58 protein-coding genes, 3 tRNA genes, 1 other RNA gene and 1 pseudogene are annotated in these 53,647 nt (G+C 68.9%); 34 read left to right on the plus strand and 29 right to left on the minus strand.

Translation table 11 applies throughout. From position 1 onward, the window contains the following. Window positions 1-74: 74 nt before the first annotated feature. From ACWJI7_RS01110 to ACWJI7_RS01120, 3 genes are all read left to right on the plus strand, one after another. Window positions 75-347 carry a high light inducible protein gene (locus ACWJI7_RS01110; protein ID WP_479934417.1) on the plus strand — a complete coding sequence of 91 codons (273 nt, stop codon included), beginning with the start codon at window positions 75-77 and terminating at the stop codon, window positions 345-347. 133 nt (window positions 348-480) lie between these two features. Continuing rightward, complete coding sequence (locus tag ACWJI7_RS01115; RefSeq protein ID WP_479934594.1) at window positions 481-1,644, plus strand: FAD-dependent monooxygenase; 1,164 nt, start codon at window positions 481-483, stop codon at window positions 1,642-1,644. Between the two features lie 31 nt (window positions 1,645-1,675). Continuing rightward, window positions 1,676-1,903: a DUF2949 domain-containing protein gene (locus tag ACWJI7_RS01120; RefSeq protein WP_479934596.1), complete on the plus strand. Its 228-nt coding sequence runs from the start codon at window positions 1,676-1,678 to the stop codon at window positions 1,901-1,903. On the opposite strand, the gene ACWJI7_RS01125 is transcribed toward ACWJI7_RS01120, so the two are convergent. Beyond that, window positions 1,894-2,451 (minus strand): adenine phosphoribosyltransferase, encoded by a 558-nt coding sequence (locus ACWJI7_RS01125; protein ID WP_479934597.1) that lies wholly within the window; start codon window positions 2,449-2,451, stop codon window positions 1,894-1,896. The two genes, ACWJI7_RS01120 and ACWJI7_RS01125, sit on opposite strands and share 10 nt — an antisense overlap. 51 nt (window positions 2,452-2,502) lie before the next feature. Here ACWJI7_RS01125 and ACWJI7_RS01130 point away from each other — a divergent pair, with 51 nt between their 5' ends. The 4 genes from ACWJI7_RS01130 (at window position 2,503) to ACWJI7_RS01145 (ending at window position 4,502) form a co-directional block, all read left to right on the plus strand. Continuing rightward, a complete protein-coding gene (locus ACWJI7_RS01130; protein WP_479934598.1) occupies window positions 2,503-3,048 on the plus strand; it encodes a DUF3038 domain-containing protein in 546 nt (181 codons plus the stop codon). Continuing rightward, window positions 3,045-3,671, plus strand: coding sequence for a DUF4335 domain-containing protein (locus ACWJI7_RS01135; protein WP_479934599.1), 627 nt, complete (start codon window positions 3,045-3,047; stop codon window positions 3,669-3,671). Before ACWJI7_RS01130 ends, ACWJI7_RS01135 begins: the two co-directional genes overlap by 4 nt. Window positions 3,672-3,779: 108 nt before the next feature. Then, window positions 3,780-4,022 (plus strand): hypothetical protein, encoded by a 243-nt coding sequence (locus ACWJI7_RS01140; RefSeq protein ID WP_479934601.1) that lies wholly within the window; start codon window positions 3,780-3,782, stop codon window positions 4,020-4,022. A gap of 30 nt (window positions 4,023-4,052) precedes the next feature. Continuing rightward, a complete protein-coding gene (locus tag ACWJI7_RS01145) occupies window positions 4,053-4,502 on the plus strand; it encodes a hypothetical protein (protein ID WP_479934603.1) in 450 nt (149 codons plus the stop codon). 26 nt (window positions 4,503-4,528) lie between these two features. On the opposite strand, the gene ACWJI7_RS01150 is transcribed toward ACWJI7_RS01145, so the two are convergent. Then, complete coding sequence (locus tag ACWJI7_RS01150; RefSeq protein WP_479934605.1) at window positions 4,529-5,029, minus strand: EF-hand domain-containing protein; 501 nt, start codon at window positions 5,027-5,029, stop codon at window positions 4,529-4,531. Between the two features lie 180 nt (window positions 5,030-5,209). Between ACWJI7_RS01150 and ACWJI7_RS01155 the strand changes: the two genes are divergently transcribed. The 4 genes from ACWJI7_RS01155 to ACWJI7_RS01170 all read left to right on the plus strand — a co-directional run bounded on the left by ACWJI7_RS01155 (window position 5,210) and on the right by ACWJI7_RS01170 (window position 8,817). Beyond that, window positions 5,210-5,935: a response regulator gene (locus ACWJI7_RS01155; protein WP_479934607.1), complete on the plus strand. Its 726-nt coding sequence runs from the start codon at window positions 5,210-5,212 to the stop codon at window positions 5,933-5,935. A 3-nt stretch (window positions 5,936-5,938) separates the two neighbouring features. Further along, window positions 5,939-7,306: an ATP-binding protein gene (locus tag ACWJI7_RS01160; RefSeq protein ID WP_479934608.1), complete on the plus strand. Its 1,368-nt coding sequence runs from the start codon at window positions 5,939-5,941 to the stop codon at window positions 7,304-7,306. 119 nt (window positions 7,307-7,425) lie between these two features. After that, window positions 7,426-8,400, plus strand: a complete 975-nt coding sequence (gene ppk2 / locus ACWJI7_RS01165) for a polyphosphate kinase 2 (RefSeq protein ID WP_479934610.1) — start codon at window positions 7,426-7,428, stop codon at window positions 8,398-8,400. A 69-nt stretch (window positions 8,401-8,469) separates the two neighbouring features. After that, window positions 8,470-8,817 carry a hypothetical protein gene (locus ACWJI7_RS01170; RefSeq protein ID WP_479934612.1) on the plus strand — a complete coding sequence of 116 codons (348 nt, stop codon included), beginning with the start codon at window positions 8,470-8,472 and terminating at the stop codon, window positions 8,815-8,817. A 146-nt stretch (window positions 8,818-8,963) separates the two neighbouring features. Here ACWJI7_RS01170 and ACWJI7_RS01175 read toward each other — a convergent pair whose 3' ends face one another. The 4 genes from ACWJI7_RS01175 to ACWJI7_RS01190 form a co-directional block, all read right to left on the minus strand. Then, entirely contained in the window at window positions 8,964-9,299 is a 336-nt protein-coding gene (locus ACWJI7_RS01175) for a hypothetical protein (RefSeq protein ID WP_479934614.1), read from the minus strand. A gap of 489 nt (window positions 9,300-9,788) precedes the next feature. Then, on the minus strand, window positions 9,789-10,010 hold the full coding sequence (locus tag ACWJI7_RS01180; RefSeq protein ID WP_479934616.1) for a hypothetical protein: 222 nt from the start codon (window positions 10,008-10,010) through the stop codon (window positions 9,789-9,791). A 114-nt stretch (window positions 10,011-10,124) separates the two neighbouring features. After that, window positions 10,125-10,361 carry a DUF6737 family protein gene (locus tag ACWJI7_RS01185; protein ID WP_479934617.1) on the minus strand — a complete coding sequence of 79 codons (237 nt, stop codon included), beginning with the start codon at window positions 10,359-10,361 and terminating at the stop codon, window positions 10,125-10,127. 14 nt (window positions 10,362-10,375) lie between these two features. After that, window positions 10,376-10,618, minus strand: coding sequence for a hypothetical protein (locus ACWJI7_RS01190; protein WP_479934618.1), 243 nt, complete (start codon window positions 10,616-10,618; stop codon window positions 10,376-10,378). Window positions 10,619-10,722: 104 nt separating this feature from the next. On the opposite strand from ACWJI7_RS01190, the gene ACWJI7_RS01195 reads away from it, so the two are divergent. Both ACWJI7_RS01195 and ACWJI7_RS01200 read left to right on the plus strand, forming a co-directional pair. Beyond that, window positions 10,723-11,937: a glycosyltransferase gene (locus ACWJI7_RS01195; RefSeq protein WP_479934620.1), complete on the plus strand. Its 1,215-nt coding sequence runs from the start codon at window positions 10,723-10,725 to the stop codon at window positions 11,935-11,937. A 94-nt stretch (window positions 11,938-12,031) separates the two neighbouring features. Continuing rightward, complete coding sequence (locus ACWJI7_RS01200) at window positions 12,032-12,832, plus strand: undecaprenyl-phosphate galactose phosphotransferase family protein (RefSeq protein WP_479934621.1); 801 nt, start codon at window positions 12,032-12,034, stop codon at window positions 12,830-12,832. Window positions 12,833-12,842: 10 nt separating this feature from the next. Here the strand turns inward: ACWJI7_RS01200 and ACWJI7_RS01205 are convergent, their stop codons facing one another. The 6 genes from ACWJI7_RS01205 to ACWJI7_RS01230 all read right to left on the minus strand — a co-directional run bounded on the left by ACWJI7_RS01205 (window position 12,843) and on the right by ACWJI7_RS01230 (window position 18,642). Continuing rightward, complete coding sequence (locus ACWJI7_RS01205; protein ID WP_479934623.1) at window positions 12,843-13,940, minus strand: CobD/CbiB family cobalamin biosynthesis protein; 1,098 nt, start codon at window positions 13,938-13,940, stop codon at window positions 12,843-12,845. A gap of 2 nt (window positions 13,941-13,942) precedes the next feature. After that, complete coding sequence (locus tag ACWJI7_RS01210) at window positions 13,943-15,067, minus strand: hypothetical protein (protein ID WP_479934625.1); 1,125 nt, start codon at window positions 15,065-15,067, stop codon at window positions 13,943-13,945. 19 nt (window positions 15,068-15,086) lie between these two features. Continuing rightward, entirely contained in the window at window positions 15,087-16,082 is a 996-nt protein-coding gene (gene ilvC, locus ACWJI7_RS01215) for a ketol-acid reductoisomerase (protein ID WP_479934627.1), read from the minus strand. 82 nt (window positions 16,083-16,164) lie between these two features. Further along, the gene (locus ACWJI7_RS01220; RefSeq protein WP_479934629.1) at window positions 16,165-16,767 is read right to left on the minus strand and encodes an ATP-dependent Clp protease proteolytic subunit; all 603 of its coding nucleotides are present in this window, start codon (window positions 16,765-16,767) and stop codon (window positions 16,165-16,167) included. Window positions 16,768-16,822: 55 nt separating this feature from the next. Further along, complete coding sequence (locus ACWJI7_RS01225; protein ID WP_479934631.1) at window positions 16,823-17,497, minus strand: ATP-dependent Clp protease proteolytic subunit; 675 nt, start codon at window positions 17,495-17,497, stop codon at window positions 16,823-16,825. 32 nt (window positions 17,498-17,529) lie between these two features. Continuing rightward, window positions 17,530-18,642 (minus strand): PIN/TRAM domain-containing protein, encoded by a 1,113-nt coding sequence (locus ACWJI7_RS01230; protein ID WP_479934632.1) that lies wholly within the window; start codon window positions 18,640-18,642, stop codon window positions 17,530-17,532. An 89-nt stretch (window positions 18,643-18,731) separates the two neighbouring features. Here ACWJI7_RS01230 and hemW point away from each other — a divergent pair, with 89 nt between their 5' ends. Then, window positions 18,732-19,961 carry a radical SAM family heme chaperone HemW gene (gene hemW, locus ACWJI7_RS01235; protein WP_479934634.1) on the plus strand — a complete coding sequence of 410 codons (1,230 nt, stop codon included), beginning with the start codon at window positions 18,732-18,734 and terminating at the stop codon, window positions 19,959-19,961. On the opposite strand, the gene panB is transcribed toward hemW, so the two are convergent. Then, entirely contained in the window at window positions 19,867-20,700 is an 834-nt protein-coding gene (gene panB, locus ACWJI7_RS01240) for a 3-methyl-2-oxobutanoate hydroxymethyltransferase (RefSeq protein WP_479935115.1), read from the minus strand. The two genes, hemW and panB, sit on opposite strands and share 95 nt — an antisense overlap. Window positions 20,701-20,744: 44 nt before the next feature. On the opposite strand from panB, the gene ffs reads away from it, so the two are divergent. Continuing rightward, an RNA gene (ffs, locus tag ACWJI7_RS01245) (signal recognition particle sRNA small type) lies at window positions 20,745-20,841 on the plus strand. Window positions 20,842-20,868: 27 nt separating this feature from the next. On the opposite strand, the gene ftsZ is transcribed toward ffs, so the two are convergent. From ftsZ to miaB, 5 genes are all read right to left on the minus strand, one after another. Next, window positions 20,869-21,969 carry a cell division protein FtsZ gene (ftsZ, locus tag ACWJI7_RS01250; protein ID WP_479934636.1) on the minus strand — a complete coding sequence of 367 codons (1,101 nt, stop codon included), beginning with the start codon at window positions 21,967-21,969 and terminating at the stop codon, window positions 20,869-20,871. Window positions 21,970-22,156: 187 nt separating this feature from the next. Beyond that, window positions 22,157-22,999, minus strand: coding sequence for a cell division protein FtsQ/DivIB (locus tag ACWJI7_RS01255; protein ID WP_479934637.1), 843 nt, complete (start codon window positions 22,997-22,999; stop codon window positions 22,157-22,159). After that, window positions 22,996-23,406, minus strand: coding sequence for a hypothetical protein (locus ACWJI7_RS01260; RefSeq protein WP_479934639.1), 411 nt, complete (start codon window positions 23,404-23,406; stop codon window positions 22,996-22,998). The genes ACWJI7_RS01255 and ACWJI7_RS01260 overlap by 4 nt, the downstream gene beginning before the upstream one ends. Then, on the minus strand, window positions 23,403-24,527 hold the full coding sequence (locus ACWJI7_RS01265; RefSeq protein WP_479934641.1) for a D-alanine--D-alanine ligase family protein: 1,125 nt from the start codon (window positions 24,525-24,527) through the stop codon (window positions 23,403-23,405). Before ACWJI7_RS01265 ends, ACWJI7_RS01260 begins: the two co-directional genes overlap by 4 nt. 34 nt (window positions 24,528-24,561) lie before the next feature. Then, window positions 24,562-25,971: a tRNA (N6-isopentenyl adenosine(37)-C2)-methylthiotransferase MiaB gene (miaB, locus tag ACWJI7_RS01270; RefSeq protein ID WP_479934643.1), complete on the minus strand. Its 1,410-nt coding sequence runs from the start codon at window positions 25,969-25,971 to the stop codon at window positions 24,562-24,564. Window positions 25,972-26,005: 34 nt separating this feature from the next. Between miaB and ACWJI7_RS01275 the strand changes: the two genes are divergently transcribed. Both ACWJI7_RS01275 and ACWJI7_RS01280 read left to right on the plus strand, forming a co-directional pair. Then, window positions 26,006-27,139 carry a dipeptide epimerase gene (locus tag ACWJI7_RS01275; RefSeq protein WP_479935117.1) on the plus strand — a complete coding sequence of 378 codons (1,134 nt, stop codon included), beginning with the start codon at window positions 26,006-26,008 and terminating at the stop codon, window positions 27,137-27,139. After that, window positions 27,133-28,182 (plus strand): annotated as a pseudogene (locus ACWJI7_RS01280) (N-acetyltransferase DgcN family protein); the annotation flags it as partial. The gene ACWJI7_RS01275 and the pseudogene ACWJI7_RS01280, both read left to right, overlap by 7 nt. A gap of 2 nt (window positions 28,183-28,184) precedes the next feature. On the opposite strand, the gene ACWJI7_RS01285 reads toward ACWJI7_RS01280, so the two are convergent. Continuing rightward, a tRNA-His gene (locus ACWJI7_RS01285) sits at window positions 28,185-28,257 on the minus strand. Window positions 28,258-28,299: 42 nt separating this feature from the next. Between ACWJI7_RS01285 and ACWJI7_RS01290 the strand changes: the two genes are divergently transcribed. From ACWJI7_RS01290 to ACWJI7_RS01300, 3 genes are all read left to right on the plus strand, one after another. Further along, window positions 28,300-28,752, plus strand: coding sequence for a DUF4359 domain-containing protein (locus ACWJI7_RS01290; protein WP_479934645.1), 453 nt, complete (start codon window positions 28,300-28,302; stop codon window positions 28,750-28,752). Continuing rightward, complete coding sequence (locus ACWJI7_RS01295) at window positions 28,746-30,086, plus strand: amidohydrolase family protein (protein WP_479934647.1); 1,341 nt, start codon at window positions 28,746-28,748, stop codon at window positions 30,084-30,086. Before ACWJI7_RS01290 ends, ACWJI7_RS01295 begins: the two co-directional genes overlap by 7 nt. Before the next feature lie 69 nt (window positions 30,087-30,155). After that, a complete protein-coding gene (locus ACWJI7_RS01300) occupies window positions 30,156-31,580 on the plus strand; it encodes an FAD-binding oxidoreductase (protein WP_479934649.1) in 1,425 nt (474 codons plus the stop codon). 25 nt (window positions 31,581-31,605) lie between these two features. On the opposite strand, the gene ACWJI7_RS01305 is transcribed toward ACWJI7_RS01300, so the two are convergent. The 5 genes from ACWJI7_RS01305 to murA all read right to left on the minus strand — a co-directional run bounded on the left by ACWJI7_RS01305 (window position 31,606) and on the right by murA (window position 36,213). Next, the gene (locus ACWJI7_RS01305; protein ID WP_479935119.1) at window positions 31,606-32,109 is read right to left on the minus strand and encodes a pentapeptide repeat-containing protein; all 504 of its coding nucleotides are present in this window, start codon (window positions 32,107-32,109) and stop codon (window positions 31,606-31,608) included. A 101-nt stretch (window positions 32,110-32,210) separates the two neighbouring features. Beyond that, on the minus strand, window positions 32,211-33,497 hold the full coding sequence (locus ACWJI7_RS01310) for a bifunctional folylpolyglutamate synthase/dihydrofolate synthase (protein WP_479934650.1): 1,287 nt from the start codon (window positions 33,495-33,497) through the stop codon (window positions 32,211-32,213). Between the two features lie 8 nt (window positions 33,498-33,505). Then, on the minus strand, window positions 33,506-34,714 hold the full coding sequence (locus tag ACWJI7_RS01315) for an acetylornithine/succinylornithine family transaminase (RefSeq protein ID WP_479934652.1): 1,209 nt from the start codon (window positions 34,712-34,714) through the stop codon (window positions 33,506-33,508). Between the two features lie 74 nt (window positions 34,715-34,788). Beyond that, a tRNA-Leu gene (locus ACWJI7_RS01320) sits at window positions 34,789-34,870 on the minus strand. A gap of 41 nt (window positions 34,871-34,911) precedes the next feature. Beyond that, window positions 34,912-36,213 carry a UDP-N-acetylglucosamine 1-carboxyvinyltransferase gene (gene murA / locus ACWJI7_RS01325; RefSeq protein ID WP_479934654.1) on the minus strand — a complete coding sequence of 434 codons (1,302 nt, stop codon included), beginning with the start codon at window positions 36,211-36,213 and terminating at the stop codon, window positions 34,912-34,914. Window positions 36,214-36,370: 157 nt separating this feature from the next. Between murA and ACWJI7_RS01330 the strand changes: the two genes are divergently transcribed. The 6 genes from ACWJI7_RS01330 (at window position 36,371) to ACWJI7_RS01355 (ending at window position 41,137) form a co-directional block, all read left to right on the plus strand. Then, a tRNA-Leu gene (locus ACWJI7_RS01330) sits at window positions 36,371-36,454 on the plus strand. A gap of 83 nt (window positions 36,455-36,537) precedes the next feature. After that, window positions 36,538-36,786: a hypothetical protein gene (locus ACWJI7_RS01335; RefSeq protein ID WP_479934656.1), complete on the plus strand. Its 249-nt coding sequence runs from the start codon at window positions 36,538-36,540 to the stop codon at window positions 36,784-36,786. Next, window positions 36,761-37,624 (plus strand): TrmH family RNA methyltransferase, encoded by an 864-nt coding sequence (locus ACWJI7_RS01340; protein WP_479934657.1) that lies wholly within the window; start codon window positions 36,761-36,763, stop codon window positions 37,622-37,624. Before ACWJI7_RS01335 ends, ACWJI7_RS01340 begins: the two co-directional genes overlap by 26 nt. 58 nt (window positions 37,625-37,682) lie before the next feature. Next, a complete protein-coding gene (locus ACWJI7_RS01345; protein WP_479934659.1) occupies window positions 37,683-39,131 on the plus strand; it encodes a dihydrolipoyl dehydrogenase in 1,449 nt (482 codons plus the stop codon). A gap of 40 nt (window positions 39,132-39,171) precedes the next feature. After that, on the plus strand, window positions 39,172-40,080 hold the full coding sequence (trpC, locus tag ACWJI7_RS01350) for an indole-3-glycerol phosphate synthase TrpC (protein WP_479934661.1): 909 nt from the start codon (window positions 39,172-39,174) through the stop codon (window positions 40,078-40,080). A 55-nt stretch (window positions 40,081-40,135) separates the two neighbouring features. After that, window positions 40,136-41,137: an amidohydrolase family protein gene (locus ACWJI7_RS01355; RefSeq protein ID WP_479934662.1), complete on the plus strand. Its 1,002-nt coding sequence runs from the start codon at window positions 40,136-40,138 to the stop codon at window positions 41,135-41,137. Between the two features lie 84 nt (window positions 41,138-41,221). Here the strand turns inward: ACWJI7_RS01355 and rpsD are convergent, their stop codons facing one another. Further along, entirely contained in the window at window positions 41,222-41,830 is a 609-nt protein-coding gene (rpsD, locus tag ACWJI7_RS01360; RefSeq protein ID WP_479934663.1) for a 30S ribosomal protein S4, read from the minus strand. A gap of 101 nt (window positions 41,831-41,931) precedes the next feature. Here rpsD and yidD point away from each other — a divergent pair, with 101 nt between their 5' ends. The 4 genes from yidD (at window position 41,932) to aqpZ (ending at window position 44,938) form a co-directional block, all read left to right on the plus strand. Beyond that, entirely contained in the window at window positions 41,932-42,180 is a 249-nt protein-coding gene (gene yidD / locus ACWJI7_RS01365) for a membrane protein insertion efficiency factor YidD (RefSeq protein ID WP_479935120.1), read from the plus strand. A 29-nt stretch (window positions 42,181-42,209) separates the two neighbouring features. Continuing rightward, a complete protein-coding gene (locus ACWJI7_RS01370) occupies window positions 42,210-42,485 on the plus strand; it encodes a glutaredoxin family protein (protein ID WP_479934665.1) in 276 nt (91 codons plus the stop codon). A gap of 74 nt (window positions 42,486-42,559) precedes the next feature. Then, a complete protein-coding gene (locus ACWJI7_RS01375; RefSeq protein WP_479934667.1) occupies window positions 42,560-44,110 on the plus strand; it encodes a UDP-N-acetylmuramoyl-L-alanyl-D-glutamate--2,6-diaminopimelate ligase in 1,551 nt (516 codons plus the stop codon). A gap of 105 nt (window positions 44,111-44,215) precedes the next feature. Further along, a complete protein-coding gene (aqpZ, locus tag ACWJI7_RS01380) occupies window positions 44,216-44,938 on the plus strand; it encodes an aquaporin Z (RefSeq protein ID WP_479934668.1) in 723 nt (240 codons plus the stop codon). 10 nt (window positions 44,939-44,948) lie between these two features. On the opposite strand, the gene ACWJI7_RS01385 is transcribed toward aqpZ, so the two are convergent. Further along, window positions 44,949-46,136, minus strand: coding sequence for an aminotransferase class V-fold PLP-dependent enzyme (locus tag ACWJI7_RS01385; RefSeq protein WP_479934670.1), 1,188 nt, complete (start codon window positions 46,134-46,136; stop codon window positions 44,949-44,951). 358 nt (window positions 46,137-46,494) lie between these two features. Between ACWJI7_RS01385 and ACWJI7_RS01390 the strand changes: the two genes are divergently transcribed. After that, the gene (locus ACWJI7_RS01390) at window positions 46,495-46,668 is read left to right on the plus strand and encodes a hypothetical protein (RefSeq protein ID WP_479934671.1); all 174 of its coding nucleotides are present in this window, start codon (window positions 46,495-46,497) and stop codon (window positions 46,666-46,668) included. Next, window positions 46,665-46,898, plus strand: coding sequence for a hypothetical protein (locus tag ACWJI7_RS01395; protein WP_479934673.1), 234 nt, complete (start codon window positions 46,665-46,667; stop codon window positions 46,896-46,898). The genes ACWJI7_RS01390 and ACWJI7_RS01395 overlap by 4 nt, the downstream gene beginning before the upstream one ends. A gap of 81 nt (window positions 46,899-46,979) precedes the next feature. On the opposite strand, the gene ACWJI7_RS01400 is transcribed toward ACWJI7_RS01395, so the two are convergent. Next, window positions 46,980-47,279: a HigA family addiction module antitoxin gene (locus ACWJI7_RS01400; RefSeq protein WP_479934674.1), complete on the minus strand. Its 300-nt coding sequence runs from the start codon at window positions 47,277-47,279 to the stop codon at window positions 46,980-46,982. 309 nt (window positions 47,280-47,588) lie between these two features. Here ACWJI7_RS01400 and ACWJI7_RS01405 point away from each other — a divergent pair, with 309 nt between their 5' ends. Beyond that, window positions 47,589-47,921, plus strand: a complete 333-nt coding sequence (locus ACWJI7_RS01405; protein ID WP_479934676.1) for a hypothetical protein — start codon at window positions 47,589-47,591, stop codon at window positions 47,919-47,921. 591 nt (window positions 47,922-48,512) lie between these two features. Here ACWJI7_RS01405 and ACWJI7_RS01410 read toward each other — a convergent pair. Further along, window positions 48,513-50,720, minus strand: coding sequence for a mechanosensitive ion channel family protein (locus ACWJI7_RS01410; RefSeq protein WP_479934678.1), 2,208 nt, complete (start codon window positions 50,718-50,720; stop codon window positions 48,513-48,515). 1,242 nt (window positions 50,721-51,962) lie between these two features. Continuing rightward, complete coding sequence (locus ACWJI7_RS01415; RefSeq protein ID WP_479934679.1) at window positions 51,963-52,241, minus strand: hypothetical protein; 279 nt, start codon at window positions 52,239-52,241, stop codon at window positions 51,963-51,965. Window positions 52,242-52,725: 484 nt separating this feature from the next. Between ACWJI7_RS01415 and ACWJI7_RS01420 the strand changes: the two genes are divergently transcribed. Next, window positions 52,726-53,532: a transglutaminase domain-containing protein gene (locus ACWJI7_RS01420; protein WP_479934681.1), complete on the plus strand. Its 807-nt coding sequence runs from the start codon at window positions 52,726-52,728 to the stop codon at window positions 53,530-53,532. Window positions 53,533-53,647 lie beyond the last annotated feature (115 nt).

The following is a 53,647-nucleotide window of genomic DNA, read 5'->3' on the forward strand; positions in this document are numbered from 1 at the left end:
CCGCCGGAATCGCGACGGGAGCTTCATGTTCCGCAACAATGCGTTACAGTCTGTTCACACCCCGCGAGATCCCCATGGCCCAGGCCACCGCCACCGCTCCCGTCACCGCCGCTGAGCGCGCCGCCATCCGGGGCGCCACCGTCACCACCGAGGACGGGGGGCGTCTCAACGCCTTCGCCACCGAGCCCCGCATGGAAGTGGTGAGCCCCGAGAACGGCTGGGGATTCCATGAGCGCGCCGAGCGGCTCAACGGCCGCATGGCCATGCTCGGATTCATCGCCCTGCTCGCCACCGAAGTCGCCCTCGGCGGCGAGGCCTTCACCCGCGGCCTGCTCGGCATCGGTTGAAGCGCTGGCCGGATCGGCTGACCCGCTTCAGTCCCATCACCCCTCCGTGCCGCAGCAGACTTGCTGCGGCTTTTTCGTGCCCACTCCGTATGCCCTCCGGCCAAGGCCCCGTTCCGCACACCAACGGGGGGCCATGAGCGGCTGTCCGCCCCGGGCCCGTGTCTGCGGCGCCGGCCCCACCGGCGCCCTGGCGGCCCTCGCCCTGGCCCAGGCCGGCTGGGAGGTGGATCTGGAGGATCCGCTCACCTCCGAGCAACTCGCCGGTCGCAGCCGCGCCTATGCCCTCACACACTCGAGCCGCCTCCTGCTGCAACGGCTCGGGCTCTGGGATGCCCTGGGCCAGGCGCTGATTCCCTTCCGCGAACTCCAACTCTGCGACCTGGAGCTGCACCGCTCGGTTCCCTTCGGCCCGGCCGACCTGGGAGCGGCGGCCCGCCAGGTCCCCGGAGCCGCCGCGGTGGGCTGGGTGCTGCAGCATCGCCCCCTGATCGAGGTCCTGCTGCGTCACCTGGGCGAGCATCCCTCGGTTCGGCTGGCGCTGGGAAGGGCCGGTGAAGCAGGATCCGTCGACCTGCTGGTGGCTGCCGACGGCAGCCGTTCCCCCAGTCGGGAGCGGGTCGGGATCGGCTGCTGGAGCCTGCCGTACCACCAGAGCTGCCTCACGGCCCAGGTGCGGCTGCGGGGCTCCGCAGCCGACCAGGCCTGGGAGCTGTTCCGCCGCGAGGGACCCTTCGCCCTGTTGCCGCTCGGCGGGGACCGGGCCCAGGTGGTCTGGAGCGCGCCGCCCGCCCGCCTTCGCCGGCTGGAAAGCCTCGAACCGGCCGCCTTCCTGGATGCCCTGGCCGCCGTGTTGCCTGACCAGCTGCAGCCGGAGGCGCTGCTCGACACACCCCGGGCCTTCCCGGTGGCGCTCGAGCTGGCGCGAGGCTTTCAGCGGGGAGGCACCGTGCTGCTGGGGGAAGCCGCCCACCGGTGCCATCCCGTCGGCGGTCAGGGACTGAACCTCTGCTGGCGGGATGTCGCGCAGCTCCAGCGCCAGGCGGCCCAGGCCGTGGGCGGTCGCCTGGCGGTCTCGGCGGTCGCCCGGACCTACGCCAGGGGACGCTGGGCCGATGTGCTGCTCACGCTGCTCAGCACCGATCTGCTGGTGCGCCTCTTCTCCAATCGCCGCACCCTGCCCCTCGGTCTGCGCCGGCTGGCCCTGGGCCTGCTGCAGCGCTCGGCAGCCCTGCGGCGGCTCCTGCTTCGCTCCATGACCCTGGGTCCTTGCCGTCTCAACGGTCGCTGGTCAGAGTGAGGGGCCACCGGTTCATGGCCCGCCCGTCCCCATGGTGCACAGCACCTCTCCCCAGCCGGTGCCCTCCGCCTCCCTGGTGCGCCACCTGCGCCATGACCTGGGTCTGAGCGACAACGCCCTGGAGCTCGGGCTGAAGCAGGCCCAGCTGGAGCAGGCGCCGTTGCCGGTGATCCTCTGGCGCTTCGGGCTGATCAGCCTGGATCAGCTGGATGAGGTGCTGAGCTGGCAGGAACAGCAGGGCCAGGGGCCTCAGCCATAAACGATCAGCGATTCGACCGGATGGTCCCCGCTCAGCCGGCGGCGGCCCTTGAGGGCGGCGAGTTCAGCCACGAAGCCATAGCCGCAGAGATCCCCTCCCGCCTGGGCGACCAGCTCCGCGCAGGCCGCCGCCGTGCCGCCCGTGGCCAGCAGATCGTCAACGATCAGCACCCGGGGCGATCCGTGGAGAGCGTCGTGCTGGATCTCAAGGCGATCAGTGCCGTACTCGAGGGCGTAGTCGACCCCGCGGACCGGACCGGGAAGCTTGCCCGGCTTCCGGACCGGAACGAAGCCCAGCTCCAGCACGGTGGCCAGGGCCGTGCCCACGATGAATCCCCGGGACTCGATGCCGACGATCAGGTCGGGGCTCAGGCGGTCGCAGACCAGGCTGAGCTGGCGGATCACCTCCCGCCAGCCCCGCGGATCGCGCATCAACGGGGTGAGGTCACGGAAGAGGATGCCGGGCTTGGGAAAATCAGGAATTTCCCGCACCATGCCGCGAAGATCGGGGGGCTCAAGCGGGGCGGCCGGAGCCGGAGTGGTGGCCATGGGGCGGCGATCGGATGACGGATCGGCTGGGGCGCTGGCATCATCGCAGCCATGCCCGACGACATTCGCACCGACCCCAGCCCACCCGCGCGGCTTTCCCGCCGCGGCCTCGAGCGGCTCGATCTGATGCTGCTCAGCGTGGAGGCCCTTGATCTCAACGGCGGGGAAGCCATGGTCTGGATGGCCGGACAGCTGGGGCTGGGGGCGATCTTCCCCAACCGCGTCGAGCTGTGGAAACGGCGCTGCCACAACCCCCTGCGACTCTCCTGCCGACGGGGTGTCCTGAGCGAGTCCGAGACCGATGCACTGATCACGCTTCTCTGCGCGATGGCCGATCGGCTCTATCCGATGCTGCGCCAGCTGCTGTCGGGATCGGAACCCGAAGCGGTCAGCCTCCAGCGCTGGAGCCTGTTCCAGGGACGTCTCGACGAACTGGTGCGCGAACGTTTCAATCCACGCCGGGGGGGAGTCCAGAAGCTGCTGGATCCGCTGGAGGGACGGCTGCAGCGGCGCCATCTGATCCAGGGGCTGGCCTTCGGGGCCGGCAACGGCGGTTTCACCCGCCTCAAGGCCAGCCTGCTGGATGCCTCGGCATGAAACTCAGCTACCGCTACGAGCAGACCGGTTGCCGGCTTCGCGTCGAGGGCCTGCCCGATCTGTCGGCCGGCCAGGGTCCGGACCGGATCGGCATCCTCTCCGGCTGGGAGCTGGCCCTGGTGGGACGCCCGGCCCTGGAGGGGAAACGGGAGCACCTGGAAGCGCTGCTGGTGGTGGTGCTTCCCTACGCGCGGCACCTGATCAGCGGGGTGCCGCGACGCTTCGGCCAGGAGGGGGATCCCGTGGTGATCGAACCCTCGAACGGCCCCACTCCCGCCCATCGGATTCGCCTGCGCAGCAGCCAGAGCGACACCCCCCCCCTCGAGCTGCTCGTCGATGACGCCGAACTGGCCGATCTGGTGCGTTGCCTGGATCTGCTGCGACTGGATCCGCGGGTCGAGGCGGGCTTCACGCTGCCGCCGGATCGTCCCCTGCCCCGCCGCGAGATCCGCGAGCGGATTCCGCTGCGCCAGCGGCTGGCCGCCCCACTGGCCGGGGCGGCGGCCCTGGCGATGACAGCCTCGGTCAGCCTGATGGTGCCCCTGCCGAAACCCACGGGAGCACCGGCGGAGGCCCCGTTGGCCGCCCCGGCGGAATCCGAAGGGGTCTCGCCCCAGCGTTGACGGGACGCCCGAAGGCGCCACACTCGTGAGAATGGCATCAGACGCACGCCTGGCCAGCGTGCTTCGATCAGCCCGCATGCTTGCCCCGACGATCCCGATGCCGCATCGATGAGCAGGACCTGGTCCGAACTCCGCCGCCGGGTGATCCGTCTCGGTGCCTCCCTGGATGTCGTGGTGCGCAGCGATCCCGAAGTCTGCGGTCTGAGCGGCAAGGATTTTCACCTGTCCCTGCACCACGGGGGTCAGGGGGACTGCACCGTGGGAGGTCTGAGCCTGGTGGACTGCCCGAACGAACTGGTCCTGATCGAGTTCGAACGCTGGATGCGCGGCGCCGGCCACGCATTCGATTAAGAGCACAGGGAAGAGGAGAGGTCCCGAGCCATGACCCGCCTGCGAGACTCCGCTCGACACCCCCTCGGGCCCAGGACCGTGTTCGCCCGCAAGCGCCGCAAGGCGTCACCCTGGCGGGAGGTGCTGTTCGCCCTGCTCAATACCGGCCTGGGGGCGGGCCTGCTGGTGGGCCTGCTGCAGCTGCCGGGACGGCTCGACTCGCTGCTGATCGTCAGCGAGGTGATCAGCACCCTGATCGCCGGCCTCAGCCGCATCGGGCTCGGGGTCGTGACGCTGATCACCGGGGTGGCCCAGATGCTGGGCATCCTCATCCTCCTGGCGCTGGCGATCTCGGCCCTGCTGCTGCTGGGCAACGGGGTGTACCGGCTGGTGCGGCTGGCACTGCCCGGAGTCGGGGGCGCCCTGATGGTGCCCGGCCGCTGCGCTCGTCTGGTCTGGTCCGTGGTGCGCATCCGTCCGTCGGATCGGTCCGAGCGCTGAGCACAGGGGGCGCCCAGCGGCGGAGCTCAGCGGCGGGGAGCCAGGGACCGGCGCAAGTCCCACAATTCCATCAGGGTGACCCCGCCATCACCGTTGCGATCGGCTTCCGCAAAGCGCTTCTGCAGCCAGGGGAAGGCTCTGGCCTCGGCCGGGCTCAAGGACCCATTGCCGTTGCGGTCGGCGTTCTGGAAGGTTTCCCGGATCCGCTCCCCCAGGAGGTGGCGCTGGGATGGGGCGAGATCGGCGGGGATCAGGTAGCCGCGGTTGTCGCCATCCAGCCGTTGAAAATTCAGCTCCAGAAACGAGTTTCCCCGCACTTCGACGGGGCTGAGCCGCCCATCGCGGTTGCGATCAAGACGCTGAAACCACGCTTCCATCCGGCGCTGGTAGCGCTCCAGCTGCGGAGACTGCTGGGCGGCCAGGGGGCCCGCCAGCGGGCCCGCGACCTGGAGAAGCACCAGAACGGCCCACGCTCCGATGGCCCGGCCAGACGACTGGTTGGGCGCCGGTGGTAAGGGGGAGACCATGGCGTCACCCTATGGACCTGGCCGTGGATGGTCGATGACTGGATCCCTGCGGCGGTTGGCAATCGATGACTGGATCGGACTGATGGCGCCAGCGGACACGTTTGGACAGGCCCGGAGGGGTCGCCGGGCGGGCGGCCTGGCCCCAGCTCCATACAGTCGGCTCAACCGCCGCGTCCTCCCATGAGTCGGACCCACACCATCTGGGTGGTGGATGACGACCCCGAACTGCGCCAGCTCCTCGGCACGTCCCTCACCGACCAGGGCTACGAGGTGCGCTGCCTGACCGACGGGCGCCAGCTGATGGCCCGTCTCGAGTTCCAGCGGCCGGATCTGGTGGTGCTCGACCTGATGCTGCCCGGCGACGACGGGCTGACCCTGTTGCGGCGGCTCCGGGACAACGGTGACGACCTGCCGGTGGTGATGCTCACCGCCCGGGGCGAGGCCGTGGACCGCATCATCGGCCTGGAGCAGGGTGCCGACGACTACCTGGCCAAGCCCTTCCTCCCCCGGGAGCTGATGGCCCGGATCGAATCGGTGCTGCGGCGCCGGGCCTGCCTGCCGGCCGGCACCCCCCTGGCGGATGGGGAGGTGGTGACCTTCGGCGACAACCAGCTGGATCTCTCCGCCCGGACCCTGCAGCGCTCCGGGGAAACAGTGACCATCACCAGTGGTGAGTTCAGTCTGCTGGCGGCATTCGTCCAGCATCCCCATCGCCCCCTGTCGCGGGAACGGCTGATCGAGCTGGCGCGAGGGCCCGACAGCGACACGGACAGCCGGAGCATGGATGTGCAGGTCTCGCGGGTGAGGCGGCTGGTGGAGCCGGATCCGAGCCGGCCCCGCTACCTGCAGACGGTCTGGGGCTACGGCTACGTGTTCGTCCCCGACGGCGCCCCGCGCAACCGCTGACCGATGGCGCCCTCCGTGCGGTCCGGCGCCCTGCTGTTGCGCCTGGGGGGCTTCTTCCTGGGAGGATGGGTCACCAGCCTGCTGGTGCTGCAGGCGTTGCTGGGCACCCGGCTGGGCCAGGCCCAGATCGCCCAGATGGGTCCCCAGGTGGCCCTCAACCTCCGGCTCTCCGAGCTGACCCTGGAGCGCTTCCCACCGGCGACCGTCTCCCAGCTCAGTGGCCTGCAGCTGGGGGTGGGACAGCCGCCACCGCCGCCGCCGCGCCGCGGTCTGCTGGGCCGGGGGGACGACGGGCTGCTGGACCGCCAGGCCAATCAGCTCCAGCTGGAACTGTGCCGTCGCCTGCCCCGCTGCCCCCAGGTGGTGCCAAGCCGTGGCGAGGCCCGGGGGGTGTGGATCGAGCTCGCCTCACCGCTTGAACCCGTGTGGCTCTATGCGGCGATCCGGCCCCAGCTGGGCTGGCCCCCGGATCCGCTGCTGCTCACGCTGTCGCTGATCAGCGGCAGCGTGATGGCCGGTGCCCTCTTCCTGGTGCTGGAAGTGCAGCGACCCCTGCAACAGCTGGAACGGGCCCTCGGCCGGGTCGGACTGGAGGCCCAGCCGGAACCCCTGCCCCAGCGGGGCGCGCCGGAGGTGCGCCAGCTGGCCCGACACTTCAACGCCATGCTGGAGCGGCTTGAGGACAGTGAGAGTGAGCGGGCCACCATGCTGGCCGGCATCGCCCATGACCTCAAGACCCCCCTCACCCGGCTACGGCTTCGCCTCTCCCTGCTGGGCAGTCCGGTTCCCGGCGACCGCGCGGCGGCGGCAGGTCTGGATCCCCAGGGGCGGGCCAAGGCGGAGGCCGATCTCGACGACCTGGAGCGGATCACCGGCCAGTTCCTGCTCTTCGCCGGCGGCGGTGCCGCGGAAGCGGCGGTGACCGTGCCGCTGGCGGAGCTGCTGGCGGAGCTGGCGGCCCGCTACGACGGCCAGCCCCTTGAGCTGGATCTCACCCCGGTGACCGCCCGGGTCCAGCCAATCGCCCTCGGTCGGGCGGTGGCCAACCTGGTCGATAACGCCCTGAGCTACGGCGAGCCGCCGGTGCGGCTGCTGCTGCGGCCGTGGGACGTCGATGGATTCGAGCTGCAGGTCTGGGACCGGGGCCCCGGAATCGCGGCGGATCGTCGCTCCCAGGCCCTGATGCCCTTCCAGCGGCTTGATGAGGCGCGCAGCGGGCATGGACACTGTGGCCTCGGCCTGGCGATCGCCCAGCGGGTGGCCCGCAGCCACGGCGGTGAGGTACGGCTGGGGGCGGCGGCGGTGCCAGCCCAGGCGGGGTTCTGCGTCAGCTTCACCGGCCGCTCTCTGGCGGCTCACGACGGCCCCTGAAGCGGCCCCCGACGGAATCGGCATGTCAGGGGCTCAACAATCTGCCGGGCTGGGGCTGCAAGGCCAGGAACCTTCCTCTAGAAGGGAAGGATCGCCCCACGCATCTGGAGCCGGACCCCATGGGTAAAGGCAAGGAGAAGTCCAAAGGGAAAGGCAAGGCCGAGAAACACGCCAAAGCACGGGGCGGAGACAAGACATCCGGACTCACCGCCACCCTGCACGCTCCTCACTTCGGCAACGGTCTGAACGACCGCTACCACCCCTCCCACCTCCTCGGGGAATCCGAAGACGAGCTCAATCTCCCTCAGCCCACTGCCAAGCTCAGCAAAAAGTTCTACGAGAAGGAACTTGAAAAGCTCCAGGTGGAGCTGGTCAAGATGCAGTACTGGGTCAAGCATGTCGGTTACCGACTGGTGATCCTGTTCGAAGGGCGTGATGCCGCCGGGAAGGGTGGAGCGATCAAACGGATCACCGAGCCGCTCAACCCCCGCGGCTGCAATGTCATTGCCCTGGGCACTCCTTCCGACCAGCAGAAGACCCAGTGGTATTTCCAGCGCTATGTGGAACATTTTCCGGCGGCGGGAGAGATCGTGCTGTTCGATCGCAGCTGGTACAACCGGGCGGGGGTGGAGCGGGTGATGGGGTTCTGCACCGAACCCCAGGTGGATGAGTTCATGCAGTCCTGTCCCCAGTTTGAGCGCATGTTGGTGCGGTCTGGGATCACGGTGCTGAAATATTGGTTTTCGGTGAGCGATGATGAACAGGAACTGAGGTTTCGCTCCCGTCTCGATGATCCCGCTCGCCGCTGGAAACTCAGTCCGATGGATCTCGAATCCCGCGACCGCTGGGTGGAGTTCTCCAAGGCCAAGGATCAGATGTTTTCCCACACGAACATCCCGGAAGCCCCCTGGTTCACCGTTGAGGCCGATGACAAGCGCCGGGCCCGCCTGAACTGCATCCGCCATGTGCTGGGCAAGATTCCTTACGAGGACATGACCCCCGAAGCGATCGAACTGCCGCCACGCAAGAGTGGAAGTGACTACATCCGGCCCCCCATGAACGAGCAGTTCTTCGTTCCCAACGCCTATCCCTGAAGCCCCACCCCCGAGATCCTGATCCCTGCCCGGAGCAGGTCCGGCCTGCGTTCTTCCCTGCCGTCCCCCATGATGCTCCTCCCCGACGACGACCCCGCCCAGGATCCCGAGTTCGGCGATCGCTCCGGCGCCGGGCTCGCCGTTCCGGCCACAGCCCCTTTGCTGGGACCGGAGGGAAGCCTCCTGTACACGGGGAGCGACGGCCGTCAGTACATCGTCTGCGGCGATCCCTCCCAGGCCGAGGACCAGGAGCTGACCGCCGCCTTCCAGGCGCTCCGCGCCGGGGCCCATGAGCTCGACGACCTGATCGGGGCAGCCCGGGACTGGGTGGTGGCAGCCCGGGACGCCGGACTCTCAGCTCCCGCGGCGCGCCGGACCCTGCTCGGGCGCCTCAGGGAGGCCCTGGACGATGTCTGAATCCGCGCATCACTGAAAGCGCTCAAACCAGAATCCGGCCAGCTGCCAGCTGCTCCACAGAAAGATCAGCAGGAAGACCCAGTTCAACCAGGGGGGGCGTGGATCGGGGCCTGAACCCATGGGTTCCCTGTGCGGATCGCCCAAACCTATCGGTCCCCTGGCATCTCCAGTCCAGGGGTGTGGCCCCAGGTGCGGCCCGTGCGGGCATCCGACCAGCGCAGCACCCGTCCACCCCCGGCCCCTCCGGCCGGGGCGGGCACGGAGATCACACTGAGCCGGGCGTCGCCGCGGCGATAGTCGTAGCGACAGAAGCCGGATCCGGAGCCCGAGCAGCCCGAGAGGCTGGTCAGGGGATTGCCCGCCCTGGTTCGCTCCATCGGCAGGGGGGCGCCGGCGGGGGCAGGGATCCAGCGGGCCCGTCGCAGGGCGCGGTCCGCCTCCTGGATCGGCTGACCGACCCGCAGCAGCTGGGGCAGTGCCATGAACGGCCCCGGGCCCTGATCGCCCCCTTGTCCGGACTGGGCAAGCAGAAGGCCCAGCAGGCCGAGCGCGAGCCCGATCCGGGCCGAGCTGAGACGGACCGGGCACTGGAGGGACGGACCGTCGCCGCTCCGCTGCCATGCCCGACCGAGCCGTGTATTCATTTCTGGGGTACCCCGGCTGGGGGCCGCTGCATCTCCATCTTCACGATGACGGCTCCCCGGCGGAGGCGGCCCTGCGGCTGGGAGCCGCCCTGGCCGCCTCCGCCGGGCATCAGCGTCCACAGACGGCGCTGGTGAGCGCCTTCCTGCGTCTGAACCCCCAGAGCGAACCGCTGGGATCGCCACATCTCTGTGGCGCGGGCACCGCCCACTACGTGGTGGTGCATCGGTTGGGTGGACGCTGGCCCCAGCGCATCACCGGCTGGTGGCCTCTGCCGGACCAGGGGGGATGGAGTCGGCCCTGCGGGCCGTTGCCCCTGGACGCCTTTGTCAGGCGGTTCCATCCGGGACGGCACCGACCGCCTCCGGAGAGGGCTGGATCTGGGCCCGCCTGAGGTCGTGCAGCCCCTCCAGCTGGTTGTACACGGCCAGCAGCTGAAGGCGGATGTGGTCGGTGTTCTCCAGCTTGGTCAGGTTGGCGAGAGCCGCCTCGATCTGGGCCTTGCTGTCGATCAGCAACCGGCACTCGTTGGTACCGGGTTCATAACTCATGGGTGGGCGTGGGCACAGGGACGGAACTCGGACGCAACCCCGTTCGGATCGCGCTCCCATGCAAGAGAAGGGGGTCCTGGGCCGCTGTCGGATCGGCTGCCGTTTCCTCTTGCATCAGCCTGGATCGGAGGGATCGGCTGGTGGATTCAGGCTACTGGGCATCAGCACAAGGAAGAGCCACCACCAGAGCCCCACGGCCATCGCCACCGGCAGGCTGATCCACCAGCGCCCGAACACCAGCCAGCTGGCAACCACGGCCACCACACCGGTGAGCAGGATCGACCAGGGCTGACACCACCAGGGCTTGACCTGCCAGATCGAGGACGGTTCGCGCGGGGGTGGGGAGGACAAACGGGCTCCGGGCCTCAGGAGTGGAACAGCAGCACAAGACCCAGGCTCACCTGATGGAATTCCCGTTCCTCCCGGCTGAGATCGAGCCCCACCTCCAGGCCCTCCCGCAGGGCCAGGTCATATGGGGGGGTAGCCGGCGCGGTTCCGGCTCGCCAGAGCGCAGCGATCCCCACGGGGGTGGCATGCCACCTGAAGCAGGAGGTGAGACCGATCGAGGGTTCCTCGAGGGCATCTTCCAGGAGGTCGCGAATGGGCATGGGGGGCAAGGACTGCGCCCAGCATCCGGAGGGAGTCCCGGCCATGCAATCAGATGAGAGTTTTCGTGACCTGAACGGGTCAGCGGGGCGCCTACCGTGCCGCCATGTCAGCCCTGCCGAGTCGCATCGCCCTGGTGCACGAGTGGTTCACCCCCCGCTCCGTGGGGGGGGCGGAACGGGTGGTTCAGGAAATCGACCGGCTGCTGGGCCAGGGGCGTCCCCCTGCCGATCTGTTCGCTCTGGTGGATGGCGAGAGCGGGCGCCGCGGCAGCTGGCTGGAGGGCCGCCGGATCCGCACGAGCTTCATCCAGACCCTGCCCTGGGGGGTCAGCCACGTTCAGCAGTACCTCCCCCTCCTGCCGCTGGCGATCGAACAGCTCGACCTCGGCGGCTATCCCCTGGTGCTCAGCAGCAACCATCTCGTGGCCAAAGGGGTGCTCACCGGCCCCGATCAGCTCCATGTCAGCTATGTGCACACCCCGGTCCGCTATGCCTGGGATCAGATGCATGCCTACCTGGCCGGGTCCGCCATCGCCCGCGGCCCCCTGGGCCCCTGGGTCCGCTGGCAACTGCATCAGCTGCGCCAGTGGGATGTCAGCAGCAGTGCCCGTGTGGACCATCTGATCGCCAATTCCCGCTTCACCGCCCGGCGCATCCAGCGCTGCTGGCGCCGGGCCAGCGAGGTGCTGCATCCGCCAGTGGCCGTGGAGCGGTTCCGCTGGGACCTGCCCCGGGAGGAGTTCTACCTGTCGCTCAGCCGGCTGGTGCCCTACAAACGGGTGGACCTGGTGATCGAGGCCTTCAACCGCACCGGTCTGCCCCTGCTGGTGGCCGGGGACGGACCGGAACGGGACCGGCTGGAGGCCATGGCGGGGCCATCGGTTCGCTTCCTGGGCCGGTGCGCTGCCGAGGAGGTGAGCAGCCTGATGGGACGCTGCCGTGCCTACGTGTACGCCGGGCTCGAGGATTTCGGCATCGCCCCAGTGGAGGCGATGGCCGCCGGAGCCCCGGTGATCGGCCTGGGGCAGGGAGGTCTGCTGGACACCGTGCGCTGCCTGGACCGGGACGCCGGGCGGGCCACCGGATTGCTTTTCCCGGAGCAGACGGCCGCCTGCCTGGGGGCGGCGCTGGAGCATTTCGAGCAGGGGCGGCTGTGGCAACGCCTGCCGCCCGAGCAGCTCAGGGCCTGGGCTGAGCAGTTCGCACCGGAGCGCTTCCAGGCCCGTCTGCTGGAGATGCTGGAGCGGCAGTGGCGGCACCACCGCCGGCGCCTGCGGCTGGCCCATGGCCCCCTGCCAGCCCCCGGATCCGGCGACTGACGCCAACGAGGCGCTGTGCCTCTGGCCCGAGTGACCGCCCAGGCTGGTGTGGGGGGCCGTTGATTTTTAAAGTTTCCACACCAAGGTGCCGGTGATGTCCAACCATCACGCCAACGGGTACGGAAGTCACGAGCTCCCCAACCCCCACCACTGGTCCACCCAGCCCCCGCAGAACCCGGCGCGGCGGGTGCTCCATGTTCTTCCTCCGGTCACGCCCCTGTTTCCGTTCTCTCCGCCCCTGCCCACCGCCCAGGAGCTGATCGAGGCCCAGTCGAAACCGTCCAGGATCCTGAAGCGGGGCGGAGACATCCTTTTCTCCCTCCTGGTGCTGAGCCTGGGCAGCCCCCTGTTCCTGCTGCTGGCCCTGCTGGTGCGCCTGAGCTCACCGGGGCCCGTCTTCTATGTCCAGAGTCGGATCGGCCGGGGGTACAAGGGATTCGGCTGCATCAAGTTCCGCACGATGCGCAAGGACGCCGACCGGGTCCTCCGGACCCTTCTGGAGGAATCACCGGAGCTGCGGGAGGAGTTTCGCAAGGATTTCAAGCTCAAGGCCGACCCTCGCATCACCAGGATCGGCAGCTTCCTGCGCCGCTCCAGTCTGGATGAACTGCCGCAGTTCATCAATGTGCTCAGGGGGCAGATGAGCGTGGTCGGCCCCAGGCCGATCGTCCGCGATGAACTGGAGCGTTACGGGCAGCGCATGGACGAGGTGCTGGCGGTCCGGCCCGGCCTGACCGGTCTGTGGCAGGTCTCGGGTCGCAACAACCTCAGCTATGCCACCCGGATCAACCTTGATGTCACCTATGCGCGGCGCTGGGGGGTCCTCCTGGATCTCACGATCATGCTCAGGACGGTGGGGGTGATCCTCTTCCCCCGCGACCGCGGCGCCTACTGAACCCGCCCGCTCAGCCGGAGACCCGCCCAGTCAGGGCGAGCACGGGCAGGGCGGCCAGCAACCAGAGCACCTCCAGCCGTCGGCTGAGCGCCAGGATCCGCTCCACCGCCCCGCCATCGGGCGGGCTGTACCCCCAACCCACCACCGGCTTGCTCCGCTCGATCCCCCCATAGCGGTTGACCCCGCCCAGCCGCACCTCCGCCGCCAGGGCGAAGGCGGCCTGGGACACCCCGGCGTTGGGGGAGGGATCGGTCCGGCCCTGCCTCAGGGCCTCCCGGCAGCGGCCCAGGGCATGGCGTGGCTGAGAACCCAGCAAGGGCAGACTCAGGGCCACCAGCCGGCAGGGAAGCCAGGTGAGCAGGTCATCGAGGCGGGCCCCGGCGGTGCCGAGCCAGAGCAACCGCCCCCGGCGGTAGCCGAGCATGGAGTCGAGGGTGCTGGCGGCCTTGAAACTCCAGGCCAGGGCCAGGGGGCCCGGCACCCCATCGGCCACCCCGAAGCCGCTCCAGAGCACGGCCCCGGTCAGCATCCAGAACAGGGGCGCGAACAGGCCGTCAATGGCATTTTCCGCCGCGGTCTCCGCCGCCGCCCGAATGATCCCATCGCGGTCCAGGGCATCCACGTCGCGGCCGACGATCCAGGCCAGGCGGCGGCGGGCGCGGGCGAGATCGTCCCCCGGGGCGGAAGCCCCGGCCGTCGTCGCGGCCGCCTGATCGTCCGCTGGGCCCAGCGGCTCCAGCGCCGCCCGCACGCCCTGCTCCAGGCTGCGCCCCGCCAGGGCGCTGGCCAGCGCCAGCAGGAGCAGCGGCACCCCCAGCCACGGCAGGGCCGCCGGCAACGGCCAGACCCCCGCCGGACCCAGCGCCAGCTGCTCGATCAGCCAGCCGACTCCTCCGCTCGCCCCCACAATCAGGGCGGTGATCAGACCACCGAGCAGCCGCAGGCGCCAGGGGCGATCGCCGGCCCAGGGCTCGCCGCCGGCGCGGAGCCGATCGACCCCCCAGCCGATCAGCTGAACCGGATGGGGCCAGCGGCGGGGATCCCCCACGCCGCGATCGAGGGCGCAGGCCAGCAGCACCAGCAGCCAGGCCGACAGTCCCTCGCCCACCGTCACACCGGGTCTGCGGCAGGGACAGGGGACGGGCCCGAAGGCGGCCCCGACGGGGCCAGCAGGAGGGCGGCGAGCAGGAACGCCCCCAGCTGAACCGGCAGGGCGATGGTCAGTCCGAAGACCTGGGCCACTCCCCCCATCCCCAGGCCGCCCACCACCCCCCCAACAGCCCCGGACCGCTCCATGATCTGCCAGCGGAGGGGTTCGTCGCCCAGGGGCCGCAGGCGGGCCACCAGGGCGGCATCGCTGGTGGCGGCGAGGATACCGATGGGAACGAACGGAAGGAGCGCCGACCAGCCCGGCAGCCAGCGACTGCTCACCAGCAGCAGCGCCAGAAGGAGATAGCGGGCCGCCGCCAGCCGGGGTCGGCTGCGCTCGGCTGAACCGCCGGTGGGGGAGCGGCCGGCTCCCAGACTTCTGCCCACCGCATAGGCCGCCAGCACCAGGCCGAAACCCAGACAGGTGCCGCCCTCGATCTGGCGCACCCACAGGGGAAGCAGGCTGAACAGACCTCCGAAGAGCAGTCCCTGAACCAGGCAGATCCAGCCCAGAGGCAGGGTCGCTGCGGGGGGACGGGTTGCGGAGGGATCAGCCCGGTGAGCGAGATTCAGCACCGGCAGCAGCAGCACCGCCGCCTGGGAGAACTGGAGCAGGGCCTGACCGATCGGGAACGTCACGCCGGTGAGCACGAAGCCCGCCAGAGCCCCCAGATCTCCCCCCCGCCGAAGCCTGGCCATGGGGACGCCACGGGCGGCGACGAGATGGCGCTGCAGGGGCAGACCCGCCATCTGTCCCCCCAGACCGACCAGCAGAACCCCGGCCAGGGAGAGCGGCAGGAGCCAGGGCGCCGCGCCGCCGGTCAGTGACCCGAACGGCCCGGTGGCAACGGCGACGAGCAGGAGCAGCAGGACGGCCAGCAGCTGCAGCCAGGTTCCCAACAGCGCCCGACGGACCAGCGGAAGCAGGGCGGGGAGCGCCGCCAGGGTCGGCAGCAGGCTGTTGATCAGCGGCGAGGGGGTCAGACCACTGACCATCCAGGCGGCGGAAGCCAGGCTGAGACTCACGCTCGCCTGGGAGGCCGCCCAGACCAGCATGAGCCGCCGGGAGTCGATGGGGGACGCCACAGCGGGGGCCCGTGGCCGCTCAGGCGGCCTTGAGCCAGCTGAACATCGAGCGCAGGCCCTTGCCCACCTGCTCGATCGGGAGCTGGCTGTCGCGGTTGCGGATGCGGGTCATCTCGGGTTTGCCGGCCTCGCATTCCGCCACGAAGTTGCGGGCGAAGGTGCCGTCCTGGATGTCGGAGAGGATGCGACGCATCTCGGCCCTGGTCTCGTCGGTGATCAGGCGCGGGCCGCTGACGTAATCGCCGTACTCGGCGGTGTTGGAGATGGAATCACGCATGGCGGTGAGGCCGCCCTTCACCATCAGATCCACGATCAGCTTCACTTCGTGGAGGCATTCGAAGTAGGCCAGCTCGGGCTGATAGCCCGCCTCCACGAGGGTCTCGAACCCGGCCTTGACCAGTTCGCTGAGGCCGCCGCAGAGCACCGCCTGCTCGCCAAAGAGGTCGGTTTCCGCCTCCTCCTTGAAGTTGGTTTCGAGGATGCCGGCGCGGGTGCCGCCGATCGCCTTGGCATAGGCCATCGCCAGGGCACGGGCCTGACCGGAGGCGTCCTGCTCCACCGCGAACAGGCAGGGAACCCCCTGGCCGTTCTGATACTCCCAGCGCACCGTGTGGCCCGGACCCTTCGGGGCAACCATCACCACATCCACGTCGGCGGGCGGCACGATCAGACCGAAGCGGATGTTGAAGCCATGGGCGAAGCTCAGCACCTTGCCCGCCTGGAGGTGGGGCGCGATCTCCCCGTCGTAGACGCTCTTCTGGGTCTCATCGGGCAGCAGGATCATGATCCAGTCGGCCCGCTCAGCCGCCTCGGCCACGCTGACCACCTCCAGGCCATCGGCCCGGGCCTTGTCCGCTGAACGGCTGCCGTCGTAGAGGCCCACCAGCACGCTGACCCCGCTGTCCTTGAGGTTGAGGGCGTGGGCATGGCCCTGGGAGCCGTAGCCGATGATCGCCACGGTCTTGCCGCTCAACAGGCTCAGATCGGCATCGTCGTCGTAGAAGAGCTGGGCCATCCGGCAAGGGGTCAGGGCAGGAGCGGATCCTACGGTCGAAGCCGTCGCCGCCCGGTCGCCCCACCCGATGGGGGACCTGTCCTCAGGCGTCGGAGGGATCGGAGATCACCCGATCGATCAGGCCGTAGTCCTTGGCCTCGGCCGCACTGAGGAAGTAGTCGCGGTCAGTGTCCTTGCTGACCTTCTCCAGGCTCTGGCCGCACATGTCGGCCAGGCTCTGGTTGAGCATGTCCTTGATTCGCAGGATCTCCCGCGCCTCGATCTCGATGTCACTGGCCTGGCGCTGGCTGGTGCCGCCCAGGGGCTGGTGGATCATGATCCGGCTGTGGGGCAGGGCCACCCGCTTGCCCTTCGTGCCGGCCGCCAGCAGGAAGGCGCCCATGCTGGCCGCCAGCCCCACACAGATCGTCACCACATCGGACTTGACGTACTGGATCGTGTCGTAGATGGCCAGGCCGGCCGTGACCGAACCGCCGGGGGAGTTGATGTAGAGGTAGATCGGCTTGCTGCTGTCCTCGGAATCGAGGTAGAGCATCTGGGCGACCAGGCTGTTGGCGATGCCGTCGTTGACCTCCTGGCCCAGGAACAGGATGCGCTCCACGCCGAGGCGGGTGTAGATGTCGACCCAGCGCTCGTACTGGCTGCCGGGCAGGCGGTAGGGAACGCTGGGGGTGCCGATGGGCATGGCGTTGCTGGAGGGAAGGGAACGGGGAAACGGTGGGGCGAGGGAGGTCGCGGTCTCAGACCGAGCCGGCCAGGGGCACCGGCAGGGGCTTCTGGGAGGTGAGGATCCGATCGATCAGGCCGTACTCCAGGGCTTCGCGGGGCGTGAGATAGGTCATCCGGTCCGAGTCGCTGGAGAGCTGCTCGACGCTGCGACCGGTGGTCTCGGCGAGCATCTCCAGCATCACGTGCTTGTTGTGAAGGACCTCCTGGGCGCGGATCTGGATGTCGCTGGCCTGGCCGCGGGCACCGGAGCGGGGTTGGTGCAGCACGATCGAGGCATGGGGCAGGGCCGCCCGGTGGCCCTTGGCGCCGGACGCCAGGATCATCGCGGCGGTGCCCATCGCCTGGCCGATGCAGATCGTGTGAACCGGAGGCTTGACGTAGCGGATCGTGTCGCAGATGGCGAAGGCCTCGGTCTCGAAGCCGATCGCATCGCCGGAGTACCAGCTGGTGCCGGTGGAGTTGATGTAGAAGAAGATCGGCTTGTCGGGATTGTCGAACTCCAGATAGAGAAGCTGGGCGACAATCAGCTCGGTCACATCGATCCCCATCTGACGCTTGGCGTCGTCGTCGGAGAACAGCGGCAGGCCGAGGTAGACGATGCGCTCCTTGAGCAGCAGGGACGGCAGGTCCGGCGGCGGTGTGCGCATCACGGCGGAATCGCCGTAGTAGGGAGCCGACACCGACATCAGAACACGCTCTTCAGGGCCTGAACCGGAGCCTAGCGGGGGCCTGCCGGCTGCTGGACCGTGGCCGCCGGACGGGGGCCGTCCTGGTCGCACCGGGCGAAGACCATGCGACCGGCGGGAGTCTGCAGGGCTCCGGTGACGGTGACCGGAAGCCGCTGACCGATCCGGGTGCGGGCGGCTTCCACCACCACCATCGTGCCGTCCTCCAGATAGCCCACGCCCTGATCGGCCTCCTTGCCTTCCCGCACGATCTTGAGCTGCAGGGCATCGCCGGGCTGCACTTCGGGCCGCAGGGCGATCACCAGGGCGCTGAGGTTCATCACCTTGAGATCCTGAACCTCCGCCACCTTGGCCAGGTTGTAGTCGGCGGTGAGCAGGGTGCCCCCGGTGTCGGCCGTGAGCCTGAGCAGCTTGTCGTCCGCCCCGGATCCCTCGTAGCGGGTGGTGTTCACCACCAGACGGCGCCCATAGCGTTCGCGCAACTGGGCGAGCAGATTGAGCCCGCGGCGGCCCTTGCCGCGCTTCTCGGCGTTGCCCGAGTCAGCCAGCTGCTGGAGCTCGTCGATCACCGCCTGGGCCACGATCACCTGGCCCTCCAGAAGACCGGACTCCAGCAGGCCCCGGATGCGCCCGTCGATGATCACGCTGGTGTCGAGAATCTTGGCGCTGGCCGGCTGCAGCACACCATCGGCCACCAGAAGGGTTTCGGCGCTCTGGGGATTGAACAGGCGCAGCAGGGTCCGGCCGTGGACCTCGGCGAGGTTGTAGCCGAGCACGCCGAAGAAGACGTTGCTGAGCACGGCCGCCAGCGGTTTGACGAACACCACCTCCCAGGGGAGGGGCAGCAGCAGGATCGGCGCCAGCAGCAGGTTCGCCACCAGCAGACCGAGGATCAGCCCCACCGCCCGGCTGACCAGCAGATCGGTGGGCATGGAGCGCACCTGGCGCATCAGGCGGTGCCGCAGCAGCTGGAAGAAGAAGCCGGCCAGCAGCCCGAAAAAGGCTCCGAAGCCGCCCAGCACCCAGCGCAGGCCTTCCAGGTTGGTGACCTCCAGCAGCAGGCTCTCCGGCAGCAGATCGACCCCGAGCCAGCCGGTGGCCGCTCCGGAGATCAGAAACAGGAACAGGATGAGCGGGTCCACCATGTGTCGGTCGTGGGCTGCCCATGGCTGTGGAAAATCAGCATGGCGGATCTGGACCCGTTTGACCGGGACAGGTATCCGTACATTTACCTATGGACACCCCGCCCCACCCCCGCGCCGCCTACCTCCACATCCCCTTCTGCCACCGTCGCTGCTTCTACTGCGACTTTGCGGTGGTGCCGCTGGGGGACACCGCCGATGGGACCCACTCCGGATCCATCGCCGCCTATCTACCCCTGCTGGAGGCGGAGATCACCGCCACACCGCCGCTGGCGCCCCTCTCAACGGTCTATTTGGGCGGGGGCACCCCATCGCTGCTGAGCTCCGCCCAGGTGGCGGGCCTGCTGGACACGTTGCGACGGCACTTCGGGCTCGCCCCCGGCGCGGAGGTGACCCTGGAGATGGATCCGGCCAGTTTCGGACCGGCGCGACTGGAGGGGGTGCTGACGGCCGGTGTGACCCGGGTGAGCCTGGGAGGGCAGAGCTTCGAGGATGGTGTGCTGGAGCGCCTCGGGCGCCGCCACCGGCGGCGCGACCTGCTGCAGGCGGCCGGCTGGCTCCAGGCAGCGCTGGGGGCGGGCCGACTGGGCAGCTGGAGCCTGGACCTGATCCAGGGCCTTCCCGGGCAGAGCGCCGAGTCCTGGGGGGATCAACTGGAGCAGGCGGTGGCCCTGGATCCCCCCCATCTTTCGATCTACGACCTGATCGTCGAGCCCGGCACCGTGTTCGATCGGCTCCAGCGCCGCGGCCAGCTGCCGCTGCCGGATGGGGATGTGGGGGCCGATCTGATGGAGCTCAGCTGGGAACGTCTGACGGCCGCCGGGTATGGCCACTACGAGATCTCCAACTACGCCCGGCCGGGCCACGCGGCCCGGCACAACCGCGTCTACTGGAGCGGGGCGGGTTGGTGGGGTTTCGGCATGGGCGCCACCTCGGCGCCCCACGGCGCCCGACAGGCCAGGCCCCGCACCCGGGCCGCCTACGCCGCCTGGCTGGAGGAGCCGCCGCCCCCGGAGCTGCCCCCCGCCGCCCTGCCCCTCGACGAGCGCCTGCTGGTGGGGCTGCGGCGTCGGGAGGGGGTCAATCTGCAGGCCCTCTGGGCCGAAGCCGCACTGGGTGACCAGGAGCTGGCGGGGTTGCTCCAGCGGATGGAGCCCTTCCTCAAGCGGGGTCTGCTGCGGATCGAAGGACCCCGCTGGCGGCTGAGCGACCCCGCCGGACTCGCCCTCAGCAATGCGGTGCTGCGGGAGCTGATGGGATGGTGGGAGGAGCGTCCGCAACCGGTGACGGCGGGGCGGCAGCGGTGTGCAGCCAGCCCCTGAGCGCCTCCACGCAGAGGCGGCGGCCCGCCAGCAGCGGCGGGCTGAATGGAGGCTGACGCTCGCTGAGGCCGAGCAGATCGGCGGTCACCCGCACCTGCCCGTCGCAGTCGTCCCCGGCACCGATGCCGATCACCGGCACCGCCAGGTCGCGCCGCAGCCCGGCGGCCAGTTCAGCCGGCACATGCTCCAGCACCAGGGCGAAACAGCCGGCGGCCTGCAGGTCGTGGGCCTGGCGCCGCAACCGCTCCTGGCTGAGGGGATCGTTCGCCTGGCGCCGGTACCCGAGCCGGTGCACCGACTGGGGTGTCAGTCCGAGATGGCCCATCACGGGAATGCCGCATCGCACGAGCCGGTCCACCACCGCCACCGTTTCCGGTTCGCCCCCCTCAAGCTTCACCGCGGCCGCCGGTGTGTCCTTGAGCACCCGGCCGGCCGCGGCCACCGCCTGATCCAGGCCGCACTGATAGGTGAGAAACGGCAGATCACAGATCAGCAGGGGTTGCTGCGCCGGAGGGCGCCGCAACCCCCGGGCCACGGCACGGGTGTGGTGGAGCATCTCCTCGAGCGTCACCGGCAGGGTGGTGGGGTGGCCGAGCGCCACCATGGCCAGGGAATCCCCCACCAGCACCACCTCGGCGCCGGCATCCTGCACCAGGGCGGCCGAGAGGCTGTCCCAGGCCGTGAGCACCAGGATGGGACGGCCTGCCCGCTTGCGGGATTCCAGATCTCCGGGTCGCAGCGGCACGGGGGGCTCCTGGCGAGGCCCATTGCTAGCATCAACTCGACTCGGACCCACGCGGCCCGGACGCCCAAATCTGGTCAGGACCGGAAGGGAGCAGCCACACGGGATGCTCCAGGCAGGCGTGGACTCCGGGTCACCCCTTTCCCCAGCCCCCGGGGGGCTGGCTCAGCCGTCGGCCGAACGGCTCTGGCGGTTCAGCAGGAACGGAGGGATCTTGGCTCCACGCTGGTCAGGACCCGGCTCGGTGAGCTGGGGGGTGGTGAAGCTCTGCACCGGACGCTCGGAGCGGTAGGCGCCCCCCCCCTCAAAGCCAGTGGCGATCACGGTGACGTGCATCTCGCCCTCAAGTCGCTCGTCCACCACGGCCCCCATGATGATGTTGGCGTCGGGATCGACCACGTCATAGATGACCTCCGAGGCGGTGGTCATGTCCTGCAGGGTCATGTCCTTGCCGCCGCTGATGTTGATCACGCAGCCCTTGGCGCCGTCGATCCGCGCGGACTCAAGCAGGGGGCTGCTCATCGCCGCCTGGGCGGCCTCGGTGGCGCGGGAGCGTCCGGAGCCGACGCCGATGCCGAGCAGGGCGGTGCCCGCCATGGTCATGACCGAGCGGACGTCGGCGAAGTCGACGTTGACCAGACCCGGTTTGGTGATGATGTCACTGATGCCCTTCACCCCCTGGCGCAGCACGTCATCGGCGGCGCGGAAGGCCTCCTGGAGGGGTGCCCCGGCGATGGCATCCCGGAGCCGGTCATTGGGGATGACGATCAAGGTGTCCACATGCTCGGCCAGGCGGGCGATGCCCTCCTCGGCCTGCTTCATGCGCTTGCGGCCCTCGAAGCCGAACGGTTTGGTGACGATGCCGACGGTAAGGGCGCCGCACTCCTTGGCCACCTCGGCCAGGATCGGGGCCGCACCGGTGCCGGTGCCGCCCCCCATGCCGGCGGCGATGAAGACCAGATCGGCGCCCTGAAGGGCTTCCAGCAGCTCGTTGCGGGACTCCTCCGCCGCCTTCTGGCCGATGACCGGATTGCCGCCGGCACCAAGGCCGCGGGTGAGCTTCTGGCCCAGCTGCACCCGTTTCTGGGCCGACGACTGGAGCAGGGCCTGGGCGTCGGTGTTGAGCACCCGGTAGCCGACCCCCTGCAGGTCGGAGGCGATCATCCGGTTGACCGCGTTGCTCCCCCCCCCCCCCACACCGATGACTTCAATGCGAGCGGACTGGCTTGGAACGATGCCGTTGCTGCTGGGAGAGGGAGAGGTCACGGCGGGTCCGAGGCAGGCGGAGAGGGGCTGGGGGTGGTGACCGTCGGATGCAGTCTCCTGGAGGGGACCGTTCCCATTCATCTCGGGCAGCATTATGTCGTTGGCGGGCTGGAAAAAACCTGTGCGATGCGGCATTTTCACCTGAAATGGAATTTCCCGCAACGCACCTGTGCGGGTTTCCAGGCGGTCATTCCGCCGGCCTGCCACCAGAACCATTCCCGGCCGTCTCAGGGGGGGTGCCAGGGGGAAGTCCCAGCTCGGGCTGATCGGGATCGCTCAGGTCGACGGACTGGACGGATCGGCCCTTCACCCGGGAGGGAAGCTGCTCGGACAGGTAGCGGAGCACATCCAGGCGGCGGTTGAGCTGCCCATCGGGGGGACCAAGCCTCACCTGGCCCAGGGAGGCGGTGACCAGCCAGAGGGTGCCGCCGGGCTCGAAGCGGATCTCCCGAAGCGGGCTGCCCAGGCTCTCGCTGCGGGCCAGGATCTGGGTGAGCGGAGCCCGGTGCCGCTCTTGCCAGCCCACGACGCGGACGGCGGGCTCGGGATTGCGGCCGCGCGTCCCGACCGACTGCTGGGAACGGCTGATCCAATTGCCCACCCGATCCACGTAGCCCTGTTCGACCCCCTCCGGAGTGCGACGCTCGGCTCGGGCCACCGCCTGCCGGTCCACCAGCTCGATGCGCAGCCGGGGGGGCAGCATCAGGCGCTCCACCTGGACCCGCTCAACGGGAAGCGCCTCGCCCAGCCGGGTGCGCAGCCCGCGGGGATCGATCTCCAGCAGCGGCACGGGAAACCGCAGCGCGGCCGCCTGGATGACCTGGTCACGACTGACGCGCTCGCTGCCGATCACCTCCACCTGGGAGGGCCGCCTCAGGCTCCAGCCCTGGCGGAGCAGCACAAACCCCAGTCCGGCGGCGGCGCCGGAGAGCAGCAGGAGCCGCCAGATGTTGCGGAGGAATTCCTGGCGGCGTTGCTGGCGGAGCTGACGCCGCCGCTCCACGCCGGGTGCCTGGGGAGCCGAGGTCACAGTTCGCAGCGGGAGCGTGCCATCAGCTCATCCATCCAGCGGCGGGCCCGGCCGGCGTCGGCGAAGGGGAGATCCTGCTGGGCGCCGGCCCCGACCAGCCTCAGCCGGCAACTGCCCTGGCTCTCCTCGGTGAGGGGCGCTTCGCCGGAGCCCAGGGCCAGGAGCTCCACCAGCTCAAGTTTGCTGATCACGAAGGTGCCCTGGGGCTTGAGCTGACCGGCCTCGAAGGTGCTCCAGGTGAGGATCCCCTCGCTCAGCCGGGCGGCCCCGCAGCCATCCAGCTTGGAGAGTTCCGATCCCCTGGCCCAGTCGGAGAACAGGCGCTGGCGGCGACGTTCCAGCCAACCGAGGGCCGTGAGCAGGACGAAGACCACCAGCAAGGGCAACCAGAGCAGGCCATGACTCATCCCCTCGGGTCCTCCACGAACGAAGCTGCCGCCTTCCATTCTCCCGCGCTCTCCACCAACCGGTGCACCAGATCGTGGAGCGAAACGCCGCTGGCCTCCCAGAGCATCGGGTACATGCTCTGGGAGGTGAAGCCCGGCATGGTGTTGATCTCATTGAGCCAGAGTTCTCCGGCCGTCTCGTCGTAGAAGAAGTCGACCCGGGCGAGACCCTCGGCGGCCACGGCGTCGCAGGCCTGGATCGCCATCCGGCGCAGCCGTTCGCTGACGGCATCGCTCAAGCGAGCCGGAATCTCGGTGCGGCTGAGCCCGTCGGTGTACTTGGTCTCGTAGTCGTACCAGTCGGCCTCGAAACAGATCTCCCCCACCACCGAGGCCTGCAGCTGCCCCTGGCCCGGCGGACGGTCCGCCAGGACGGCGCATTCGAGTTCCCGGGCCCGCACGCCGCGCTCCACCACCAGCCGCGGGTCCAGGGCGGCCGCCTCCAGCAGACCCCTCCGCAGGGAGAGCCGATCCGTGGCCTTGCTGATCCCCACTGAGGACCCCATGTTGGCCGGTTTGACGAAACTGGGATACCCCAGTTCCCGTTCCAGACGGTCCAGCAGCCCTTCGGGATCGCGGCGCATCTCGCCGGCTCCGATCGCCGCGTACGGCACCTGCGGGAGACCGGCGGCCGCGAAGGCCGCCTTCATCGCCTGCTTGTCCATGGCCAGGGCGGAGCCGAGCACTCCGGAGCCCACGAACGGCACCTGCATCAGAGTGAACAGACCCTGAACCGTGCCGTCCTCCCCGTTCGGCCCGTGCAGAACCGGAAACCAGACCTCCACCTGCTCGGCGCCCGCAGGCCAGGCCTGGAAGCCGCCGGGACCGGGGGGTCCTCCGGGGGTGCCGCCCTGGAGATCGGCGGTCCCGGCGGGCCGTCTGCTGGCCAGCACCGACTCGGCCAGCTCGCCGGACCACCAGCGGCCGCGGCGATCGATGTAGAAGGGCAGAACCTGATAGCGGCAGCCATTCTCTCCTTGCCGCAGAGCCCCCACCACGGTGACCGCCGAGCGGATCGAGACCGCATGCTCCCCGGAATCCCCCCCGAACACCAGGCCGAGACGACGGGGGGGCTTGGGCATCGGACGGGGCTGCGGGCGGAGCGGGCCAAACGTATCAGTGCTGCCCTGGCCGGAGAACGCCACTGAGGGAAAAGGCCCGCACCTGATCAATCCTGACGGTCACCAGATCGCCGGGCGCTGGGGGGACCCCGCCGTCGGCGTGGGCCGGAAAGAACGTGAGTCGGTTCGTGCGGGTGCGGCCCATCCACTGGGCCGGATCGCGTGGATTGATGCCCTCCACCAGCACCTCCAGGCAGCGGCCCAGGTAGCGCTCGCTGCGGCGCCGGGCCTCCCTCTCCACCAGGGCGTTGAGGCGCTGCAGCCGCTCCACCTTGACCGCCTCGGGCAACTGGTCCGCCCAGCCGGCGGCCGGGGTGTTGGGACGGGGGGAGTAGGCAGCGGTGTTGAGCTGATCGAAGCCGATCTCCTCGACCAGATCCAGGGTGGCCTGGAACTGGGCCTCGCTTTCGCCGGGGAAGCCCACGATGGCATCGGCGCTGATGGCCGCATCGGGCATGCGCCGGCGGATGTGCTCGATGATCCGGCGATAGCGCGCCACCGTGTAGCCCCTCCCCATCGCCTTGAGCAGGGCGTCGTCGCCGCTCTGGAAGGGGATGTGGAAATGCTCGCAGACCTTGGGGAGGTCAGCGCAGGCCTCGATCAGCCGGTCGGTGAAGTAGCGGGGGTGGCTGGTGGCGAAGCGGATCCGCTCGATGCCCGCCACGTCGTGGACGTGGTGGAGGAGGTCGGTGAGGGTGTGCTCCCGGCGGCCCTCGGGGGTGATGCCCGGCAGATCGCGGCCGTAGGCGTCGATGTTCTGCCCCAGCAGGGTGATCTCCCGGAAGCCGCGGGCCGCCAGGGCCTCGATCTCCAGCCGGATCGCCCCGGGGGTTCGCGACTGCTCCTGCCCCCGCACCGCGGGTACCACGCAGTAGGTGCACCGCTCGTTGCAGCCGTAGATCACATTCACCCAGCCGCAGACGGCGCTGTCGCGGCGGGCGGTGGTGATGTCCTCGAGGATGTGGTGGGCCTCGGTGGCCACCACCTGCCGGCCGCTCGCCACCTGCTCCAGCAGGGTGGCGAGCCGGTTGGCGTGCTGGGGGCCCATCACCAGATCGAGCTCCGGCACGCGGCGCAGCAGACTCTCGCCCTCCTGCTGGGCCACACAGCCGGCCACCACCAAGGTGAGATGGGGGTTGCTGCGCTTGCGCCGGGCCTGGCGCCCCAGGTAGCTATAGACCTTCTGCTCCGCGTTGTCGCGGATGGTGCAGGTGTTGTACAGGACCAGATCGGCCACGTGCTCGTCGGCGCCGGGGGCGTAGCCCATCTCCTCGAGGATGCCGGCCATCCGCTCGGAATCGGCCTTGTTCATCTGGCAGCCGAACGTGGTGATCCAGTAGCTGCGGCGGGACGGCGGGCCCGGCAGGGGGGGTGTGGCGGTCGCCGTTGTGGTGGTCGCTGTCATGGCGCCAGTTTCGGCCATGGCCGAGACTGGCGCCATGGAAGGGCGGCTTCGCCGGTTCTGGCTCACCAAGGCGGTGCCCCTGGCGATCAGCCGCGGCACCACCGCTCGGGTCGAGCGGCTCCTGGTGGAGATCACCCACGACGGCACCCTCGGGCGCGGGGAGACGGGCGGCTTCGAGACCGGCCATCGCGCCCACAGCACCGCCGCGGTGGCGGCGGAACTGCAGGAAGCCCTGGCGACCCTGGCGGCCACGGAACCGGGCCGGGAGGGCTTTGATCCCTGGAACCGCCAGGCGCTGGAGTCCCTGCTCGCGCCGCTCTCCCCCCCGGCCCGCTGCGGCCTCGATCTCGCCCTCCACGACTGGTGCGGCCAACGGCTGGGGCAGCCGCTCTGGCGGCTCTGGGGGCTGGATCCGGACGCCTGTGCCCCCACCAGCGTCACCCTGGGGCTGGGATCGGTGGAGCAATCGCTGGAACGGCTGGCACTCTGGAGGACCCAGCTGGGGGCCACTCCCAGCCGCATCAAGCTGAAACTGGGCAGCCGGGATGGCGCCGACCATGACCGGGCGCTGGTGAGGGCCGTGGCGGCGGCGGTGGCGGAGCTGCCCGTCGCCGCCGGTGCGGGCGGCGCCCAGCTGCAGGTGGACGCCAATGGCGGCTGGGACCTGGCCACCGCCCGCGAGCTCATCCCCTGGCTGGCTGAGCAGGGCGTGACGCTGGTGGAGCAGCCGCTCCCGGCCCGGGCCGATCCAGAGGCCGACACCGCCGGATTCACCGCCCTTGACCTGCATTGCCCCATTCCCCTGGTGGCCGATGAGAGCTGCTGGGACCTCCACGATCTGCTGCGGCTGGCTCCCCATGTCGACGGGGTGAACATCAAGCTGCTCAAGAGCGGCGGGCTCAGCGAGGCCCTGCTGATGGCCCGCGCTGCCCAGCGGCTCGGGCTCGATCTCATGCTCGGCTGCTATTCCGACAGCGGTCTGTTGAACAGTGCCGCCGCCCAGCTGCTTCCGCTGGTGCGCTGGCCCGATCTGGACAGCCATCTGAACCTGATCGACGATCCCTTCCTCGGACCCGATCGACTGGGCGATCGGCTGCGCCCCTCCCCGCGGGCCGGCCTCGGCAGCGGCGAGGGGGGAACGGCCCCGGGACGGGCCCGTCCATGCTGAGGGCCGATGCGCCCGTCGTCCTGCTCCAGCATGGCGGCCTGAGCGGCCTCTCGGGCAAGACCGGCCTGGCGATGCTGCGGTACCGGCCTGGACCGATCGTGGCGGTGGTGGATCCGGAGCATCCGGGTGCGTCCCTCGAAGCGATCACCTCCATCCGCCGCCCGGTGCCGGTGGTGGCGGATCTGGCCGCGGCGCTGCCGTTCGGCCCGGCCGTGGCGGTGATCGGGCTGGCCCCGTCGGGCGGTCGCCTGGGCGACCCGCTGCGCGCCGACTTGGTGGCCGCACTGAAGGCGGGTCTGAGCGTGGCGAATGGACTGCACAGCCGCCTGGGGGACGATCCCGAGCTGGCCGCCCTCTGCGGCGAGGGGCAATGGATCTGGGATCTGCGCCAGGAACCCCCGGGCCTTGAGGTGGCCTCCGGCCGCGCCGCCCACCTGCCTGGCGGGCGGATCCTGGCGGTGGGAACCGACATGGCGGTGGGCAAGATGAGCGCCTGTCTGGAGCTGGTCAGGGCGGCCGGACGCGCCGGTCTGCCGACCCGTTTCGTCGGCACCGGCCAGGCCGGCATCCTGATCAGCGGTCGCGGGGTCCCGCTCGATGCGGTGCGGGTGGACTTCGCCGCCGGGGCGGTGGAGCGGGCGGTGCTGGAGGCCGCTTCGGAAAGCCCCGGCGCCCTGATTCTCGTGGAGGGACAGGGCTCCCTCTGCCATCCGGGTTCCACGGCCACCCTGCCCCTGATCCGGGGCAGCCAGGCCACGGCCCTGCTGCTGGTGCACCGGGCACACCAGAGCCATGTCGAGAAGCATCCCGGGATACCGCTGCCGCCCCTCGAACGGCTGATCCCCGTGCTCGAAGGCCTCGCCGCCCTAGGGCGCCCCGGCTCCAGTCCCCCCCCACGGGTCGGGGCGGTGGCCCTGAACACGGCCCGCCTGGGGGAGGCGGAGGCGGAGGCGGCCTGCGCCGCGGTCACCGCCGCGACCGGGCTGGTGTGTGCCGATCCGGTGCGAAGCGGCCCAGCAGCCGATCGGCTGCTGGCGGCTCTGAGGGCGAGCGAGGGGACTCGAACCCCCGAATGGCGGCGCCACAAGCCGCTGCCTTAACCACTTGGCTACGCCCGCCGTGGTCTTTGCCAATGTATCAAGCAGCCCCGCCCCCGTTCCTTGAGGCCCGACAAGCCCCTCCGGCCCCTTCGCGTCTGTTCGGTGGCGGCCCTCTCCCTGGCCGCCGTCACCGGCGCCCTGGCGTTCAGCAATCCCGACATGGAGGACTTCGAGAGCTTCGCGGCGGATCGGCTGGTGGAGCTGACCGTCCAGGAGGTCTGCGGTGAACGACTGCCGATGTCCCTGAAGTTGGTGCTGCGGAACTGCCCGGAGCTGATCCGGGATCAGCGCCAGGTGCTCGGAGCGCTGGCGCGGCGTCAGACCAGCCGGCGCAACCTCGGGCTGTTCAGCCTCTACCGCACCGAGGTGGGCGGACCCGGAGTGATCCCCCTGCTCGAGCTGCCCCGCTACGAGGTCGTGACCCTGGCCGGGGCCGGCCAGTTCAAGATCCTCTCCACCTCCAGCGACCGGGAGAAGGAACGGATCAGTGCGGATGGTCTGCTGCGGTGGTGACTCCGGCCCCCGCCATCCTGCCGCCGCTGCGACTCCCCCGGGCCCTGCTGGACCCCCTGCGCCACGACCTGCCCGGGGGGGATCGGGACGGCCTGGTGGCCGTGCGGCTGGAGCACGCCTCCGGCGTGATCACCGGGATCCACCCCCACGAGCCCCGGCCCGGGGAACGGCTCCCCCTGGCCCTCACCCCAGCCGTCGACCCCCACGTCCACCTCGACAAGGCCTTCAGCTGGGAGCGGCACCCCAACCCCACCGGCACGATGGCCGGCGCCCTCGCCGCCAACCAGGCCGAGCACCTCGAGCGGGATCGCGAGGGCGTGCTGGTCCGGGGCAGCCGCGCCCTGGAGCGAAGCTGGCGCCAGGGTCTGCGCGCCCTGCGCAGCCACGTGGACAGCCTCGGGCCTGGAGCCGAGCCCAGCTGGGAGGCCCTGCTGGAGCTCCGTGGCCAGTGGCAGGACCGGCTCACCCTGCAGCTGGTGGCCCTGGTGCCGGTGCAGCACTGGGCCAGCGCCGCCGGGGAGGCCCTGGCCCGACGGCTGGATGGTCTGGGACCAGCGGGAGCGGTGCTGCTCGGTGGGGTTCTCGGCGCCCCCTTCCGGCGGGAGAGCGGAGCTGGCAGCCAGGGGGAGGACGGGCTGCTGGCCCTGCTGCGGTTGGCCGACACGCTCGGCTGCGGTGTCGATCTGCACGTGGACGAGAGCGCGGAAGGGGGCGGCCAGGGGGTGGCCCGGGTGGCCCGGCTGGTGCGCCGGCACCGGATCGCCATCCCCGTCACCTGCAGCCACAGCTGCGCCATGTCCCAGTTGCCGCCCCGGCGACTGCAGACCCTGGCGGAAGCGATGGCGGAGGCGCAGCTGTCCGTGGTGGCCTTGCCGGCCACCAACCTGTGGCTGCTGGGCCATGGGCCTGGCGCCACTCCCTCCCGGCGGCCCCTGGCGCCGATCCGTCAGCTGCAGCGGGCAGGGGTGACCGTGGCCGTTGGCGCCGACAACGTGCAGGATCCCTGGTATCCGGGGGGCGACTTCGATCCGATCGAACTGCTGCGCCTGGCGGCGCCGGCGGCACACCTGGCCCCGTGGCAGCGCCAGGGGCTGGCTCCCTTCACCAGCGCCGCCGCGCGACTGATGGGCCTGAGCTGGGACGGGGTGCTGCGCCCGGGCTGCCCCGCCGATCTGGTGGTGACGGCGGCCGCGAGCTGGAGCGAGCTGCTGGCCCGCACCCCCGAACGGCGGGTGCTGCGGGGGGGGCGCTGGCTGCCGGCGCCGACCCCCTCACCCCTGCTGGCCCGGCTGGAGGCCCTGGCGCCATCGGACACGGAACACCGGGCTGAGTAGACCAGCACCATGACCCATTCCCGATCCACCGCTGGAGCAGGCCCGTCGCCCCTGACCCTGGCCAGGCGGATGCCAGGAGGACTCCCCACCCGAGCAACGGTGGAGCAACTCGCCGCCCTCGCGACCGATCTGACGGTGCCCTGCCCCGGCGAGAGCGACCCGGTCCGCCTGATCCGCAGCGCCCCCGAGCTGGCGCGCCTCTCCCACGACTTCTTCGACTATTCCCCGGTGCTGGAGCCGCTGCTGAGCCCCCAGCGGGCCCAGCTGGTGGCCAGCGCCACCAGCGTCGCCCAGGTGCGCCAGGTGGCGGGCGCCTGCGCCCGCCGGGGCGTGGCCCTCACCGTGCGGGGCGCCGGCACCGGCAATTACGGCCAGTGCGTTCCCCTGGCCGGCGGCGTGGTGCTCGACCTCAGCGGGCTGAACCGGTGGCGCCATCTGGATCCAGCCAGCGGCATCCTCACCGCCGAGGCGGGCTGCGGGCTGGCTGATCTGGACCGGCAGCTGGCCCCCCATGGCCGGGAGCTGCGGCTGACGCCCAGCACCCGGCGCAGCGCCAGCCTCGGCGGCTTCATCGCCGGGGGCTCCGGGGGGATCGGCTCCCTGCGCTGGGGCTTCCTGCGGGACCCCGGCAACCTGCTGGGCCTGGAGGTGGTGACACTCGAGCCCGAACCCAGGCTGCTGCAGCTTGACGCCGATGGCAGTCGGCCGCTCAACCACGCCTACGGCACCACCGGCATCCTGACGGCGGTGAGCGTGGCCACTGCGGCCGCCGTGCCCTGGCAGCAGGTGGTGATCGAGTTCGGAGACTGGACGACGGCCGTGGAGGCAGCCCGCACTCTGCCGGGCACCGCCCTGCTGCTGCAGAGCCTGTGCCTGCTGGAGGAGGCCGTCGCCCGCCGCCTCCCCCAACCGGGTGGCCGGGGCAGCGCCGGCACGCAGCCCGCCGGCCGCTGTCCGGCGGTGGGGGGCCATCGCCTCCTGCTGCTGGCCGCGCCGGACGCGCTGCCGGTGCTGGAGAGCCTGCTGCCGGCGCTGGGGGGCCGTCAGGTCTGGCAGGCGGCGGAACAGGACGGCCTCGGCCTGCCGCTGCGGGAGCTGAGCTGGAATCACACCACCCTGCACCTGCGCGCCCAGGAGCCCGGCTGGACCTACCTGCAGATGCTGCTGCCCCAGCCCGAGGGACCGGCGCTCGAAGCCCTGAAGCGACGCTGGGGCGACGATCTGCTCTGGCACCTGGAGGGGGTGCGGCAGCAGGGCAGCCAGCGCCTGGCAGCGATTCCCCTGGTGCGCTGGCGGGGTGCGGCGGCTCTGCTGGAACTGATGGAGCAGGCCCGGTCCCTGGGGGCGCTGATCTTCAACCCCCACGTGTTCACCGTCGAAGATGGAGGGCTGGGCATCATCGACGCCGATCAGGTGGCCGCCAAGGCGGCCTACGACCCCGCCGGACTGCTGAACCCGGGCAAGCTGCGGGGCTGGGGGGAGCGGATGGGGTGAGTGGCGCGGCGCCCGGGGGATGGGTTCAGCCGCACTCCAGGCTGGCCCGGGTGCTCACCCCCGTCACAGGGTGGGTGCCCCGGGCCCGCTGGCAGAGCTGACGCTGGTCGGAGCGATCGAGCAGGGCGCCGCTGAAATCGGCGTCATCGATGCGGGCCCCGCTGAAGCTGCTGCCGGAGGCGATCGCCCCGTCGAGGCGGGCAGCACTCAGATCGGTTTCGCTGAAATCGGCCCGATCCATCAGCACATCGGAGAGATCGGCACCGCTGAAATCCCCACGCAGAAACGACCCCTGGGTGAGGATCGCCCCATGCAGGTTGGCGCCGCGGAAGCTGGCGTCGCGGGCCCGAGCCCCAGCGAAGGAGGTGTTGGTCAGCTGCTGCCCGCTGAAGTCCTGGCCGTCCTGGTCGGTGAGGGTGTAATCCACCCGCTCCTGGAAGAGGGCCCGCTCCTGCAGCCCCACTCCGGTGCTGGTGTCGAGGGCCTGGGCGGGGGCTGGAGCCAGCGCCGGCGCGATGAGCAGCACCATCGCCAGCAGCGCCGCCAGCAGCAGCGCCGGCAGCGGGCCCCGGGGGCCCAGACCCCGATCGGTGGGCTGGCTCTCCTGGTTGCATCCGTTCTGGCCCATGGTCACGGCTCCGCCTCGCAATGCTGAATCCACTCTCCCCCGGACGGGGCCCCACCCTCAGGGCCCGCCCCCTCCAGATCCCCTCCGGCGAGCAGAGCGCCGATCAGATAGAGCGATCCAGCCACGACCACGGGATCGGTTCCCGCACTTGCGCTGGCGGCGGTGAGGGCGGCGGTGAGATCGCCGGCGACCTGGATCGGCCCGGCCCAGGTCAGGCCGGCGGCTCGCAGCGTCTCCACGCTCCAGCTGGCGTGACCGGGCACGGGCACCAGCCAGATCTGATCATCGGGGGCCAGCAGGGCCTCGAGCATGGCGGGAGCCTGCTTGGCGCTCAGCGCCCCCAGCACCCAGCGGCGCGCTCCCCCCGGCAGGGGAGGGCAACCCTGGCGGCGGTCGAGTTCCTGCCGCAGGGCCTGCGCCGCCGGCAGGTTGTGGGCGCCATCGAGCAGCAGGGACTGCCCCCGCCAGCGCGCGGCCTGCAGACGGCCGGGCCAGCGGGCCCGGGCAAAGCCCCGGCGGATCTCCTGATCGGAGAGGACCCAGCCCCGCTCCCGCAGGGTGCGGAGCATGCCGAGGGCCACGGCGCCGTTGTGGCGCTGCACCAGGCCCGGCAGAGCACTGCTCCAGGAGAGGGGATCCACCCAGCGCAGGGGACAGCCGGTGGCGCGGGAATGCTCGCGCAGCACGGCGGCCGCCGCCTCGCTCTGGGGTCCGCTCACCGCCGGGCTGCCGCGGGACATCACCCCGGCCTTCTCCGCCGCAATCGCCGCCAGGGTGGATCCGAGCACCTCGGCATGGTCCATGCCGATGGCGGCGAAACCCAGCACCTGCCGATCGGGATGCACGGTGGTGGCATCCAGGCGCCCCCCCAGGCCCACCTCCAGGACGGCGATCTCCACTCCGGAGGCGGCGAAGGCCTGGAAGGCCGCCGCCGTGACCAGTTCGAAGGGGGTGAGGTCGTGGCGCAGGGCGATCGGCTGGAGATCCGTGAGTAGCCGCCGCAACCGGTCCGGGGCGATCGGCTCGGACCCGATCCGGATCCGCTCGCACCAGCTGACCAGATGGGGGGAGGTGTAGAGGCCGCTGCGCAGGCCGGAAGCCAGAAGGGCCTCGTGCACCAGGGTGCAGATCGAGCCCTTGCCGTTGGTCCCGGCCACCTGCACCGCGGCAAAACACCGCTCCGGATGGCCCAGCTCCGCCAGGGCGCCCCGCAACCGCTCCAGACCGAGGTCCACGCCCCGGCGGCTGAAGGGTTCGATCAGATCGGCGAAGGAATCGAGCGCGGACACCCCGGGGGTCAGGCAGCCGCAGCCGCCAGCAGGGCCCGCTCCAGCCGGGCGATGGCCAGGCGCAGTTGACGGGGCCGGATCACCAGCGGCGGCACCAGGCGCACCACGCGGGGGCCGGCCGGCACGACGAGCAACCCCTCGGCGATGGCGGCCTGCACGATTTCGGGGGCGGTGGGGGCTTCGGGGCGCAGCACCAGGCCCTGGATGAGCCCCCAGCCCCGCACGCCCTCCAGCCACTGGGGATGGCGCCCGACCAGGTCGGCCAGCCCGTGCTGCAACAGCTCTCCCATCCGCTGCACGTGGGGGAGCAGCAGGCGGCGCTCCATCTCCTCCATCACCGTGAGACCGGCACGGCAGGCAAAGGGATTGCCGCCGAAGGTGCTGGCGTGGTCGCCGGGGCGGAAATGATCCGCCGCGGCGACCACCGCCAGGGCACCGATCGGGATGCCTCCGCCCAGGCCCTTGGCCAGGGTGAAGGCATCGGGCTCGACCCCGAGCCTGTCGTAGCCCCAGAGGGAGCCACTGCGGCCGACGCCCACCTGCACCTCATCGAAGATCAACAGGATCCGTCGCTCCGTGCACAGCTGCCGCACCCGGCGGAAGAAGGCGGGATCCCCCGGGTTGACCCCCCCCTCGCCCTGCAGGGGCTCCAGCAGCACCGCCGCCACCCGGGGCCCATCGGCTTCCACGGACTCCAGCAGGGTCTCGAAGGAGGCGGTGTCGTTGTAGGGGAAGAAGCGGAAGCCCTCCACCAGCGGCTCGAAACCCTGGTGGTATTTCGGCTGGCCGGTGGCGCTCACCGCCGCCAGGGTGCGGCCATGGAAGCTGGCCTGCGCCGTGAGGATCACCGGCCGCTCGATGCCCCGCACGGTATGGCCGTGCTTGCGGGCCAGCTTGATGGCGGCCTCGTTGGCCTCGGCGCCGGAGTTGCAGAAGAAGACCCGATCGGCGCAGCTGCGGCTGACGATCCAGCGGGCCAGCTCCTCCTGCTCCGGAATCCGGTACAGATTCGAAACATGCTGGAGCCGACCCAGCTGGCGGGACAGGGCCCGGCGCATGGCCCCATCGCTGTGGCCGAGGGTGCAGGTGGCGATGCCGGCGACGCAGTCAAGGTAGCGGCGGCCCGTGCGATCGCGCACCCAGACGCCGCGGCCGTTGACCAGCTCAAGCGGCAGCCGGGCGTAGGTGTCCATCAGCGCGGACCGCGCCGGGGCCATCCCATGATCCGTGACGGGACCAGGGAAGGTGGGCTGGACCGACGGAGTCGGGTCGATCGCCGGTGCCGCCGGGATGGGAGCGGTGGGACTCGAACCCACATGCCCGAAGGCGCTCGATTTTGAGTCGAGTCCGTCTACCAATTCCGGCACGCTCCCGCAGGGAAAACTTTAGGTGGAGGCGGTGACGGGGGCGCCGATCAGGCCGAGACGCGACGGATCGAGGCGCCGGCGCTGTTGAGCTTGCCTTCCAGATCGGCGTAACCCCGGTCAAGGAATTCCAGCCCCTGCACGCTGGTGACTCCATCGGCCACCAGACCGGCCAGCACCATGGCGGCGGAGGCCCGCAGGTCGGTTCCCTTGACGGGCGCGGCGCTGAGGCGGGCCACACCTTCCACCAGGGCGGTGTTGCCCTGCATGCGGATGTCGGCGCCCATGCGCTGCAGCTCCGCCACATGCTGGAGGCGATTCTCGAAGATGTTTTCAACGATCATGCTGGTGCCGCTGGCCGTGGCCAGCAGGCTCATGAACGGAGCCTGCAGATCGGTGGGGAAGCCGGGGAAGGGTTGGGTGCGCAGGTCCACCGCGCGGATCTCGGAAGCGCGGATGGTCATCGACGGGCCATCGGGCCGCAGCTCGCAGCCGATGTCGACCAGCTTGGTGAGCACCGCGCCGAGATGCTCGGGGATCACCGGGGTGATCCGCAGCTCGGAGCGGGTGATGGCGGCCGCCAGAAGGAGCGTGCCGGCTTCGATCCGATCGGGGATCACGGCATAGTCGGCGCCATGGAGGCGTTCGACCCCCACGATCGTGATGGTGGGGGTGCCGGCCCCGATCACCCGGCCACCCATGGCGTTCAGCAGGCCGGCGAGATCAACGACCTCGGGCTCAAGGGCGGCATTCTCGATCACCGTCTCGCCGTCGGCGAGGGCGGCAGCCATCATCAGCGTTTCGGTGGCGCCGACGCTGGGGCACTCCAGGTGGATGCGACCACCGTGGAGGCGACGGCGACGACCGGGCACGACCGCTTCAACGACGCCATGCTCGATCGTCACCTGGGCCCCGAGGGACTTGAGACCCTTCACATGCTCACTGACCGGCCGGGAGCCGATCTGACAACCGCCGGGCAGGGGCACCTTGGCCATGCCCAGCCGGGCCAGCAGGGGACCGATGCAGAAGAAGCTGGCCCGCAGGCTGTTGACCAGCTCATAGGGGGGGGAGGAGCGGCTGAGATCACCGGCGTCGAGTTCGACCCAGTCGCGGCCGCGGCGAACGGTCACGCCGAGGGCCGCGAGGATCTCACCCATGGCCGCGATATCGGTGAGGGGCGGCACGTTGGTGAGCCGCAGCGGCTCACGGCTGAGCAGGCATGCGGCCATGAGCACCAGGGCCGAATTCTTGGCTCCGCTGACCGTGACCTCACCGGAGAGGGGACGGCCACCGCAGATCTCGAGCTGGGGAACGGCTATCGCCTGCGAGGTCGGTACGGCGGTCAGGGTCACGGAACGTATCGCCGCTTTGGTCTCGGAATCTTGACAACGAACGCCTGGACCGTCTAGGAGGCCGCCCGGCGAAGTGTCTTATTTAGTCACGGTTGTGCGGCGGCGGCCGGTGGCAGGCGATGTTTTAGGCTTCCTTCGTCGTTCCGGCGACACGCCAGCGGATGTGGCGGAATTGGTAGACGCGCTAGTTTCAGGTACTAGTGGCAGCAATGTCGTGGGAGTTCAAGTCTCCCCATCCGCACTTTTTCCCCTGTATCCGACCCACGACTGGTTCCATCGTCAGCGCCATGCCGGCGACCGCCGTTGTCCGTGGTTCTCCAGCCCATGATCGTCATCAAGATCAGCAATTCCTCCGAGGTGATCGCCAGCAAGATCGGCAAATTCCTCGAGAGCCTCACGCCTGACGGCATGGACGAGGCCACGATCGAAGACATCGTGGTCAAGAAGCTGGTGGAGAATCTCAGCAGCGAGGGCATCAAGGGCGAGGTGGCCACCGTCCGCGGCATGGATCTGAAGGCGACCAACCTGGTGTTCGGCGACCCGATGCATGTGCGCCGTCATCAGGAGTTCTGAGCCCGCAGGTCCGAGCGAACCGGGGTCAAGTCACGATCCGGTCACCAGCCGCCGCAACCCGCTGGTCGCCCGCCTTCGCGCCCTCCATCAGCCCGGGGGCCGGCGGGAGCAGCAGCGGCTGCTCCTCGAGGGCACCCATCTGCTGGAGGAGGCCCTGGAGCAGGGCCTGCTGCCGGAGCTGCTGCTGGCCACCCCCCGCTGGATCGAGCGGCACCGGGGGCTGCTGGGGACCCATCCGCAGGCGGCCTCGGCCCTACGCCGCGTCAGCGATGCCGTGCTGGAGGCCGTGGCCACCACCTCCCATCCCGATGGGGTGGTGGCCAGCCTGCCCTGGCCGGAGGGGCCGCCGCCCGGACGGGTCGACTTCGTGCTGGCGCTCGATCGCCTCCAGGATCCCGGCAACCTGGGCACCTTGATGCGCACGGCCCTGGCCGCCGGCGTAGGGGAACTCTGGCTGGCGGAGGGGGCCGACCCCTTTCAGCCGAAGGTGCTGCGGGCCTCCGCCGGGGCCGCCCTAGCCCTGCCGATGCGCCGGCTCACCCCGCTCGAACCCGAGCTGGAGCGGGCACGACAGGAGGGAGCCCAGCTGGTGGCCACCGTGGTAAGAGGGGGCCAGCCCTACTGGCAGCTCGACTGGAGCCGCCCCACCGTGCTGGTGCTCGGCAACGAGGGCGCCGGCGTGGCCGACGGGATCCGGGCGATCTGCACCCATCAGGTCCGCATCCCCCACAGCCCGGCGGTCGAGTCGCTCAACGTGGCGGTGGCGGCAGGACCATTGCTGCTGGAACGCTGGCGCCAGCGGACGGATCCGGGCGGGAATCCACGGAGGAGTCCGTGAACCACGGCGGCGGCCGGCTGAAGGGGGAGAATGCCGGGCAACACCCGCAGCAGCCCCGGTGAGCGACGCCAGCGCAGCCCCCTTCGACTACGACGTGATCATCATCGGCGCCGGCTACGGCGGCTTCGACGCCGCCAAGCATGCCTCCGACCACGGCCTGCGCACGGCGCTCGTGGAGTCCCGCGACATGGGGGGCACCTGTGTCAACCGCGGCTGTGTGCCCTCGAAGGCCCTGCTGGCCGCCAGCGGCCGGGTGCGGGAACTGGCCGACGCCGACCATCTGCGCGGATTCGGCATCCATGCCGCACCGGTGCGCTTCGAGCGCCAGGCCATCGCCGACCACGCCAACCAACTGGTGGCCACGATCCGCGCCAACCTCACCAAGACCCTCGAGCGCGCCGGAGCCATGATCCTGCGGGGCAAGGGCCGGCTGGAGGGCCCCCAGCGGGTGGCGGTGCGGGAAGCCAGCGGGGTGGAGCGGGTGTACTCGGCCCGGGACGTGATCCTCGCCACCGGCTCCGACCCGTTCGTGCCGCCGGGCATCGAGACCGACGGCCGCACGGTCTTCACCAGCGACGAGGCGATCAGCCTGGAATGGCTGCCCCGCTGGATCGCCATCATCGGCAGCGGCTACATCGGCCTGGAATTCGCCGACGTCTACACCGCTCTGGGCTGCGAGGTCACCATGATCGAGGCGCTCGATCGGGTGATGCCCACCTTCGATCCCGATATCGCCAAGCTCGCCGCCCGCCGGCTGATCGACGGCCGGGACATCGACGCCCGCTCCGGTGTGCTCGCCAGGTCGGTGACTCCGGGTTCGCCGGTGCGGATCGAACTGGTGGAGATGGGCAGCCGCGAACCGGTGGAGACCCTGGAGGTGGACGCGGTGCTGGTGGCCACCGGCCGGGTGCCGGTGAGCCAGGACCTCAACCTGGCCTCGGTGGGGGTGGAGACCCAGCGGGGCTTCATCCCGGTGGACGACACGATGCAGGTGCTTGCCGGGGAGACCCCCGTGCCCCACCTCTGGGCCGTGGGGGATGTGACCGGCAAGATGATGCTGGCCCACACCGCCGCAGCCCAGGGGACGGTGGCGGTGGACAACATCCTGGGCCACGGCCGCCGGATCGACTACCGCTCCATTCCGGCGGCCACCTTCACCCATCCGGAGATCAGTTCGGTGGGGCTCAGCGAGGTGGAAGCCCGGGCCCTGGCCGCCTCCGATGGGTTCGAGCTCGGCCTGGTGCGCAGCTACTTCAAGGCCAACACCAAGGCCCTGGCCGAACTCGAAAGCGACGGTCTGATGAAACTGCTCTTCCGCAAGGACACGGGGGAGGTGCTCGGCGCCCACATCTACGGCCTGCACGCCGCCGACCTGATTCAGGAGATCGCCAATGCGGTGGCGCGCCGCCAGAGCGTCCGGGAGCTCGCCGGGGACGTCCACACCCACCCGACCCTGAGCGAGCTGGTGGAGGTGGCCTACAAGCAGGCGGCGGCGGCTCTGGTCTGAGCCCGCCTCTCCTACGATCGGTGTTCCCAACCGGCAGCCCTTGGAGATCCGTCGACGCCCGCCCAATCCCCCCGTGCGGGTGGCCCACCTGCAGTACGGCATTCCCCATGCGGAGTCGGCTCCCCGCCACATCCTTGAGGAAATCGTCTGGGAGAAGGATCGGGAAGTGACGGCGTCCCGGGAACGGGTCCCCCTCGACAAGCTCAAGCAGCAGGTGGCCGCGTTGCCGGCGAGCCGGGATTTCGTGGCGGCCCTGCGGGCGAGCTGCCGGAAGCCGGCCGTGATCGCCGAAGTGAAGAAGGCGAGCCCCAGCAAGGGGGTGATCCGGGAGGCGTTCGATCCGGTGGCCATCGCCCGCGACTACCGGGCCGGTGGAGCCAGTTGTCTGTCGGTGCTCACCGACAAGGCGTTCTTCCAGGGGGGCTTCGAGGTGCTCGTCTCCGTGCGCCAGGCCGTGGATCTGCCCCTGCTCTGCAAGGACTTCATCCTCTCGCCCTATCAGCTCTACCAGGCCCGCGCCGCCGGAGCGGACGCCGCCCTGCTGATCGCGGCGATCCTCACCGACCAGGACCTGGTGTACCTGATGAAGGTGGCCCGCGCCCTCGGGCTGGCCGTTCTGGTGGAGGTGCACGACGCGGAGGAGCTGGAGCGGGTGCTGGGCCTGCCGATCTGGTCGGAGCCGAGCACGGCGACCCACACCCTGATCGGCATCAACAACCGCGACCTCACCAGCTTTGACACCGATCTGGCCACCACCGAACACCTGATGGCCCGTTTCGGCGAGCAAGTGCGGCAACGGGGCGCCTTGCTGGTGAGCGAGTCGGGGCTGTTCAACCGCGACGACCTCGATCGGGTGCAGAGTGCCGGCGCCGATGCGGTGCTGGTGGGCGAAGCACTGATGCGCCAGTCGGATGTAACCGCCGCGCTGGAGAAGCTGATCGTCGGTTGAGGGCGACTCTCTCTCCACCCCCTCTGAACGTAACGTCTCGTTGACGCTTCCTAAGGTGGTCGGGCCGTGGCCGACGCCGATGCCTGGTCTCATCAGCAAGATCGCCCTGGAGGAGCACTTCAGTGCTCCAGGCCTGGAGCCATCAATCAACGACGTTGCGTTCTTCGATCCCGAGGTGCTCGCCACCATCGAGGCGGGATTGCAGGAATCAGCCGAACAGCGCCTCCGCGTGATGGACCAAGCCGGGATCTCCATGGCCGTGCTGTCCCAGACAGCACCTGGGGTTCAAGCCATCGGGAATGCAGCCCATGCGGTGGATCTTGCCCACCGGGCGAATGATTTTCTGCACACACGCACGGCGTTGGCACCGGCACGGTTTCGGGGCTTCGCTTGTGTGGCTTTGCAGGATGCGGAGGCCGCTTGCAGCGAGCTCAAGCGTTGTGTGCAGGAGCTTGGCTTTGTGGGGGTGCTGATCAATGGTGCCACCAACGGCACTTACCTCGACGAGCCCCAATTCGCTCCTTTCTGGCACACGCTTGAGCAGCTTGACGTACCGCTTTACCTGCACCCGGGCCTGGTGAGCGAGCACACCCACGCCTTCCGGGGCCACCCTGAACTCGAGGGCGCCGTCTGGAGCTGGACCTGCGACACCGCCACCCACATGCTCCGCCTGGTGTTCGCCCGGGTGTTTGAGCGCCATCCAAGGGCGCGGCTGATCCTGGGCCACATGGGGGAAACGCTCCCTTACATGCTCTGGCGGCTGGACAGCCGTGCCGCTGTGACGACCCTGGGTCGCGCCTTGAGCCAGCCCCCCTCGGAAACATTGAAGCGGCATCTCACGGTCACGACCTCCGGGGTGTCCTCCGGGGTGTGTGCGGATACACCCCTGGGCTGTGCCCTGGAAGCCTTGGGCGACCACGCGGTGATGTTTTCCACTGATTACCCCTACGAGGACATTCAACTGGCCGCTGACTGGATCGAGAATGCCGCTATATCAGAAGACCAGCGGATCAAGGTGTGCCGCACCAACGCGCAGCGCGTCCTGCGCCTGACATGAAGGGCGCAGGACGCCTTGCGATGAAAAAACCCCGCCGGAGGCGGGGTGAAGAGAACCAACATGGGGTGGGATGGATCCCGAGGATCACACCTTGCGGGAGTAGTACTCCACCACCAGCAGTTCGTTGATTTCAAGGGCCACCCATTCCCGCTCGATGCGGCCGTTGACCTTGGCTGAGAGCTTGGCTTTATCCAGCTCGAGATTGGGGGGGATGTTGGAGAGGCCGGGGAACTCCAGGTTGCCTTCGGCCAGCTGCTTGCTGGCCTTGCGCTGGCGCACGGTGATCAGATCACCGGCGCGGCACTGATAACTGGCGATGTCGACGACGCGGCCGTTCACGGTGATGTGGCCATGGTTCACCAGCTGGCGGGCGCCGGGCACGGTGGGGCCGAAGCCGAGACGGAAACAGATGTTGTCGAGGCGGTTCTCCAGCAGCTTCAGCAGGTTGGTGCCAGTGGAGCCCTCCTGGGCGCGCGCTTTCTTCACGTAGCGCACGAGCTGACGCTCGGAGATGCCGTAGTTGAAGCGGAGCTTCTGCTTCTCTTCGAGGCGGATGGCGTATTCAGAGCGCTTGCGACGGGCTTGGCCGTGCTGACCGGGGGGATAAGCCCGCTTGGCGGACTTACGGGTGAGACCGGGAAGGTCTCCCAAGCGCCGCGTCACCCTCAGGCGAGGACCGCGGTAACGAGACATGAACGAACGGACGAAGGACGGAGAAACGAACGGAGCGGCGCCTCCGGGGCCATGCTGGAGGAGATCCTCCGCCGCTCCCGGACGTGCAACGCCAGTGGGCGATCCTATCGGTTGGACCGGCACGCTTCAACGCGCTGGTGCAAGGGCTGCTGCTGGCCCTGATCGGCCTGTATCGCCGCTGGCTCTCACCCCTGATCGGTCCCCGCTGCCGCTTCATCCCCAGCTGCAGCACCTACGGCCTCGAGGCGATCGAACGCCACGGGCCCTGGCGGGGGGGCTGGCTGACCCTGCGGCGTGTGCTGCGCTGCCACCCCTTCACCCCCTGCGGCTGTGATCCGGTTCCCGACTGAACCGGCCCGGCTCTCCCCCGACGTCGTCCATGCCGCTTCCCCCCCTCACCCTCTACAGCCGCAACGGCTGCTGCCTCTGCGCCGGCCTCGCCGAACGGCTGGAGGCGCTGGAGCCGGGGCCGGAGCTGGTGGTGGTGGACATCGACACTGATCCCGCCCTGCGGGCCCGCTACGACCTGGAGGTGCCCGTGCTGGCGGCGCGCGTGGAGCAGCGGCTGCTCGATCTGCCCCGGGTCCCCCCCCGCCTATGCGGCTCCGGTCTGGAGCGGTGGCTCCGGAAAGCCCTGGCGGCCCTGACCTCCTGAGCGCCCTGATCGGCGCCCAGGCCACAGCCCCCCGGCCCGAGGCGCATCAGACTGCAGCACCGTCCCGCGCCGCCATGCCCCAACCGCTCCACGCCCTGCTGCGCCAGGTCGGTCTTGAGGTGCCGAGCGGCCTGGCGGATGGGGAGATCACCGCAGTGAGCTCGGATTCCCGTCGGAGCGGTCCCGGCACAGTGTTCGTGGGGCTGCCCGGCACCCAGGTGGACGGCGGCCGTTTCTGGCCCAACGCCCTCGGCAGCGGGGCGGCGCTGGCGGTGATCGGCGCCGACGCGGCCGCGCTTCGCCCGCCCGGAGCTGATGATGCCGTGCTGGTGGTGCCCGGCCCGGTGGCCCCCTGGGCTGGCCGGCTGGCCGCCGCCTGCTGGGGGGAGCCGAGCCGGCGGCTGGCGCTGATCGGGGTCACCGGCACCAACGGCAAGACCACCACCACCCATCTGATCGAGCACCTGAGCACCGCCTGCGGCTGGCCCACCGCCCTGTTCGGCACCCTGGCCAACCGCTGGCCCGGCCACAGCCTCACCGCCCGGCACACCACCGCCTTCGCCGACGTGCTGCAGGGGCAGCTGGCCGCCGCCGCCGCCGCCGGCGCCCGGCTGGCCGCCATGGAGGTGAGCTCCCACGCCCTCGATCAGGGGCGCGTGGCGGGTTGCCACTTCGCCGGAGCGGTGTTCACCAATCTCAGCCAGGACCACCTCGATTACCACCCCTCGATGGCGGCCTACTTCGAAGCCAAGGCCCGTCTGTTCGACCCGGAGCTGCTCGACGGTGGCGCCGTGGTGAACATCGATGACGGCTGGGGAGCACGGCTGGCCGAACGCCTGGACGGCGCGCTGGGCGAGCGCCTCTGGCGCAGCAGCCTGGCGGACGCGGGCAGCGGCGCCGCTGGGGAGGCGGCGGAACTGCGCCTGAGCGATCTGAGCTTCGGTGCCACGGGGGTGAGTGGCATCCTGATCAGCCCGCGGGGCAGCGGTCCCTTCCGCTCACCCCTGGTGGGGCGCTTCAACCTGATGAATCTGCTGGAGGCCGTGGGCGTCCTGCTGCAACAGGGCCTGCCTCTGGGCCCACTGCTGGAAGCGATCCCCAGCTTCGGCGGCGTGCCGGGTCGGATGGAACGGGTGCTGCTGGCGGGCGCCAGGGCCGATGGGCTGCCCGCCGTGCTGGTGGATTACGCCCACACCCCCGACGGTCTGGAGAACGCCCTGGGCGCCTGCCGGCCGTTCTGCCCGGGGAGGCTGATCTGCGTGTTCGGCTGCGGCGGCGACCGGGACCGGGGCAAACGACCCCAGATGGCGGCGATCGCCGCGCGGCTGGCGGACCGGCTGGTGATCACCTCCGACAACCCCCGCACGGAGGATCCCCACCGCATCCTGGCCGACGTGGTGGCCGGGGTGCCCGAAGGTCTCCAACCGGAGGTGGAGGTCGACCGGGCCGTGGCGATCGCCCGGGCGATCGCCACGGCCGGCCCCGCAGATCTGGTGCTGATCGCCGGCAAGGGCCACGAGGACTATCAGATCCTCGGCACCACCAGGATCCACTTCGACGACCGGGAGGAAGCCGAGCGGGCCCTGCGGGAGCGATTGAGTCAGGGCGGGGTCTCTCGGGGCTGACGATCACGACTGTCTGTCCGGCCACGGCTGTTGGAAGTCCCATCGGCCCCTACCTTGTGCGGGTCACTTGATCGCTTCACCCGTCCCATGAGTTCTGCAGTGCCCATGTCGCGAAAGTTCCTGGCGGAACTGATCGGCACCTTCTGGCTGGTGTTCGGTGGTTGCGGCAGCGCCGTGCTGGCCGCGGCCTTCCCCTATGACGATGCCGCCGTCAATCCGCTCGGGCTCGGATTTCTGGGTGTGGCCCTGGCCTTCGGACTGACGCTGCTGACCATGGCCTACGCCATCGGCCACATCTCCGGCTGCCACATCAACCCGGCCGTGAGCTTCGGTCTCTGGGCCGGGGGCCGCTTTCCCGGCTCCGCCCTGCTGCCCTACATCGTGGCCCAGGTGCTCGGCGGCCTGATCGCCGGAGGCCTGATCCTCGGCATCGCCAGCGGCCGGGCCGGCTTCGAGCTCGCCGGCAGCAATCCCCTGGCCACCAATGGGTTCGGAGCCCACTCACCGGGCGGCTACGGACTGCTGCCTGCGCTGATCATCGAAGTGGTGCTCACCTTCTTCTTCCTGCTGATCATCCTCGGCTCCACGCACCGCAACGCACCCCTGGGATTCGGCGGGATTCCCGTGGGTCTGTCCCTGGTGCTGATCCACCTGATCAGCATTCCGGTCACCAACACCTCGGTGAACCCAGCCCGCAGCACTGGCGTGGCCCTCTGGGCCGGCGGGGAGGCGATCGGGCAGCTCTGGCTGTTCTGGCTGGCACCCATCGTGGGAGCCCTGCTGGCCGGCTGGGTGCAGAAGCATCTGCTGGAGGGTGGACCGGACTGAGCATCAGGACCTAGCGGCCGCTCTCGGGGCTGGAGTTCGCGATCGAGGCCAGCGACTCCAGCAACCGCTCCACCTCCTCCTCCGTGGTGGTGACATGGGCGCAGACCCGCAGGCAGTGGGGATCCTTCAGGCTTCGCAGCCAGATCCCCACTGCCCCAAGGGCCGCCACGACCCACTCCGGCTCGGGTCCCTCCAGGGTGAAGCTCACCAGGCCGGCGGGAGGAGATCCCTGGAGCAGGGTTCGAACCCCTCGGATCGCCTGCAGTCCCTGCCAGATCATCCGGCTGCGCCTACGGATCAGCTCCAGCCGATCCGCTGCCGTACCCACGCTGTCCAGCAGCTCCAGCGAGGTGCGTAGGCCCGCCAGCAGCGGAGCGCAGGAGGTGGCGACCTCGAAACGTCGGGCATCGGCATGCCAGGCGCTGGCACCATCGGTTTCGCTGGCCAGGCTGCGCCAACCGCCAAGGGTGGGGCGCGAAGCGGCCAGGAGACGCTCGGAGAGGGCCACGCCCCCCAGTCCCTCGGGCCCGCAGCACCATTTGTGACCGGTGAAGGCATAGATGTCGGCAGCAGCGGCCGCCGCCGCCACCGGCAGACTTCCCACCGACTGGGCCGCATCCACCAGAAGCCAGGGCTGGGCCGGGTGAGACCGCAGCCGCTCGGCCACCGCCTCGATCGGCATCACCAGTCCGGTGTTCCAGAGCAGGTGGGAGAGCACCACCAACCGGGTGCGTGGCGTCAGGCAGCGCTCCACCAGCTCGAGCAGGGCCATGTCGGCGGCGGCGGGGGGGCCGACCTCGCTCGAGGCCCGATCGGGCAGCTGTTTCACGGGCAGGCTGGTGAGCACGAGGCCCTCCCGATGGGCCAGCTCCCGGCAGGCGGCCACCACGCCGGGGTGCTCAGCGTCACTGATGAGCAGTTCGTCGCCAGCGCGCCAGGGCAGTCCCCAGAGGGGCAGCACGCAGCCGCTGGTGACGTTCTCGGTGAGGGCCACCCGATGGGGTCCCACGCCGCAGATCCGCGCCAGCGCCCCCCTCAGCTCAAGCACCTCCCGCTCCAGCCAGGGCCAGACGGCCCCGGAGAAGGGACCCAGCTCCTGGATCGTCCTCCAGCTGGCGGTGATGGCCTCCAGGCTGGGGGTGGGCAAGGGGCCCTGACCGCCGTAGTTGAAGTAGGTCTTGTTGGCCAGGGCGGGCATGAGATCCCGCAGCTGGTCTGGGCTGATGGTCTTGGGGCGGGTCCCGAGATGTGGCCCAAGGTCGGTCATTCGGGGTGTGATCGTGGCGTTCTGAAAGCATGCCAGCTCCATCTGAAAGGGACGGGTGGGGTACCGGCTTACCGGCTCCAGAGGGGCATCCCAAAGGACATCCAGAACGAAAATGCCCCAGGCCCGTGGGAGGGGCCAGGCGGGGCCCTCCGGAAGGCACAGGCCCGCATTCCAGGCTTCCTGAACTGCACGGATTCCGATCGAGGCTCACTACTCCAGGAGCAGCAACCATTGGTGGTCGCCCGCCGTACCCGTCGGCAACGATGCTGCGCACTCGCCTGATGCAGCCGTGGTGCTCGATCGGCGACAAGGCACGGAAGCGGCGCTGATCAAGCTGCCCAACTGGCGCCGTTTCGCGGGGATCGACAGGATCAGCGACCGGATCCCCGACGAGAACCCGATCCTGGCTTTCCCTTCACCGAGTCGAGAAGCAGCCTGGGAGAGCAGATCTTTGAGACGGTGACCGCCCATCTCGGGGACCGGGGCCTGGCGATGAAGCGGAAGACCAGCCCGGGCAAGCCGTGGCACTGGGGGATGGCAGGCCCCATTGGCGTGGACCAGGAATCGGGCCTCATCCACTCGGTGGGAACGACCGCCACCAAAGTGGGCAGCATCATCCCAGCAGCAGCCCCGCTGCACGGCGAGCAGGAGGTGGTGTCCGCAAAGGCTGGCTCGGTCGAAGGTGTTCGATGAGAGCCCGAAGGGCGGCCGAGCGGCTGTCTGCAGACTCCGCAGAGTCGCCAGACTCAGCCAGCGATCAGCACCTGTGCGGTCTCAGCCGCACGCCGCTGCGAACGGATGGATCTGCGCCAGTTGCGGGGCAATCGCCCGGCGCTGCTGTTCAAGGTCATGCGCAGCCTGGGCCCGCAGCCAGTAGCCCTCGCTCAACCCAAGGAAGCGGCATAGGCGCAGATCGGTGTCGGCCGTGATCGTGCGGGTGCCCTTGAGGATCCCGCTGATGCGGGTCTGGGGCCCGTCGATCGCCTTGGCCAGCCGGTAGGCCGTGATGCCCATGGGGTCGAGGAACTCCTCGCGCAGGAGCTCGCCTGGGGTGATGGGGGGAAGGTGGGGCATGGCGCCCTCCTGGGGCTGGCTGGTCAGGGGTAGTGGACGATCTCAACGCCTTCGGGGCCAGCCGCGCTCCAGAGGAAGCAGTGGCGGAACGGAGCGTTGATGCGGTGGTCGTGGAGGGCCATCGCTGCCGGGTCCGTTGCCTCTCCACCAGCTTGCCGGAGCCGGCCGGATGATCGCCCGTTGATCCGTTGATTCCCTTGATTGATTCAGTGCCTTACCCTGTCAAGAATCTCAGCGATCTTTAAGCCATTAGGTTGATACGACTGCTTTTTGGGGGCTGAGTGCAAGGCAGCATGGAGCGGTGATTCGGTGAGACCTGAGCACCGCACGACCGCCATGGCCGACCTCTCGCCCCTGGACTGGGGCTACATCACCAATCCCGACGTTCGCGCCTGGGCCGAGCGGCAGGATCCCGAGTACCAGGCGCGGATCCACGGGAAGCACCCGGAGCTGATTGAGCGGGCCTGGGCGGACGAGGCCTGGGGCGCCGGCCGAGCGCACCAGAGCGGCCCCGGCGACCTGACGGAGGAGAAGCTCAACCTCCCCGATGATGAGCTGGGCGAGCTGCTGGTGCAGCGATCCAGGGCGCGCAACGCCATCCGGGCCGCCGAGGTGGAGCGCCACTTCCGGAGGATGGGCTGACTGGGCTAGCCCATCAAGGGCCTGTTGATGCCGTCAAAACCCGTCCATCCATTCTGCTGCAGGGACTCTCAGCGCGTGCAAGCGCCCCAGCCAACCAGTCGTAGCCATGGATATCAATGGCAATCCATGGGAGAGCCGGGCCCGATGGGCAGCCTCCAGCTGCTCTGCTGGACTGAACGCCACCGGATGGTGGAGCCTCCCCGATCCGGGTTGTTTCGTTCGAGCCCGCAAGAATGAGGGCATGTTCAACCGGCAACCCCGGGCTGGCATCGAAGTGGGTGATCCAGAACTTGTGTACGGCCCAAGGGTCTGGCGATCTGACTGCTGACCAGACGCGGCGGCCACTCAGACGGCCGGATGCTGCTCGAGCCAGGCGGCGATGCTGCTCAGCATCCTCAGCTCCCACCGGACCCATCCGGGGGTCGATCGCGTCGGGCGGGGCCATGGCTTGAGCGAGCGCTGGAGAACTCGCCGCCAGACTCCCCGAGCTCGGGGGGCGCAGCAATCAGCAGCGGTGAACTCACTGGCCTGAGCCACCTGGGCGCCTCTCAGGACTGTTCGAAGTGAGCGGCGACCTGATCATGGCCATCCTCAGCTCCGGTTGTGGGATCCGCTTGATGGGGAGTGATTGAGCATCAGAGTCTGGGTGGGGAAGGGAATCTCAAGGCCGTGACGCTCCAGGGTGGTGATCACCCGACGATTCAGATCATGGAGGCTGTCTTCAAAGGCATCATGACTGTCGTGACTGGAGCTGAACTCAAGCACATGGTCATAGCTGAATGCAGCAATGCGCTCCAGTCGACAGGCCTTGAACACTAGCGCTGGATCCTCCTCGACCACCTTCTGGATCAGTGAAGGGATGCGCACAAGCTGATCTGAAGAGGTGCCATAAGCGATGCCGATCTGCACCTCGGAGAGCTGGGCGCGCTCCACCAGTTCCTCCAGCTGGAGCAGCAGAACCTCCCGGGCTTCGAGATAAGCGGGCCAGCCATGGAGCTCCACCGTGGTGAACACAACCAGACTGGGTGGCGACTCAGCATTGCGCGCGAGACTCACCAGTGGATCCTTGAACAAGGAGCGGGCAGTGAGGTTGCGACGGGACTGATGCAACAGCTCTTCAATCTGAAACGGAGACCACTGACCCTCCAGCTCAAGGCGAACCTCCAGCCCCTGCATCGGTGGACGGTCACTACTCAGGCCCCGGTGCGAGAAATTGATGATGGTCGCCTCATCAGCCACCGAGTTGGGAATGGTGACCCGACTCTCAAACGTCTCAAGCTCAAGCGAGCGTAAACCGATCCGTGTCACAAAGCCGAGATTCTCTCCCACCCGGCAGAACTCTCCGACCCGCAGCGGTCGGTCGGTCTGAATGGAAAGACCGGCGAAGAGATTCCCCAGCAGCTTGGAGGCCCCAAGACCGATGGCCAGGCCGGGAACCGCGGAGAAGGCAAGTACGCTGCTGGAAGGAAGTCCAAGAAGGATCAGCAACCTGTAGAGCAGTACAACCGCCACTAGGCCGCCAAGGGCGCGGCACAGCGGCATCACAAAGTTACTGACGCGCTGCAACCGCAACTCAGATCTGACACCACGAATCCTCACACCCGATTCAGAGAGACTGCGGCCGAACGCCTCAAAGACAAAGAAGACAAAGACGCCAGCCGAAACAAACCAGACGACATAGAGGCCATAAGTGATCACCGCCAGAGGCAGACCTGTGAAATTGACCACGTCGTCGATGAAAATCTCAGTGATGCCCGTGAGCGGAAGAATGGGCAACACGATCAACACTCGCTTCCAAGCCACGCCGTCTCGGTTCCAGATCTCTCGATCACGGTCTTCAGATGACCGCTCCCGGTAGCTGAGTATCAGGAGACGGGAGAGCCAACCAAGGAGAAGCAGATAGACGAAAAAAGCGAGGGAAGCACAGGCAATCTGAAACAGCGTCTGGTCACTGATCGGAATTTCAATCAGATCGCGTATTGGCATCGGCAGGGCCAGATACCAGCCTGGAGGAACGAGATATCCAGGGGTATAGATAAAGTCTCGATAGAAAGAAGGCGTCGCAAAGGGCTGGTCAACTACAGGAAAGTCACGAATCTCCTGATACATTTCAGCGATCGAGGAAACCGTTTGCTTGGAGAAATGATAGCTCTCATTATCTTTGTCAGTTGACAATGCCGACGTCAGCGTGATGGCCGTGCCAGGAATCCTCCAGGCATCGGATGGATTGGTTCGAGAATCATTGATTCGCTTGATCCCTGCTGCATCAGGTATCTCAATCGGCTGCCGGCTATGCGTGAAGACATAGTCGAGGACATGTTTGAGCTGAATGGCTGCTTCATCAGCCATATCGACGCGAATACTCTGCGGGAATCCTGAGGCATCCAGAGCCTTCACAGCCAATCGAAACAGCAAGTTGGTGTCATCAATCTGCTCCCGTCTCTCCTCCGGCGAGAGGCCACCGTCCTTGAGGAATTCGACCCGACCGAGACGATCGGCCCTCTGCCCGACCTCGGCCATCACGGCATAGAAATTGATCAGGGTGGCGCGTGGGCTGTCTCCCACCACCTGATCGAGGACGACATCAGACCAGGAGAGAGCCGCCCGCTCAAGGTCGGGAAAAAAGGGTTGCTGCTGGATCGCGATCAACGAACTCATCGGGGCCCGTTGAGCAGCTCCCAGCTCCCTTCCAGCAGGTGCTGCCGCCTGCACGGGCACCAGGGCCTGAAGGGCAAGCAGCAGGCCGACGATCCAAGCAAGCAGCAGACGACCCGACGGTCTCAGACGAATCCGCTGCATCAGCGCCAGGTGCGATCAGGATCGCTCCATGCTGACAGCAGAATGGAGCGACGCACCCCAGGGCTGGCTGCCACCATCTCCCTCGACATCTCCATCTGCCGCAGGGCTGGGCAGCGAACCTTCCGCCGTAGTTCCGAAGATCCATCCTCTCCTGTATCCCATCGACGGCCGAGGCACAGCCAGCAGAGTGGAGTGCTGGAGGGGAACAGGGGATCTCAACCTCAGAGAACGACGCAGACGCGGTCAACAGAATGCTGGGAAAGGAACCATTTCAGCACGTCTGCAAGCCGAGAACAAAGCCCTCCCCTGGTGATGCTGGCTCTGGATGGGAGACACTCCCTGGAGAGAGCTATCCCCCTAGGACAACCACGCTTGCGAAAGCAAGAGCTGTCATCAAAGCAAGGAAGGGAAGGGGCGCACTGCAGCTCAACAGTGGTCTTGCAATGCCGATCCTTGTCTTGACACGTCTCTCTCAGCAGAATGATCGATGGATGCCGTTCCCGACCGAGAAGGACAACTCGGCGCCATTCGAAGCACCATCGTCAGTGACGTTCCAGCCCCTACCCCGGGCTCCAGGGGGGGGAGGAGTGCGCCAAACCCCACTGTTCAGTCTTGGATTCACAGGGAAGGCCCTCGCCGCCCCCTACCTCATCCCATCTCTAGCCGCTGCAGAGGTCACGTCATTGGCGAGGGACTTTGCATCTCACCGGAGCGCGTTGTCGTCCCTACCCCCTTCGAAGCAGCGGCCTCTTCCACTGAACAAAGCAGCCCGGGATTGATCACTCTGATCTCGACGATGAGGCATGGGCCGATGAGGTGCGACACCAGACCATCCTGTTGCCAGCATGAATTCTGATTACGATGCAATCAGCCAGAGAATCCAGGCAGAAATGATCTGAACGACGAGAGTTCATGCCTTGAGCATCATCCATCATCAGCCTGGCAAGAGGATGGACATCCAAGGAAGTGAGTCCCGCTCTTCCAAGCAACAATCCACAGGAGGGGAATCAGAAGCCAAGGCCGCATCGGGCCTTCCTGGGGAGTGAGGATCAGCGAAGGCGTGGCCTGCACCCGTTCCATGGCAAGCCTAGATCCGTTGGCGGAACTGGATCATTGAAGCGGCGTGGCGACAGCAGGCTGGCCGGCGCGTCCGTTCTGGGTGCGTCCCCCCGCCGGGGCCCCAGCTCCTGGCCATGCCAATCTGGCCAACGGGACGGAAAGGAAGAGGAATAGAGACGCCGCTCAGTAGTCAATCCGGATGAGTTCATCCAGTCGGAAAGGCTGGCTCTTCTCCGGTTTGAATTCCAGTGATTGATTCAGCTTCCTGCCCTCAACCTCCACGTCATAGCCCGTGAGCTGGGGGTCGCAGCCTTGCCGGTGGAGGATCCGGCGCTGCTCCTCCACCTCGGGGTCCGACCATCGCTCCGGAGCATCGTCCAGCTGGTTCAACAACTGCCTGGAGAGCTGCATGCACTCCTGAGTCTGGGCCGCCCCAGGCAGAACTGTCACGGTCAGGGTCATGCTGATGATGACGGCGAAATGCTTCAAAGATCTTTAAGCCATTGGTGCCATCCTCTCAGGTTCCAGGCCTGACCCGAAGCGACCGGAGAGGCTCCCTTTGGGAGACGGGACTGGACATTGCCCATGCCACACGGTTGCGATGGTGCCCACCGGCCGCCGCTGGTGTGAATCAGCGCCGGTCGAGGGAACCGTCCCAGCTTGATCCTGAACGAACAACCCGATCCCTGCCCCGGGGTCTGAATCGATCATGTCAGTCCTGCTGGAGAAGGCAGACTTGCCACAAAAGTGATGATTTAATTCTGATCAGATTGCCTCTCAGTGTTATGCTATTGGCGCATTACTGCAATTCTGCAAGTGCAGGCAGATGCCCATACAACCGAACGCATCCGCCAGATCAGGGTTGGGGCGTTGGGGGTCACGGACAGGTGGTAGGCTGTGGAAAGCAGGTTGATCCAATAACGGGAATCGGTCTTCCATTCAGCTGATGTCTTCCATGTGGATGCATGCAACCTGTTTCCTGGAGTTCAACTGCCAGGTGGCGACACCGTTTCTATTCATGCTGCGCCCACGCAGCGGCTGGCAGCAGTGGATCGCCAGAGAGCAATACCTGTTGACGCCCAGCGTATCGGCCGTTGAGTTCACCGATCCCTTCGGCAACCTCTGCCAACGACTGGTGGCACCGGCCGGGCGATTTTCCGTTCGCACAGCGTTTGACATCCAAGCTGCCGAAGCCTCCGACACAGCTCCTGGAGCCCCCTTCGTCGAGGTGCAGCAGCTGCCGGAGGAAACCCTGCCCTTCTTGCTGCCCAGCCGATTCTGCGAATCGGATCGCTGCAGCCAACTCGCCTCCTCAATCGTGGCTGGCCGAGCTCCTGGGTATGATCAATGCAGCGCCATCGTGGACTACGTTCGTCAGACCACCGCTTACACACCGGGCACCGGTCAGCGGATCGTGAGTGCCTGCGAGGTCAACGAAATGCCCGAGGCCGTTTGTCGGGATATGGCCCATTTGGGCATTGCCTGTTGTCGTGCCCTCTCGATTCCGGCACGCATGGTTGTGGGTTATCTGGAACATCTTCAGCCGATGGACCTTCATGCCTGGTTCGAGGCCTACGTCGGCGGACGCTGGTACACCTTTGATCCCACCCAAGACAACGTCCAGGGGGGCCGCGTCGCCGTCGCCTACGGACGCGACGCGGCCGATGTGGCCATCTACACGCAGTTCGGGGATCCCGTCGCGTTACTCCGGATGAACGTCACCCTCGAGCGCATCGCGGCACCGTCCTCCTGACGATCGGTCCTCCTGAACATTCGTTGATGCCGCCCCTCCTGGGGCCAGACCAGCCGTTCTGCCGGGGGAACTCGGCCCGACCAGCGCGAGGGCAAGCCGACGGCCGATGCCCGCT

The organism is Cryptocyanus atlanticus LEGE 06306, assembly GCF_056633155.1.

What these genes read in the sequence shown, in the direction of transcription:
- ACWJI7_RS01110 (WP_479934417.1), top strand. Translation starts at nt 75, where the DNA reads ATGGCCCAGGCCACCGCCACCGCTCCCGTCACCGCCGCTGAGCGCGCC.
- ACWJI7_RS01115 (WP_479934594.1), top strand. Translation starts at nt 481, where the DNA reads ATGAGCGGCTGTCCGCCCCGGGCCCGTGTCTGCGGCGCCGGCCCCACC.
- ACWJI7_RS01120 (WP_479934596.1), top strand. Translation starts at nt 1,676, where the DNA reads ATGGTGCACAGCACCTCTCCCCAGCCGGTGCCCTCCGCCTCCCTGGTG.
- ACWJI7_RS01125 (WP_479934597.1), bottom strand. Translation starts at nt 2,451, where the DNA reads ATGGCCACCACTCCGGCTCCGGCCGCCCCGCTTGAGCCCCCCGATCTT.
- ACWJI7_RS01130 (WP_479934598.1), top strand. Translation starts at nt 2,503, where the DNA reads ATGCCCGACGACATTCGCACCGACCCCAGCCCACCCGCGCGGCTTTCC.
- ACWJI7_RS01135 (WP_479934599.1), top strand. Translation starts at nt 3,045, where the DNA reads ATGAAACTCAGCTACCGCTACGAGCAGACCGGTTGCCGGCTTCGCGTC.
- ACWJI7_RS01140 (WP_479934601.1), top strand. Translation starts at nt 3,780, where the DNA reads ATGAGCAGGACCTGGTCCGAACTCCGCCGCCGGGTGATCCGTCTCGGT.
- ACWJI7_RS01145 (WP_479934603.1), top strand. Translation starts at nt 4,053, where the DNA reads ATGACCCGCCTGCGAGACTCCGCTCGACACCCCCTCGGGCCCAGGACC.
- ACWJI7_RS01150 (WP_479934605.1), bottom strand. Translation starts at nt 5,029, where the DNA reads ATGGTCTCCCCCTTACCACCGGCGCCCAACCAGTCGTCTGGCCGGGCC.
- ACWJI7_RS01155 (WP_479934607.1), top strand. Translation starts at nt 5,210, where the DNA reads ATGAGTCGGACCCACACCATCTGGGTGGTGGATGACGACCCCGAACTG.
- ACWJI7_RS01160 (WP_479934608.1), top strand. Translation starts at nt 5,939, where the DNA reads ATGGCGCCCTCCGTGCGGTCCGGCGCCCTGCTGTTGCGCCTGGGGGGC.
- ppk2 (WP_479934610.1), top strand. Translation starts at nt 7,426, where the DNA reads ATGGGTAAAGGCAAGGAGAAGTCCAAAGGGAAAGGCAAGGCCGAGAAA.
- ACWJI7_RS01170 (WP_479934612.1), top strand. Translation starts at nt 8,470, where the DNA reads ATGATGCTCCTCCCCGACGACGACCCCGCCCAGGATCCCGAGTTCGGC.
- ACWJI7_RS01175 (WP_479934614.1), bottom strand. Translation starts at nt 9,299, where the DNA reads ATGGCACTGCCCCAGCTGCTGCGGGTCGGTCAGCCGATCCAGGAGGCG.
- ACWJI7_RS01180 (WP_479934616.1), bottom strand. Translation starts at nt 10,010, where the DNA reads ATGAGTTATGAACCCGGTACCAACGAGTGCCGGTTGCTGATCGACAGC.
- ACWJI7_RS01190 (WP_479934618.1), bottom strand. Translation starts at nt 10,618, where the DNA reads ATGCCCATTCGCGACCTCCTGGAAGATGCCCTCGAGGAACCCTCGATC.
- ACWJI7_RS01195 (WP_479934620.1), top strand. Translation starts at nt 10,723, where the DNA reads ATGTCAGCCCTGCCGAGTCGCATCGCCCTGGTGCACGAGTGGTTCACC.
- ACWJI7_RS01200 (WP_479934621.1), top strand. Translation starts at nt 12,032, where the DNA reads ATGTCCAACCATCACGCCAACGGGTACGGAAGTCACGAGCTCCCCAAC.
- ilvC (WP_479934627.1), bottom strand. Translation starts at nt 16,082, where the DNA reads ATGGCCCAGCTCTTCTACGACGACGATGCCGATCTGAGCCTGTTGAGC.
- ACWJI7_RS01220 (WP_479934629.1), bottom strand. Translation starts at nt 16,767, where the DNA reads ATGCCCATCGGCACCCCCAGCGTTCCCTACCGCCTGCCCGGCAGCCAG.
- ACWJI7_RS01225 (WP_479934631.1), bottom strand. Translation starts at nt 17,497, where the DNA reads ATGTCGGTGTCGGCTCCCTACTACGGCGATTCCGCCGTGATGCGCACA.
- ACWJI7_RS01230 (WP_479934632.1), bottom strand. Translation starts at nt 18,642, where the DNA reads ATGGTGGACCCGCTCATCCTGTTCCTGTTTCTGATCTCCGGAGCGGCC.
- hemW (WP_479934634.1), top strand. Translation starts at nt 18,732, where the DNA reads ATGGACACCCCGCCCCACCCCCGCGCCGCCTACCTCCACATCCCCTTC.
- ACWJI7_RS01260 (WP_479934639.1), bottom strand. Translation starts at nt 23,406, where the DNA reads ATGAGTCATGGCCTGCTCTGGTTGCCCTTGCTGGTGGTCTTCGTCCTG.
- ACWJI7_RS01265 (WP_479934641.1), bottom strand. Translation starts at nt 24,527, where the DNA reads ATGCCCAAGCCCCCCCGTCGTCTCGGCCTGGTGTTCGGGGGGGATTCC.
- miaB (WP_479934643.1), bottom strand. Translation starts at nt 25,971, where the DNA reads ATGACAGCGACCACCACAACGGCGACCGCCACACCCCCCCTGCCGGGC.
- ACWJI7_RS01275 (WP_479935117.1), top strand. Translation starts at nt 26,006, where the DNA reads ATGGAAGGGCGGCTTCGCCGGTTCTGGCTCACCAAGGCGGTGCCCCTG.
- ACWJI7_RS01300 (WP_479934649.1), top strand. Translation starts at nt 30,156, where the DNA reads ATGCCAGGAGGACTCCCCACCCGAGCAACGGTGGAGCAACTCGCCGCC.
- ACWJI7_RS01305 (WP_479935119.1), bottom strand. Translation starts at nt 32,109, where the DNA reads ATGGTGCTGCTCATCGCGCCGGCGCTGGCTCCAGCCCCCGCCCAGGCC.
- ACWJI7_RS01315 (WP_479934652.1), bottom strand. Translation starts at nt 34,714, where the DNA reads ATGGCCCCGGCGCGGTCCGCGCTGATGGACACCTACGCCCGGCTGCCG.
- ACWJI7_RS01335 (WP_479934656.1), top strand. Translation starts at nt 36,538, where the DNA reads ATGATCGTCATCAAGATCAGCAATTCCTCCGAGGTGATCGCCAGCAAG.
- ACWJI7_RS01340 (WP_479934657.1), top strand. Translation starts at nt 36,761, where the DNA reads ATGTGCGCCGTCATCAGGAGTTCTGAGCCCGCAGGTCCGAGCGAACCG.
- rpsD (WP_479934663.1), bottom strand. Translation starts at nt 41,830, where the DNA reads ATGTCTCGTTACCGCGGTCCTCGCCTGAGGGTGACGCGGCGCTTGGGA.
- ACWJI7_RS01370 (WP_479934665.1), top strand. Translation starts at nt 42,210, where the DNA reads ATGCCGCTTCCCCCCCTCACCCTCTACAGCCGCAACGGCTGCTGCCTC.
- ACWJI7_RS01375 (WP_479934667.1), top strand. Translation starts at nt 42,560, where the DNA reads ATGCCCCAACCGCTCCACGCCCTGCTGCGCCAGGTCGGTCTTGAGGTG.
- aqpZ (WP_479934668.1), top strand. Translation starts at nt 44,216, where the DNA reads ATGTCGCGAAAGTTCCTGGCGGAACTGATCGGCACCTTCTGGCTGGTG.
- ACWJI7_RS01385 (WP_479934670.1), bottom strand. Translation starts at nt 46,136, where the DNA reads ATGCCCGCCCTGGCCAACAAGACCTACTTCAACTACGGCGGTCAGGGC.
- ACWJI7_RS01400 (WP_479934674.1), bottom strand. Translation starts at nt 47,279, where the DNA reads ATGCCCCACCTTCCCCCCATCACCCCAGGCGAGCTCCTGCGCGAGGAG.
- ACWJI7_RS01410 (WP_479934678.1), bottom strand. Translation starts at nt 50,720, where the DNA reads ATGCAGCGGATTCGTCTGAGACCGTCGGGTCGTCTGCTGCTTGCTTGG.
- ACWJI7_RS01415 (WP_479934679.1), bottom strand. Translation starts at nt 52,241, where the DNA reads ATGACCCTGACCGTGACAGTTCTGCCTGGGGCGGCCCAGACTCAGGAG.
- ACWJI7_RS01420 (WP_479934681.1), top strand. Translation starts at nt 52,726, where the DNA reads ATGTCTTCCATGTGGATGCATGCAACCTGTTTCCTGGAGTTCAACTGC.